At 63.3% G+C, this 55,652-nt stretch carries 54 protein-coding genes (1 of these 54 running past the window's edge); 22 read left to right on the top strand and 32 right to left on the bottom strand.

All coding sequences use genetic code 11. The annotated features are described in order from the left end of the window. Positions 1 to 155 precede the first annotated feature (155 nt). Together AC1D08_RS25875 and AC1D08_RS25880 are read right to left on the bottom strand one after the other, a co-directional pair. Positions 156 to 1,937 (bottom strand): glycosyltransferase family 2 protein, encoded by a 1,782-nt coding sequence (locus AC1D08_RS25875; protein WP_477424386.1) that lies wholly within the window; start codon positions 1,935 to 1,937, stop codon positions 156 to 158. A gap of 153 nt (positions 1,938 to 2,090) precedes the next feature. Continuing rightward, positions 2,091 to 2,381 carry a muconolactone Delta-isomerase family protein gene (locus tag AC1D08_RS25880; RefSeq protein ID WP_457151878.1) on the bottom strand — a complete coding sequence of 97 codons (291 nt, stop codon included), beginning with the start codon at positions 2,379 to 2,381 and terminating at the stop codon, positions 2,091 to 2,093. A 112-nt stretch (positions 2,382 to 2,493) separates the two neighbouring features. On the opposite strand from AC1D08_RS25880, the gene AC1D08_RS25885 reads away from it, so the two are divergent. After that, positions 2,494 to 3,399 carry a LysR substrate-binding domain-containing protein gene (locus AC1D08_RS25885; RefSeq protein WP_457151877.1) on the top strand — a complete coding sequence of 302 codons (906 nt, stop codon included), beginning with the start codon at positions 2,494 to 2,496 and terminating at the stop codon, positions 3,397 to 3,399. A gap of 70 nt (positions 3,400 to 3,469) precedes the next feature. Here the strand turns inward: AC1D08_RS25885 and AC1D08_RS25890 are convergent, their stop codons facing one another. Next, positions 3,470 to 4,081, bottom strand: a complete 612-nt coding sequence (locus tag AC1D08_RS25890; RefSeq protein WP_457151876.1) for an LOG family protein — start codon at positions 4,079 to 4,081, stop codon at positions 3,470 to 3,472. A gap of 113 nt (positions 4,082 to 4,194) precedes the next feature. Here AC1D08_RS25890 and AC1D08_RS25895 point away from each other — a divergent pair, with 113 nt between their 5' ends. From AC1D08_RS25895 to AC1D08_RS25910, 4 genes are all read left to right on the top strand, one after another. Beyond that, a complete protein-coding gene (locus AC1D08_RS25895) occupies positions 4,195 to 5,652 on the top strand; it encodes a LysM peptidoglycan-binding domain-containing protein (protein ID WP_457151875.1) in 1,458 nt (485 codons plus the stop codon). Positions 5,653 to 5,759: 107 nt separating this feature from the next. Next, the gene (locus tag AC1D08_RS25900) at positions 5,760 to 6,107 is read left to right on the top strand and encodes an ArsR/SmtB family transcription factor (RefSeq protein ID WP_457155640.1); all 348 of its coding nucleotides are present in this window, start codon (positions 5,760 to 5,762) and stop codon (positions 6,105 to 6,107) included. Between the two features lie 22 nt (positions 6,108 to 6,129). After that, positions 6,130 to 8,010 carry an ABCB family ABC transporter ATP-binding protein/permease gene (locus AC1D08_RS25905; protein WP_477226266.1) on the top strand — a complete coding sequence of 627 codons (1,881 nt, stop codon included), beginning with the start codon at positions 6,130 to 6,132 and terminating at the stop codon, positions 8,008 to 8,010. Positions 8,011 to 8,139: 129 nt separating this feature from the next. Then, positions 8,140 to 8,487 (top strand): antibiotic biosynthesis monooxygenase family protein, encoded by a 348-nt coding sequence (locus tag AC1D08_RS25910; protein WP_477424389.1) that lies wholly within the window; start codon positions 8,140 to 8,142, stop codon positions 8,485 to 8,487. A gap of 5 nt (positions 8,488 to 8,492) precedes the next feature. Here AC1D08_RS25910 and AC1D08_RS25915 read toward each other — a convergent pair whose 3' ends face one another. Then, the gene (locus AC1D08_RS25915; RefSeq protein ID WP_457151125.1) at positions 8,493 to 9,356 is read right to left on the bottom strand and encodes an SMP-30/gluconolactonase/LRE family protein; all 864 of its coding nucleotides are present in this window, start codon (positions 9,354 to 9,356) and stop codon (positions 8,493 to 8,495) included. 99 nt (positions 9,357 to 9,455) lie between these two features. Beyond that, positions 9,456 to 10,097 carry a lysozyme inhibitor LprI family protein gene (locus tag AC1D08_RS25920; RefSeq protein ID WP_457151124.1) on the bottom strand — a complete coding sequence of 214 codons (642 nt, stop codon included), beginning with the start codon at positions 10,095 to 10,097 and terminating at the stop codon, positions 9,456 to 9,458. A gap of 286 nt (positions 10,098 to 10,383) precedes the next feature. On the opposite strand from AC1D08_RS25920, the gene AC1D08_RS25925 reads away from it, so the two are divergent. Both AC1D08_RS25925 and AC1D08_RS25930 read left to right on the top strand, forming a co-directional pair. Then, entirely contained in the window at positions 10,384 to 11,082 is a 699-nt protein-coding gene (locus AC1D08_RS25925; protein WP_457151123.1) for a phosphatidylserine decarboxylase, read from the top strand. Positions 11,083 to 11,085: 3 nt separating this feature from the next. Further along, a complete protein-coding gene (locus AC1D08_RS25930; protein WP_095086458.1) occupies positions 11,086 to 11,904 on the top strand; it encodes a CDP-alcohol phosphatidyltransferase family protein in 819 nt (272 codons plus the stop codon). A gap of 72 nt (positions 11,905 to 11,976) precedes the next feature. Here AC1D08_RS25930 and AC1D08_RS25935 read toward each other — a convergent pair whose 3' ends face one another. Together AC1D08_RS25935 and AC1D08_RS25940 are read right to left on the bottom strand one after the other, a co-directional pair. Next, positions 11,977 to 14,199 carry an AMP-binding protein gene (locus AC1D08_RS25935; protein WP_457151122.1) on the bottom strand — a complete coding sequence of 741 codons (2,223 nt, stop codon included), beginning with the start codon at positions 14,197 to 14,199 and terminating at the stop codon, positions 11,977 to 11,979. Between the two features lie 143 nt (positions 14,200 to 14,342). Then, on the bottom strand, positions 14,343 to 14,750 hold the full coding sequence (locus AC1D08_RS25940) for a tautomerase family protein (protein WP_457151121.1): 408 nt from the start codon (positions 14,748 to 14,750) through the stop codon (positions 14,343 to 14,345). A gap of 112 nt (positions 14,751 to 14,862) precedes the next feature. Here AC1D08_RS25940 and AC1D08_RS25945 point away from each other — a divergent pair, with 112 nt between their 5' ends. Beyond that, positions 14,863 to 15,726 (top strand): LysR substrate-binding domain-containing protein, encoded by an 864-nt coding sequence (locus tag AC1D08_RS25945; RefSeq protein WP_457151120.1) that lies wholly within the window; start codon positions 14,863 to 14,865, stop codon positions 15,724 to 15,726. Positions 15,727 to 15,889: 163 nt separating this feature from the next. Here AC1D08_RS25945 and AC1D08_RS25950 read toward each other — a convergent pair whose 3' ends face one another. Both AC1D08_RS25950 and AC1D08_RS25955 read right to left on the bottom strand, forming a co-directional pair. After that, positions 15,890 to 16,798 carry a DMT family transporter gene (locus tag AC1D08_RS25950; protein WP_457151119.1) on the bottom strand — a complete coding sequence of 303 codons (909 nt, stop codon included), beginning with the start codon at positions 16,796 to 16,798 and terminating at the stop codon, positions 15,890 to 15,892. A 60-nt stretch (positions 16,799 to 16,858) separates the two neighbouring features. Further along, positions 16,859 to 17,746 carry a DMT family transporter gene (locus tag AC1D08_RS25955; protein ID WP_457151118.1) on the bottom strand — a complete coding sequence of 296 codons (888 nt, stop codon included), beginning with the start codon at positions 17,744 to 17,746 and terminating at the stop codon, positions 16,859 to 16,861. 224 nt (positions 17,747 to 17,970) lie between these two features. On the opposite strand from AC1D08_RS25955, the gene AC1D08_RS25960 reads away from it, so the two are divergent. Continuing rightward, positions 17,971 to 18,477 (top strand): OsmC family protein, encoded by a 507-nt coding sequence (locus AC1D08_RS25960; protein WP_457151117.1) that lies wholly within the window; start codon positions 17,971 to 17,973, stop codon positions 18,475 to 18,477. 19 nt (positions 18,478 to 18,496) lie between these two features. Here AC1D08_RS25960 and AC1D08_RS25965 read toward each other — a convergent pair whose 3' ends face one another. The 13 genes from AC1D08_RS25965 to rpsF form a co-directional block, all read right to left on the bottom strand. After that, a complete protein-coding gene (locus AC1D08_RS25965) occupies positions 18,497 to 18,715 on the bottom strand; it encodes a hypothetical protein (RefSeq protein WP_027045347.1) in 219 nt (72 codons plus the stop codon). Positions 18,716 to 18,883: 168 nt separating this feature from the next. Then, positions 18,884 to 19,513 carry a hypothetical protein gene (locus AC1D08_RS25970; RefSeq protein ID WP_457151116.1) on the bottom strand — a complete coding sequence of 210 codons (630 nt, stop codon included), beginning with the start codon at positions 19,511 to 19,513 and terminating at the stop codon, positions 18,884 to 18,886. A gap of 79 nt (positions 19,514 to 19,592) precedes the next feature. Further along, entirely contained in the window at positions 19,593 to 20,333 is a 741-nt protein-coding gene (locus AC1D08_RS25975; RefSeq protein WP_457151115.1) for an SDR family NAD(P)-dependent oxidoreductase, read from the bottom strand. Positions 20,334 to 20,381: 48 nt separating this feature from the next. Beyond that, positions 20,382 to 21,851, bottom strand: a complete 1,470-nt coding sequence (gene purF, locus AC1D08_RS25980; RefSeq protein ID WP_095086431.1) for an amidophosphoribosyltransferase — start codon at positions 21,849 to 21,851, stop codon at positions 20,382 to 20,384. Between the two features lie 104 nt (positions 21,852 to 21,955). Continuing rightward, positions 21,956 to 22,624: a CvpA family protein gene (locus AC1D08_RS25985; RefSeq protein WP_457151113.1), complete on the bottom strand. Its 669-nt coding sequence runs from the start codon at positions 22,622 to 22,624 to the stop codon at positions 21,956 to 21,958. 85 nt (positions 22,625 to 22,709) lie between these two features. Continuing rightward, positions 22,710 to 24,113 (bottom strand): DNA repair protein RadA, encoded by a 1,404-nt coding sequence (gene radA, locus AC1D08_RS25990; RefSeq protein ID WP_457151112.1) that lies wholly within the window; start codon positions 24,111 to 24,113, stop codon positions 22,710 to 22,712. A gap of 231 nt (positions 24,114 to 24,344) precedes the next feature. Then, complete coding sequence (locus AC1D08_RS25995; RefSeq protein WP_095086422.1) at positions 24,345 to 25,835, bottom strand: replicative DNA helicase; 1,491 nt, start codon at positions 25,833 to 25,835, stop codon at positions 24,345 to 24,347. A 220-nt stretch (positions 25,836 to 26,055) separates the two neighbouring features. Beyond that, positions 26,056 to 27,024, bottom strand: coding sequence for a small ribosomal subunit Rsm22 family protein (locus AC1D08_RS26000; protein WP_457151111.1), 969 nt, complete (start codon positions 27,022 to 27,024; stop codon positions 26,056 to 26,058). A 2-nt stretch (positions 27,025 to 27,026) separates the two neighbouring features. Continuing rightward, a complete protein-coding gene (locus tag AC1D08_RS26005; RefSeq protein WP_457151110.1) occupies positions 27,027 to 27,350 on the bottom strand; it encodes a YnfA family protein in 324 nt (107 codons plus the stop codon). A 67-nt stretch (positions 27,351 to 27,417) separates the two neighbouring features. Then, positions 27,418 to 28,722, bottom strand: a complete 1,305-nt coding sequence (locus AC1D08_RS26010) for a class I SAM-dependent methyltransferase (RefSeq protein ID WP_477424393.1) — start codon at positions 28,720 to 28,722, stop codon at positions 27,418 to 27,420. Positions 28,723 to 28,990: 268 nt separating this feature from the next. Next, the gene (gene rplI / locus AC1D08_RS26015; protein ID WP_095086410.1) at positions 28,991 to 29,575 is read right to left on the bottom strand and encodes a 50S ribosomal protein L9; all 585 of its coding nucleotides are present in this window, start codon (positions 29,573 to 29,575) and stop codon (positions 28,991 to 28,993) included. Positions 29,576 to 29,790: 215 nt separating this feature from the next. Beyond that, positions 29,791 to 30,039, bottom strand: coding sequence for a 30S ribosomal protein S18 (gene rpsR, locus AC1D08_RS26020; RefSeq protein ID WP_006203718.1), 249 nt, complete (start codon positions 30,037 to 30,039; stop codon positions 29,791 to 29,793). After that, positions 30,039 to 30,539 carry a 30S ribosomal protein S6 gene (rpsF, locus tag AC1D08_RS26025; protein ID WP_023761609.1) on the bottom strand — a complete coding sequence of 167 codons (501 nt, stop codon included), beginning with the start codon at positions 30,537 to 30,539 and terminating at the stop codon, positions 30,039 to 30,041. Before rpsF ends, rpsR begins: the two co-directional genes overlap by 1 nt. Positions 30,540 to 31,006: 467 nt before the next feature. On the opposite strand from rpsF, the gene AC1D08_RS26030 reads away from it, so the two are divergent. Continuing rightward, the gene (locus tag AC1D08_RS26030; protein ID WP_457151714.1) at positions 31,007 to 32,245 is read left to right on the top strand and encodes a TadE/TadG family type IV pilus assembly protein; all 1,239 of its coding nucleotides are present in this window, start codon (positions 31,007 to 31,009) and stop codon (positions 32,243 to 32,245) included. A gap of 45 nt (positions 32,246 to 32,290) precedes the next feature. Here AC1D08_RS26030 and AC1D08_RS26035 read toward each other — a convergent pair whose 3' ends face one another. Next, positions 32,291 to 34,243, bottom strand: a complete 1,953-nt coding sequence (locus AC1D08_RS26035; protein ID WP_457151717.1) for an LTA synthase family protein — start codon at positions 34,241 to 34,243, stop codon at positions 32,291 to 32,293. Positions 34,244 to 34,496: 253 nt separating this feature from the next. On the opposite strand from AC1D08_RS26035, the gene fabD reads away from it, so the two are divergent. From fabD to fabF, 4 genes are all read left to right on the top strand, one after another. Then, on the top strand, positions 34,497 to 35,444 hold the full coding sequence (fabD, locus tag AC1D08_RS26040) for an ACP S-malonyltransferase (protein WP_457151713.1): 948 nt from the start codon (positions 34,497 to 34,499) through the stop codon (positions 35,442 to 35,444). A 61-nt stretch (positions 35,445 to 35,505) separates the two neighbouring features. Beyond that, positions 35,506 to 36,243, top strand: a complete 738-nt coding sequence (gene fabG, locus AC1D08_RS26045) for a 3-oxoacyl-[acyl-carrier-protein] reductase (RefSeq protein ID WP_095086399.1) — start codon at positions 35,506 to 35,508, stop codon at positions 36,241 to 36,243. A gap of 212 nt (positions 36,244 to 36,455) precedes the next feature. Continuing rightward, on the top strand, positions 36,456 to 36,692 hold the full coding sequence (locus tag AC1D08_RS26050) for an acyl carrier protein (protein WP_006203723.1): 237 nt from the start codon (positions 36,456 to 36,458) through the stop codon (positions 36,690 to 36,692). A gap of 34 nt (positions 36,693 to 36,726) precedes the next feature. Then, positions 36,727 to 37,989 carry a beta-ketoacyl-ACP synthase II gene (gene fabF / locus AC1D08_RS26055; RefSeq protein WP_457151712.1) on the top strand — a complete coding sequence of 421 codons (1,263 nt, stop codon included), beginning with the start codon at positions 36,727 to 36,729 and terminating at the stop codon, positions 37,987 to 37,989. On the opposite strand, the gene AC1D08_RS26060 is transcribed toward fabF, so the two are convergent. Beyond that, a complete protein-coding gene (locus AC1D08_RS26060; RefSeq protein WP_457151718.1) occupies positions 37,977 to 38,246 on the bottom strand; it encodes a hypothetical protein in 270 nt (89 codons plus the stop codon). The two genes, fabF and AC1D08_RS26060, sit on opposite strands and share 13 nt — an antisense overlap. Between AC1D08_RS26060 and mltG the strand changes: the two genes are divergently transcribed. From mltG to gmk, 3 genes are all read left to right on the top strand, one after another. Further along, complete coding sequence (gene mltG, locus AC1D08_RS26065; protein ID WP_457151716.1) at positions 38,152 to 39,375, top strand: endolytic transglycosylase MltG; 1,224 nt, start codon at positions 38,152 to 38,154, stop codon at positions 39,373 to 39,375. The two genes, AC1D08_RS26060 and mltG, sit on opposite strands and share 95 nt — an antisense overlap. Before the next feature lie 158 nt (positions 39,376 to 39,533). Beyond that, positions 39,534 to 40,424, top strand: a complete 891-nt coding sequence (locus AC1D08_RS26070; RefSeq protein WP_457151711.1) for a YicC/YloC family endoribonuclease — start codon at positions 39,534 to 39,536, stop codon at positions 40,422 to 40,424. A 3-nt stretch (positions 40,425 to 40,427) separates the two neighbouring features. Then, complete coding sequence (gmk, locus tag AC1D08_RS26075) at positions 40,428 to 41,084, top strand: guanylate kinase (RefSeq protein WP_095086392.1); 657 nt, start codon at positions 40,428 to 40,430, stop codon at positions 41,082 to 41,084. Between the two features lie 36 nt (positions 41,085 to 41,120). Here the strand turns inward: gmk and rsmA are convergent, their stop codons facing one another. The 6 genes from rsmA to lptF all read right to left on the bottom strand — a co-directional run bounded on the left by rsmA (position 41,121) and on the right by lptF (position 48,752). Continuing rightward, positions 41,121 to 41,954: a 16S rRNA (adenine(1518)-N(6)/adenine(1519)-N(6))-dimethyltransferase RsmA gene (gene rsmA, locus AC1D08_RS26080; RefSeq protein WP_457151710.1), complete on the bottom strand. Its 834-nt coding sequence runs from the start codon at positions 41,952 to 41,954 to the stop codon at positions 41,121 to 41,123. A gap of 25 nt (positions 41,955 to 41,979) precedes the next feature. Next, positions 41,980 to 42,996, bottom strand: coding sequence for a 4-hydroxythreonine-4-phosphate dehydrogenase PdxA (gene pdxA, locus AC1D08_RS26085; protein ID WP_457151709.1), 1,017 nt, complete (start codon positions 42,994 to 42,996; stop codon positions 41,980 to 41,982). A gap of 13 nt (positions 42,997 to 43,009) precedes the next feature. Continuing rightward, the gene (locus tag AC1D08_RS26090; RefSeq protein WP_457151708.1) at positions 43,010 to 43,948 is read right to left on the bottom strand and encodes a SurA N-terminal domain-containing protein; all 939 of its coding nucleotides are present in this window, start codon (positions 43,946 to 43,948) and stop codon (positions 43,010 to 43,012) included. Between the two features lie 90 nt (positions 43,949 to 44,038). Beyond that, on the bottom strand, positions 44,039 to 46,474 hold the full coding sequence (locus tag AC1D08_RS26095; RefSeq protein ID WP_477226281.1) for an LPS-assembly protein LptD: 2,436 nt from the start codon (positions 46,472 to 46,474) through the stop codon (positions 44,039 to 44,041). After that, entirely contained in the window at positions 46,474 to 47,559 is a 1,086-nt protein-coding gene (gene lptG, locus AC1D08_RS26100) for an LPS export ABC transporter permease LptG (protein ID WP_457153617.1), read from the bottom strand. Before lptG ends, AC1D08_RS26095 begins: the two co-directional genes overlap by 1 nt. Then, positions 47,556 to 48,752: an LPS export ABC transporter permease LptF gene (lptF, locus tag AC1D08_RS26105; protein ID WP_477424394.1), complete on the bottom strand. Its 1,197-nt coding sequence runs from the start codon at positions 48,750 to 48,752 to the stop codon at positions 47,556 to 47,558. Before lptF ends, lptG begins: the two co-directional genes overlap by 4 nt. On the opposite strand from lptF, the gene AC1D08_RS26110 reads away from it, so the two are divergent. Genes AC1D08_RS26110 through AC1D08_RS26120 form a run of 3 tightly spaced genes read left to right on the top strand, consistent with a single transcriptional unit; the run spans position 48,742 to position 51,072 of the window. Beyond that, positions 48,742 to 49,104 carry a hypothetical protein gene (locus AC1D08_RS26110; protein ID WP_143748785.1) on the top strand — a complete coding sequence of 121 codons (363 nt, stop codon included), beginning with the start codon at positions 48,742 to 48,744 and terminating at the stop codon, positions 49,102 to 49,104. The two genes, lptF and AC1D08_RS26110, sit on opposite strands and share 11 nt — an antisense overlap. After that, on the top strand, positions 49,104 to 50,594 hold the full coding sequence (locus AC1D08_RS26115) for a leucyl aminopeptidase (protein WP_457153614.1): 1,491 nt from the start codon (positions 49,104 to 49,106) through the stop codon (positions 50,592 to 50,594). Before AC1D08_RS26110 ends, AC1D08_RS26115 begins: the two co-directional genes overlap by 1 nt. 28 nt (positions 50,595 to 50,622) lie before the next feature. Then, the gene (locus AC1D08_RS26120; RefSeq protein ID WP_095086373.1) at positions 50,623 to 51,072 is read left to right on the top strand and encodes a DNA polymerase III subunit chi; all 450 of its coding nucleotides are present in this window, start codon (positions 50,623 to 50,625) and stop codon (positions 51,070 to 51,072) included. A 28-nt stretch (positions 51,073 to 51,100) separates the two neighbouring features. On the opposite strand, the gene AC1D08_RS26125 is transcribed toward AC1D08_RS26120, so the two are convergent. Together AC1D08_RS26125 and AC1D08_RS26130 are read right to left on the bottom strand one after the other, a co-directional pair. After that, complete coding sequence (locus AC1D08_RS26125; protein WP_457153615.1) at positions 51,101 to 51,619, bottom strand: DUF995 domain-containing protein; 519 nt, start codon at positions 51,617 to 51,619, stop codon at positions 51,101 to 51,103. A gap of 60 nt (positions 51,620 to 51,679) precedes the next feature. Next, positions 51,680 to 52,603 (bottom strand): glycoside hydrolase family 26 protein, encoded by a 924-nt coding sequence (locus AC1D08_RS26130; protein WP_477226283.1) that lies wholly within the window; start codon positions 52,601 to 52,603, stop codon positions 51,680 to 51,682. Between the two features lie 622 nt (positions 52,604 to 53,225). On the opposite strand from AC1D08_RS26130, the gene AC1D08_RS26135 reads away from it, so the two are divergent. Both AC1D08_RS26135 and AC1D08_RS26140 read left to right on the top strand, forming a co-directional pair. Further along, positions 53,226 to 55,103 (top strand): glycosyltransferase family 2 protein, encoded by a 1,878-nt coding sequence (locus AC1D08_RS26135; RefSeq protein WP_477424396.1) that lies wholly within the window; start codon positions 53,226 to 53,228, stop codon positions 55,101 to 55,103. A 74-nt stretch (positions 55,104 to 55,177) separates the two neighbouring features. Continuing rightward, positions 55,178 to 55,652, top strand: partial view of a DUF995 domain-containing protein gene (locus AC1D08_RS26140; RefSeq protein ID WP_457154388.1) — the 5' portion only. 77 nt of this gene lie beyond the right edge of the window; 475 of the gene's 552 nt are visible here — the first part of the coding sequence; its start codon is at positions 55,178 to 55,180; its stop codon lies beyond the right edge, outside the window.

Here is a 55,652-nt window from a genome sequence, read left to right on the forward strand (position 1 = left end):
GGCTTGGACGTCAGGTCAGACTGACAGTTTCGGTAAAAAGATTGAGATGCCTCTCCATCCGACCCGATCATGGAGCGGTCGCGCGCCGACTTCGAAGAGAAGCCAGACCCCTGGCGGGCACTCATCATCTCCGGCGCATCGAAGCCGTTTACGCATCAGCCGTCAACACCACGACCAACGCCGCGCATGGTATGCCACGGTGAGGATCCCTTTGCTTGACAAACCCAGCCCCAAAAGAGAAGCCCGCCATTGTAGCTCGCCCGCACCGCTTGGCCACCGACCGTTGTGTGCACGATGGGCAGACGTTCATAGTCGACGCCGACAAGGGCGCACAACTTTCTCCAGTAGCTGTCGAAGGGGTCGCCAGGACCCGTCGTGCACATTCCCTTGACGTCTACAGGGCGCGCGGCGGCCGAACTGGCGCCCAACGATAAATCGGGCTCGGCGACAAAGATCGTATCGCTGTCGAGCTGCACAATGATTGGCGGCCCCGACCGACGTTCGACGTGAGCAAGCGCGTGAATGCGATACGACGTGCCATATTGCGGGTAGTAACTCTCGATCTCGATCGGCAGATATTCGACATCCATCTGCTCAAGTTTGCGCAGCGTCGACACGGATGGGCGACGGCTACTCCTGGGCGACACGACCGTTATCGGGCACCGCGAATAGGCACCGGCGAAACATCGTATGCTCTCGCACAGCAACAGGGCTTGCGCTTCGAGAATGCCCGCCTCGGCAATCAGGACAAATTCGACACTCTTTTCGGCAATGTCGCGCGCCTGGCCAGTCTCCCGCGGCAGGGCCGGCACACTCGGCGAGGGCGCCGGTGAAGGCTCTATTTTCGCGGCTTCGCCGAGCCATTTCCCGGTCGCGCGCAACCGGGCCTTCAGGCCAGCCGCCAGCCGCTGCATTGCCGCTCTGGTCGCGGCACGCCGGTCGAGCGGCCAACACAGGGAACAGACCCTCAGCATCTCGTGTATCCGCAACGGCGGACTGGCCAGCATGCGGGCAACGAGGCCATGCGCCAGCTGCCTGGCGGCATCCGCATCCTCGGCTCGCTCGAACGGTCGGGCGGCGGCGAGGAAGACGCGAAGCACGGCAAGAAGCTTGCAGTAGGCGGCGGCGCGCCGCTTGACGGCGATCTCATGCCCACGGATGAATTCGGTCATATCGCGCGCGAAGGCGTCGTCATAAAGATCGTAGGTCAGCCCGAGTTTGGCCCAGAGCGCCTCGCGGATCGGATGCGTCCGGTTGCGCGCGTTCTTCGAGTGCTTCGTGCTCAGCCCTTGCGTGTTCAGCCGGTAGCGCGTCAGCGGCTCGGCAAGGTTTCGCGCCCGGCACAAGGGCAGCAGGGCAAAACACAGATAGTGATCATGCGATATCCACTGATCGGCCTTGTAACCCCCGACGGCCTCGAAGCCGCTACGGCGATAGGCCATGGATGAATGATAGAACGGATTGTGGAACAGGATGGTCCACCGGATCGCAATATCCGTTTCGGGCATTAGCTGCCCGCCGACGACGCGGTCGGCTTCGTCGATCAGCGTTACCGCGTTTCCGACGAGGCCAAGCTCGGAGTCCTCGTCCAGCGCCGCGACCAGCCGCCCGACATGCGTCGGCTCGGCGATGTCATCGCAATCCAGACGCAGGATGATGTCGGCGCGAGCCGCCTCGATGCCGCGGTTGGCGGCGGCGGCTGGGCCAAGATTGGTCGGATTGGTCACGATCCGTATGCGCGGATCACGGCGTGCCAGTGCCTCGAAGACCGCGGCTTCGCCGGTCGCGTCATCGACGATCACAAGCTCAAGATCGCGGAACTCCTGGGTTAGGATGCTGTCGACCGCCGCGTCGAGGAAGCGCTGGTCGGTGTAGACGGTCATGACGACGGAGGCGCGGGGAGCGAGATCTGTCTCCGTCTCGGGTCTGTTCTCCAAAGTTTGTCCCCCTGCAGATGTTCCCCGATAGCCAACTCGCTCGCGAGCCGCAAACGGAAATCGCTACGGGACGAGTTTGCTCACCGTAACCGGCGAAAGTCTTGGAGGGAGAGGAGGCGGCAAGCCTTGCCGACCGCCACCCTATTGCGCCCGTCAGCGCTTAGGGCCGAAGCCTGGATAGGGGATGAGCGGGACAATGGCGGCGATGTCCATCATGCCAGCCTTGACCAGCGGCAAGGTGGCGAGATGGTGGTGCACATCGGCGTCGCTGCCGGCCTCGAACATCATGCCGCTGCCCGGGATGTCGCCACGGTTCCACACCTGGCGCACCGCGCCTTCGGCATAGAGCGTGCGCCGTTGCTCGGCCTCGCCGGGCAGCAGCGGCGCGAAATCGGCGTCGCTGAACTTTTCGGTGTTGCGGCTGAGAAGGGCAAAGAACTGCATGGCGGTCTCCTTTGGTTGGGATGACCCAACTATCGCCGCGCCTAGCCAGACTGTCCAAGACTGAATAGGATAAAGTTGAGACCGCGAAGGACTTAAAAGCTTCGGAGAGAAAATGTTCGACCTGCGCCAACTCCGCTATTTCGTCACGGTCGCCGAAACCGGCAATGTCGGCCGCGCCGCCGAGATGCTGCATATTTCGCAATCGCCGCTCAGCCGGCAGATCATGCAGCTTGAGGAGCAGCTTGGCGTTCCCCTGTTTGAAAGAGCCAAGCAACGGGTCCATCTCAACGCCGAGGGCCGCGCCTTCCTCACCGAGGCCCGCTCGCTGTTGTCCAACGCGCGGCGATTGGAGGAGTTTGGCCGCAATCTGGCCAGCGGCGCCGTCGGCCGTCTCGCCATCGGCTATGTCGAAGGCGCCGTTCATGCCGGACTTGTCGCCGGGATGCTGCGTCAGTTTCGCCGCGAACGGCCGGATTTTTATCTTCAGTTGCGAAGCCTGCGGTCGGCGGCGCAACTGGAGGGGCTGCGGCAGCGCTCGCTCGATCTGGGTTTCGTCTATTCGCCGCCGGCTGACGATGACCCGGACATCGCCACGATCGCGCTGCGCCATGAACCGCTGGTGCTGGCGATTCCCGAAGATGATCCGCTTGTCGGGTTGTCGGACATCAGGCCGCATCACCTCGACGGCCGCACCTGGATCACCGTCGTGCGCCAGCCTGACGACACCAACCGTGGCCAGTTCCTGGCCGCTTGCGCCAAGGCCGGCTTTCTGCCCGACATCGCTTATGAGACGGCCGATCCGTTGACCTCGCTTGGTCTGGTCAGCGCCGGCCTTGGCCTGGCCACGGTGCAGGCCAGCCTGCGTGCCGCCGCGCCGTCACGGATCGTGTTTCGCGACCTGCCATGGTTCGAGCGAACGGTTTCCATCCATCTTGCCTGGCGGCGTCACGACCGCCGCGCCGTGATCACCGGCTTGCGGGAGGCAGCGGAAGAAGAGGGTAGGGCAGTAGGGCAGTAGGGCAGTAGGGCAGTAGGGCTTCACCTCAGGCGATCTACATACTGCCTTACTGCCCTACTCCCTTATTCCCCTACATCTTGTCGATCACCGACTGCATGCCCTCGGTCGGGGCGTCGACGGAGGAGCCTGCCACCATGATGGCGGCGACGATTGCCTCGGGGTCGTTGACGACCAGCGGCTTGACCCGCTGCGCGGTGTGGATGAAGCCCTCGGCGGCCATGTGGTCGAGTAACGCCAGCATCGGATCCCAGAATCCGCCGACGTTGGCGAAGACGATCGGCTTGCGGTGATGGCCGAGCTGCCCCCAGGTCATGACCTCGACGATCTCCTCGACCGTGCCGATGCCGCCCGGCAGCGCCACAAAGGCGTCGGATTTTTCGAACATCCTGTGTTTGCGCTCGTGCATATTGTCGGTGATTACGAGTTCGTCGAGCCGGTCAAGCGCGGTTTCGGTCGCCTCCTTGTTGATCAGGAAGCGTGGAATGATGCCCGTCACCTTGCCGCCGGCACGCAAGGCGCCCTCGGCTACGGCGCCCATGATGCCTTTGGTGCCGCCGCCGTATATCAGCCTGAGGCCGGAGCGCGCAATCGAGCGCCCAAGCAGGTGACCGGCCTTGGCATAGGTTTCATCGCGGCCCGGAGACGAGCCGCAATAGACGCAGACGGATCGAATCGTGTTCATACCGATGATTGGTGATTGGGTCTGAAAGCGGGGTCAAGCCCGGGCGGGCTTTTTCTTGTCGGCTTTGGCAAAACAGGCTAGACCGGCATTAGGTGGCTAAGGGGTAGGGAAATATGGCAATTAATCCACTGAAGGCGTTCTTGTTCGCAGCGGGTGGGACCGTTGCGGCCGCAGGAACCGCCTATGTATCGGGCGCACTCGACCCATATCTCATTCGCACGCCACCGGCGGAAGTGGCAGCACTGACCCCACCCGCGGCGCCGAAACCAGCCGATCCCGGCACGGAAGCGCGGCTGCCGCCAGCGGCGGTGCCGGCCGCTCCCGCCGCTGCGCCTCAGGCAACGGCTCCAGCCGTGCCCTCAACGGATGCGGCGGCGCCCGCTGCGGCCGGTCCGATCGTGCCGTCCTTCGATGTGGTGCGCGTCGAGAGCAATGGCTCGATCGTCATTGCCGGCAATGCGGCGCCCAATTCGAAGGTAGAGATCCTCAACGGCACCACCGTGCTCGGCTCGACGGTCGCTGGCCCCGATGGCGCCTTTGTCATCGTGCTCGACGATCCGCTGAAACCCGGCGACTACACAATCGCATTGCGCGCCACCACCGGCGATGTCGTGACCGCCTCGGCGCAAACCGCAGTCGTCTCGGTTCCCAAGGATGCGGCGGGCCAGGTGCTGGCCATGGTCGAAGAGCCAGGCAAGCCGGCCGAACTGCTCACCGTTCCGGCGCCCGAGACAAAGCCGGCCGCACCGGCTGCCGGCGACCAGGCTGCCGCCCCGGCGGCTCCTGCGCCAGCCGCGGTTGCAGCAGCACCCGCTCCGGCGGCACCAGCTACGCCGCCCGCCGGATCAGTGGCCGAACCCAAGATCGTCGTCGAAGCGGTCGAGATCGACGGCAACAAGATCTTTGTCGCCGGTCTCGCCGATGCCGGCCGCAAGGTGCGCGCCTATGCCAATGACATCCTGCTCGGCGACGCGAAGACGTCGCCAGACGGCCATTTCCTGGTCGAGGCGACGCGTGACATTCCGGTCGGCAGCTACACCATCCATGTCGATGGCCTCGATGCCGACGGGGTGACAGTTGTGGCTCGCGCCGCCGTACCGTTCGAGCGCGAGCCGGGCGATTCTGTCGCCGCCGTGGCGCCCGCCGAAGCAAAGCCGGCGGCGCCTGCCGTCGCAGGCGCCGCTCCGGCGGAATCCGCATCGGCTCCTGCTGCACCAGCCACCGAGGCTCCGGCCATGACGCCCGCTCCCGCCACCGATGCTCCGGGAGTTGTGGCTGCGGCAACGCCGCCAGGCGATGTGCCCGAGACGGTGGCGCCCAAGCTCGAACATGCCGGCAGCGCCGTCATCATCCGCCGCAACGATACGCTGTGGCGGATTTCGCGGCGCGTCTACGGCCGTGGCATGCGCTACTCGACCATCTACCTCGCCAACCAGGATCAGATCAGCGATCCCGACCGCATCTGGCCGGGGCAGGTGTTCAAGGTCCCCGAAAAGTCGAAGGAAGGCGAAGCCGCCGACCTCAAGGCGATGGGCGAGCAGGCGACGACGGCTCCGCCCAAGACCAAGTAGTCAGCCAGCGGCTGAGCGCGCAATCTCCCCCACGTGGGGGAGATTGGCAGTTCTACCCATCGGGTTAGCTTGCCTCACAGATGGTCATCGTTTATCGCCGATGGACGATGACCGAATCCCCCTCCGAAACAGACGGATGCCGCTCCGCGCCGGCCAACTGCGCCCCGGACAGCCGCACCGTTGCCGCGCGGCTTGCCGCGTTATCCCACCCGGCACGCATCGAAATCATAAAGCACCTGTCAGCCAGCAACTCCTGTTGCTGCCGTGAAGTCGTCGATCGTTTCGATCTGGCGCAGTCTACCGTGTCACAACACCTGAAGATACTGGTCGAGGCCGGGCTGGTCCGCTTCGAGCCCGATCGCCAGCGCTCGCGCTATGCGGTCGACCACGCCGCGCTTGCCGATGTTTCCGCATCGGTCGCCGCGCTCGTCAATTCCTGCTGCTCCGGCCGCTGAAAATAAGAAGAAGGCACCAGAAATGGCCGAAAAAACCGTCTCCGACTCCTCGACCTTCAAGACGCTGCTCAATCTGTGGCCTTACATGTGGCCGGCGGATCGCGCCGATCTCCGGGCACGGGTCACCTGGGCGACGCTTCTCTTGGTTGTCGCCAAACTGACGCTGGTCGCTGGTCCTTATTTTTTCAAATGGGCGACCGACGCGCTGGCCGGCGACGCCAGGTCTGTGCCGCCGCTGCCAACCTTCCTGCTGGCGCCCGTCATGCTGGTCGTCGCCTACAACGTCGTGCGACTGGTGCAGCTTGGTTTCAACCAACTGCGCGACGCACTGTTTGCCCGCGTCGGCCAGTACGCGGTGCGCCAGCTCGCCTTCCGCACCTTCGTCCATATGCATGAACTGTCGCTGCGCTTTCATCTCGAGCGGCGCACCGGCGGCCTGTCGCGCATCATCGAGCGCGGCACCAAGGGCATCGAGACGATTGTCCGATTCATCATGCTCAACACCGCGCCGACCATCCTCGAATTCGCGCTGACCACCGGCATCTTCGCCTACACCTATGGCTGGAAATACGTCGTCGTCGTCGCGGTCACCGTCTGGGTCTATGTCTGGTTCACGGTGCGGGCGAGCGACTGGCGCATCGGCATCCGCCGCGACATGAACGACAGCGACACCGACGCCAACACCAAGGCGATCGACTCGCTGCTCAACTACGAGACGGTCAAATATTTCAACAATGAAGGCATGGAGGCCGAGCGCTTCGACCGCTCGATGGCGCGCTACGAGATCGCGGCGACCCGCATCTGGACTTCGCTCGGCTGGCTGAACTTTGGCCAGGGCATCATCTTCGGCCTCGGCACCGTCATCGTCATGTGCATGTCGGCACTCGAAGTGCAGGCGGGCACGCAGACGGTCGGCGACTTCGTCTTCATTAACGCGATGCTGATGCAGCTGTCGGTGCCGCTCAATTTCATCGGCTTCATCTATCGCGAAATCCGACAGGGGCTGACCGATATCGAGCAGATGTTCGACCTTCTGGATGTTCCGCAGGAGATCGTCGACAAGCCGGATGCCAGGCCACTCGCCGTCAGCGCAGGGAAGGTCGAGTTTCGCGACGTGCATTTCTCCTATGATCCGAACCGCAAGATCCTGAAGGGCATCAGCTTCGCGGTGCCGGCCGGCAAGACGGTCGCCATCGTCGGGCCGTCGGGCGCCGGCAAGTCGACCATCTCCAGGCTGCTGTTCCGCTTCTACGACGTCCAGGGCGGCCAGGTGCTGATCGATGGTCAGGATATCAGGGACGTGACGCAGGAGAGCCTGCGCGGGGCGATCGGCATGGTGCCGCAGGACACGGTGCTGTTCAACGACACCATCGCCTACAACATCCGCTATGGCCGCATCGGCGCCAGCGAGGAGGACATGCGCAAGGCGGCCGAACTCGCCCAGATCGGCCCGTTCATCGAGCGGCTGCCCGATGGCTACAAGTCGATGGTCGGCGAGCGCGGGCTGAAACTCTCCGGCGGCGAGAAGCAGCGCGTGGCGATCGCCCGCACCATTTTGAAAGCGCCGCCGATCCTGATGCTGGACGAGGCGACTTCGGCGCTCGACAGCCACACCGAGCAAGAGATCCAGGCCGCGCTCGATCTGGTCAGCCGTGGCCGCACCACCATCGTCATCGCCCACCGGCTGTCGACTGTGATTTCCGCCGACGAAATCATCGTGCTGCAGGATGGCCAGATCGCCGAGCGCGGCACCCATGCCGAGCTGATGCGCAAACACGGCCTCTACGCCTCGATGTGGGACCGCCAGCGCGAAGCGACCGAAGCCGAAGAGCGGCTGCGCATCGCCCGCGAGGGCGACGAGCTTGGCGTCATCGTCCGCCGCCGCACGTCGGAGGTGTCATAGCGTTTTCCTTCTCCCCCAGGGGAGAAGGAAAACGTGTCGAAAAAATCCGCTTGACCTCAACTTTGGTTGAGATTGTAGGCCGTTCTTGGAGCCCGCAAACACCAAGATCCAGGAACGGAACAATCGAAAATGAGCAAGATAAATCAGAGTGCTGATGGCGGCAGTGTGTTCAGGGTGGACAAGTTCGTCGTCCCGGCCGCCGCCCGCGAAGAGATACTCGCCAAGGTCAAGGCAACGCATGAGGTGCTGCGCCGGCAGGATGGCTTCGTGCAGGATTTCCTGCTCGAGCAATTCTCTGGCCCGGGCGAATTCAACCTGGTCACGATCGTCGAATGGGAAAGCCAGTCGGTCGTCGACCGGGTCGTGCCGATCGTCACGGCCGAGCATGCGCGAGCCGGTTTCAATCCGCAGGAGACGATCGCCCGGCTCGGCGTGCGAGCCGACATCGCCAACTATCAGCGGATTCCCGGGGTGTAAGGCCTCTACGGCCAGCCGACACCAGGTGCCGGCGCTTCAACGCTGAGCACCTGGCCGGTGCGGGCATCGCTGATCATGTGCTCGAAGCCGCGCCATTCGGCGGCGGCGATGAACAGCGTTTTCAGGTCCGCACCGCCCAGCATGCAGGCAAAGCAGCCGCGATCGACATTGACGGTCTGCAGCACCTCACCGCCTTCGAGCACCCGCACGCAGTGCTTGTTGGGAACGTCCGCGTACCAGGCCGCCCCTTCGGCATCGAGGCAGATGCCGTCGGGAAAACCATCGAGGTCGGCCCAGACGCGGCGGTTGGCGAGGCTGCCGTCCGCGGCGATGTCGAAGGCAGTCAGCCGGTTGGCGTGCGATTCGGCGACGATCAGCGTCTTGTTGTCCGGCGTCACCGCCATGCCGTTGGCGAACGCGATATTTTCCGCCACTTGCCGGACCGCGCCGTCTGGCGTGACCAGCACGACGGTACCTGGGCCGAAATACTGGCCGGGAGCCGGCGCCGGGCCGCCGCCATTGACATAGATGTTGCCGCGCCCGTCGACGACGATCTCGTTCCACGGGCTTTTCGACAGGCCGCGCAAATCGGCGTGGGTAACCAGTGAACCGTCCGGTTCCCTGCGCAACACCAACCCCTCGCGACCGGAGACGACGAGCAGGCGACCGTCCGGCAGCCAGTCGATGGAGTAGGGCAGTACAGCCGGCACGGTGAGCACGATCTCACGGCTGCCGTCGGCATCGACGGCGATGATCTCGCCGGTCCCCCAGTTACAGAGCCACAGGCGACCGTCATGCCAGCGCGGCGATTCCCCGAAGGCGAGGCCGCTGGTCACGACACGAGCTTTGTTGCCAGATGATGCCTGCATAATCGGGAGCCTCCGTTGCACGCGTCGTCGGCCCTTGCGGGCGGAATGAAGCGCTGTCTCACCAAGGACGGGCGAGGGGACGGACCCCCGACAGCAGCCCTACGGTTTTTCGCTCAGGAAGAAATTGCCATCGGCATGACCGTTGGCGCCGCATGACGGCGGTTCCGAAATGCCGTCCTTGCCGGTGCCGCTCTGCTCGACGACGAGCGCATCGCCATCGCGGCGGAAGATGAAAACAAAGCCGGTCGGCTTTTCGTTGTCGTCGGTATCGACAAGCCGCAAGTCCTTGCGGACCTTGACCGTGCCGCCGATTTCGCACGAACCACTGCCGGAGACAGGATTCGCGACCTCTTCCGACACGTCGAGCTTGCCAGCGCCAGCCGCCTTGATCTCGACCGTCCCGCGAACGCTGCTCCATGTGCCGATGAAACCGGTATCCTTGGGCTTGCGGATGCCGGCGAGGAAGGCCGCTCGGTCGCGCAGGAATTCGCCGAGATCGAAATTCTGCCGATCCTTGGGTGTGTTCTCGTTGAAGCCGGCGATCTGGTCGCGATACGCAATGAAATCGCCTTGGTCGTCCCGCAAGGCCTTGCCGGCGTGAGGATCGAGCGTCTTCAGCACCGCCGCGTAGGTTTTCGCCACGTCCGCATCGGCCTGCGCCAGGGCAGGGTCGGCGCAGATGGCCTTTTCCGCCGCGCTGGCGGCCTTTGTGCAGTCGAAGGATGGCCTGGCTTGTGCCATTGCGTTGCCATTCGATGCCAGCAGTGCGACCAGAACCCCAGCTATTTCAGCCCATCGCCTGGAATCAAGGTTGGCCCCGTTCAGGTGTCGGATCATGGGCAGTCGGTCTTTTCTCTGTGGCTGCGAACCGGCGGTGGCCTGAATTCTGGCGGCAACGATGCCGACAGGCAAGCGCATGATGGCTCTCGCCAGTTGCGGCCAATGCGGCCTTGCCGATTGTTGCGTTGCGGTGAATTGGGCTTTCGGCTATTGAGGCCGGACTTGAAACGGAGCCTGCCCCAGCCCGATGAGCCTTGTCGATACGGTCAAGAACGCGTTCGTACCGATCCATCGCGAAGGCTATCCCTTTATCGCGGCCTTCGGCGCGGCGACGCTTTTCCTCGGCTATTTCTCGTCGATCCTGTTCTGGGTCGGCCTTATCCTGACCGCCTGGTGCGTCTATTTCTTCCGCGATCCCGAGCGCGTCACGCCGGTCGACGACCGCTTGGTGGTGAGCCCCGCCGACGGCATCATTTCGGCGGTCGGACCAGCGGTGCCGCCACGCGAACTTGGCCTCGGCAACGTCGAGATGACCCGCATCTCGGTGTTCATGAACGTGTTTTCCTGCCATGTGAACCGCGCCCCGGTGCGTGGCCGTATTGCCAAGATCGAGCACCGGCCGGGCAAATTCCTCAATGCCGAACTCGACAAGGCGAGCACCGAGAATGAGCGCAACGGCCTGGTCATCGACAGCCCCAACGGCACGGTCGCGGCTGTCCAGATCGCCGGTCTGGTGGCGCGCCGTATCGTCTGCTGGGCCGAGGCCGGCGGCTCTATCGCCATCGGCGAGCGTTTCGGCCTGATCCGCTTCGGCTCTCGCGTCGACGTGTTCCTGCCGCTCACCGCCACGCCGCGCGTTGCCGTCGGCCAGACCGCGGTCGGCGGCGAAACCGTGCTGGCCGAATTCGGCGGTGTCGCCGGCACTCCCCTCGTGCGGATTTCCTGACCGGTGGGCACGCAATACAAAAAGTTCGAAGCCCATGCCAGCGGCGGCCCGCGCATCCGCGAAATCCCGATGCGCATGGTGCTGCCCAACCTCGTTACCGTGCTGGCCATCTGTGCCGGCCTGTCCGGCATCCGTTTCGGCTTTGAGGGCCGTTTTGAGCCGGCAGTGGTGATGGTGCTGCTCGCGGCTTTCCTCGACGGCATTGACGGGCGGCTGGCGCGGATGCTGAAGGCGACCTCCAAGTTCGGCGCGCAGATGGATTCGCTGGCCGACATCGTCAACTTCGGTGTTGCGCCCGCCTTGGTGCTCTATGCCTTCCTGCTCGACCGCGCCGGATCGCCGGGCTGGATCGCAGCACTTCTGTTCGCCATCGCCTGCGGGCTCAGGCTTGCCCGCTTCAACGTGCTCGACGACGAGAAGGCCGAGCGCCCCGTGTGGCAGTCCGAATATTTCGTCGGCGTGCCGGCGCCGGCGGGCGCCGTGCTGGTGATGCTGCCGCTCTATTTGTATTTCCTGCGCACAGGTCTGGAGCCCAGTCGCCCGGCTGCCTTCGTCGCCACCGGCTTCACCATCCTGGTTGCCTTCCTGCTGGTCAGCCGGCTGCCGGTCTATTCCGGCAAGAGCCTGAGAGTGCCAGGCGACAAGGTGCTGCCGATCATCCTTGGCGTCGTGCTCTACGTGCTGCTGCTGATGACCTATCCCTGGTACACGCTGACCGCCTCGGTCGCCGGTTATCTGCTCTTCCTGCCGTTCAGCGTGCGCGCCTATTCGAAGCGCGCCAAGCAGGAGGGCGAGAAAGTGCCGCCTTCGGACATCGGGTAGGGTTGCTCGAAGCCCGCTCCGCATTCGTCATCCTGGCGTCTACGCTCCGCGCTAGGATGACGAAGAATAGCTTCAGGCCGCCACACCGAGCCCCAGCCTGTCGATCGCCAGCTTTCTGGTCGACACATAGTCGGTCTTGCCGGAACCCAGCACCGGGATTTCCTCGACCTTGATGATGTCGTTCGGCACCATCAGTTCGGCGGCGCCCGCCTGCTTGCCGAATTTGCGCAACTCGTCGGGATTGGCATCGTCGGCGGTGGTGACCAGCACGATGCGCTCGCCGCGCCTCTTGTCCGGCACCGCCACCGCCGCATGGCGTTCTTCCGGCCACAGCGACTGCACCAGCATCTCGACAGCACCCAGCGACACCATCTCGCCGGCGATCTTGGCGAAGCGCTTGGCGCGGCCGCGAATGGTGATGAAGCCTTCGCGGTCGACGGCGACGATGTCGCCGGTGTCGTGCCAGCCGGTCAGCGGCTGCAACTCACCGGGGCGATCGGCAGTCATGTAGCCCATCATCAGGTTCGGTCCGTCGAGCCACAACTGGCCGGCGTCGGATATGCCTTCGACCGGCTCCAGCTTCATGCGCATCGCCGGCAGCAGCCGGCCGACCGTGCCGTCGCGGCCATGGATCGCGGTGTTGACGGCCACCACGGGTGCGGCTTCCGTCAGTCCAAAACCTTCGATGATCTCGGCCTGGAAGCGTTCGCGATAGACGCGGCGGGTTTCCGGCTTCACCGCCTCGGCGCCGGCGACGACGAAGCGCAGGCTGGAAAAATCGCCGTCCTTGGCGGTGCGCGCATAGTTGGCGAGGAACGTGTCGGTGCCGAACATGATGGTCGGTTTCACCTTGCGCGCGATCTCGGGGATGATCTTGTAGTGCAGCGGCGAGGGGTAGAGGAACAGCTTTACCCCGGTGACCAGCGGCAGGATGGTGCCGCCCGTCAGGCCGAAGGAATGGAACACCGGCAGCACGTTGAGCAGGATGTCGGCGGGCGAGATGGTGATGCGCGCCTCGGCCTGCATGGCGTTGGCAAGCAGGTTCTTGTGCGACAGCACCACTGCCTTGGGTGTGCCTTCCGAACCCGAGGTGAACAGGATCACCGCAGGCTTGGCCGCATCCTGCCGCTGCAGCGGCCAGCGCCACAGCAAGGCCGCGGCAAGCTTGTCGAGCGCGGTGACGTCTTCCCGCACATCCTCCAGCCAAAGCAGCTTGGCGCCGCCGTTCTCGACCGCCGCGACAATATCGGCAAGGTCGGCCTTCTCGACGAAGGCACGGGAGGAGACGACCGTGCGGATCACCGCCGTGCGCACCGCCGCGGTTACGCTGGCCGGGCCGGCGGTGTAGTTGATCATTGCTGCCACCCGGCCGCCAGACAGCAGGCCGACAAACGACAGCACCACGCCATTGGCGTTGGGCAGCAGCAGGCCGACCGCTTCGCCCGGCGCCGTCACCGCCTCGAACCGGCGGCCAAGGACACGGGCGCCCATGAACATCTTGCGGTAGCTCAGCGCGCCGGAGATGACATCCTCGATGATCGGGTGCGAGGCGCCGACACGGGCAGCGGCGTCGCGCATTGCCAGGAACAGGCCACGATCGAGCTCGGCGCCGAAAAGCCGGGCCTCGGCGACACGGTCGAACAGCGCGTTGGTGTTCGAGGCCTGGTCCGGGTTGCGCGCTGCCAGTTCGGCGATGGTCATCGGTTCCAGCACGCTGATAGACAGTTGCGGAAACCAGTGCCGCGGCGCCTTGTCCGCCTGCGTCAACGACACCGGCAGGCTGCGCGCGCCGGCGACGAAGATCGGCACGATCTTGGCGTCGGCCTGCATGGCGATGCGGGTGACGGCGCGAAACAGGCGAAACGTCTTGACGTTGGGCTCGACCGCGTCCGGCAGATAGACGGCGAGTCGCCCCTTGCCCTTCAGCACGCGCACCAGCCTGCGGCTGACGAAGAGATGTTCGGCGTTGAAGGCGATGGTGCGGCCAAGCTCGCGCCACGGTTCGAGCCATGGCGACCGCGCCGAGACCTCGTCGAGTATATGCAGCGTGTCGTCCGGCAGCAGCGACAGCATCAGCGCCGGCTCGAAACGCGATTGATGCGAGATGACGTAGATGACAGGGGCCTGCGCCTTGCGGGCGATCCTGACGCGGTTGTCGCTGATCCGGTAGGCAAGCTTGAACGGCACATAGAGCAGTGCCTGGGTGAAACGCAGGCTGAGGCGGAATTTCTCCACCACGCCGATCAGCAGCCAGGCCAGGACAAGACCCGCAAGCAGCGCCAGTGTCAGGATCATGCCGCTTCTCTCCCAACGATTCTAGCATCGCGGCTCTTTGCGACCGCTTCGGGGCAGAGCGTAGCGGAATGGAGGGCAACGTCAATGTGGAGGCGCAGCGCTCGCTTCCTTCCCCCTTTTGGGAGAGAAGGGAAGGCCGCAGCTCACGCCGCCTTCAACCGCCCGCTGATGAAACGGAACTCCTGCGTCTTACCGCCATAGCCATAGGCGGCGGCCGGCACTTCATGCACGAAGGCATAGCTTTCCTCATGCACACCGCCCAAAAGGCGGCCGAAGGCGTCGAAGATCGCCTTCAGATAGGCCTCCAGCTCGACCTTGGTGTTGGTGCCGTCGACCACCTTGATATCGAGCCAGAACGTGTTGGTGCCATGCTCGGCCAGTGACTTGCCGCCGGCGAACCAGTGTTGCGGATCGATATAGGAAACGGCAACCGCGGTGATCGTCGGATCCTTGCGCAACTGCGCGGCCGTGATTTCGGTGATTTCTCCGGCGATCCGGGCAGACAGCGCGGCATCAGGCTTGCCGGTGACGCTGACGTTGATGATGGGCATTTTTCTTCTCCTGGTTTGAGCGGCGTCGGATCGCCGTTGGAAGGACCATGCCACTGTCATCGAGTCAAAAAAATCGAATTGTTTTCAATTGAAGGTTCGATATTATCGAATTATGGAAACGCTCGATCCCGACCTGCTCAGGACTTTTATCGCTTTCGTCGACAGCGGCTCGCTGGCGCAGGCGGCGTTGAGCGTCGGCCGTTCACCCTCGGCGGTCACCGCGCAGATGCAGCGGCTCGAGGAAATCGTCGGCGAGGCGCTTCTGGCGCCGCAGGGCCGGGGCCGAGGCCTGACGCCGGCCGGCGAGGATCTCGTCGGCCATGCAAGGCGCATCCTTGCCGCTCACCGCGAGGCGTGGCTGGCGTTGAAGGGCGCGCGTGCTGCCGGGCGCGTTGCCATCGGGACGACGCAGGATTTTGCCGACAGCGGTCTGCCCGATCTGCTGCGCGCCTTCGCCGTCAGCCATCCGCGCGTCAGGATCGAATTGCGTGTCGGCCGCTCCGCCGAACTGGCGCAAGCGATGCAGTCCGGCGGGCTCGACCTGGCGATCGTCATGCGCCAGACTGCTGCGCCGGACGAAGTCGGCGTGCTGCGCGAACCGATGATATGGCTGTGTTCGCAAAAGGGGCTGGCCTCGCGCCAGGAAGAATTGCCGCTGGCGTTGCTCGATCCCTATTGCGGCTTTCGCGAAGCAGCACTTGCCGCGCTCGATACGGCCGGCCGCCGCTATCGCATCGCCGCCGGCAGCGCCAGCCTGGCCGGCTTGCGCACGGCGGTGAATGCGGGTCTTGCGCTGACGCTGCGCACCGCGCGCTTTGCCCATTCCGGCATTGTCGAAGCGCCGCGCGAACTTGGTCTGCCGCAGGTTCCGATAGCTGAATTTGCCGTTCGGCTGCGCGCCGGTGCGGATGGTCCGGCAGCTGATCTTGCGGCACTGCTGAGTGGCAATTTGGCTCTGCCCGGCCTCCTTGGCTGATCGACAAGATCCGATCTCGCTGCGGATCAAACGCCCAAGAAAAAGCCGACCTTGCGGTCGGCTTGGGAGTAGGACGGGCCGAGGGGTTTGGGGGGACTTGGGGGTGGCCCGTCACACCAACAATGCATGAGCCGGACGATGGTTCCGTGACTGTGTAACTTTTTTACGAAATATTTGACGCCAGCCGTTGCGAGCGGGCCATCAGCCAATCCCGCCCCGCATGGGCAAACACCGCGCACAACACGATGGCGCCGCCGACCATGCTGGCGGCTGGTGCGATCTCGCCCAGGAACAGGAAGGCAAACAGGATCGCGAACGGCACTTCGGCCGAGCCGAGCAGCCCGGATTCGGCCGCCGGAATGAGCCGCGCCCCTTCCGTCCACAGGATCGAGGACAGCGCAAAGCATGAGCCGAAGGTGGCAAGCAGCACCGCGTCGCGTGGCGTGACCGCCAGCGGATCGCTGACGAACCAGCCGAGCACGAACAAGAGGAAGGCCGAAACCGCGCCGGCCCACACCACCGGCGTCTCCCGGAAGGCGCGCACCATGATCATGTAGAGCGCGCTGCCGATGGTCATCAGCAGCGCCAACCCGTCCCCGAACAGATGACCGGTGCCGAACCCGGACCAGACCATGATCGCCACGCCGCACAGCGAGACGGCGGCGGCGACCATCGTCTGCAATCGGAACGGCTCGCGCGTCAGAACCCAGGCCAGCAGCGCTGTGACGAAAGGCGCGGTGGCATAGATGATCGCGACATTGGCGACGAAGGTGAACTTGAAGGCCGAGATGAAGGCGATGCTGGCCAGCGCCCCTTCCACCGCCAGGAGCCAGCCCCGCCAGCCAAGGCGCAACGTTTCGCGGTTGCCGGAGCGATGGCGGCGCCACAGCACATAGAGGCTGATCAGGATCGAGCCGACAAAGCCTCGCCAGCAGGTGATGGTCAGCGGATCGGCGTGGATCGACTTGGTCAGCACCCCGGTCAGGCCGAACACCGCCGCCGATGACGACACCAGCAGGATACCCAGCGTGCGCTCAGTGGCGCTGTCCGTCGGGGCTGCAATGTCACTCATGCCGCCAGCCTACGCCGTTGCGTCCTGACATCGTAGCGTCAGCAGTGACGGCGATCCACATCATAGCCGCTTGCGGAAATGCTCGGTGCCGACAATCAGCAGCCCGGCGGCGATGATAAGGGCGGCGCCGAAGAATACTTCACGGCGCGGCACGTCGCCCCAGATCGCAAAGCCGAGCGCGAACGCCCATAACAGCGAGGTGTATTCGAGGGGTGCAAGGATCGAAGCCGGCGCCCGCTTCATGCCTTCGAACAGAAGATACTGCGCAAACCCACCGAGCGCGCCGACGCTGGCAAGGAGCAGCAACTGGGCCCAGTCCGGCGTTTGCCACCAGAGCAGCGCCGGTCCCCCCGAAAAGAGCAGAAAATAGAAGTTGTTCAGGAGAAGCTGGATCATCGAACGCTCGGCAAGCGCGGTCTTGCGCAGAAGCACGATGGCTATGCCCCACAAAAAGGCCGCCGCCAGCACCAGGACCACCGGCACGGACAGGCCGAGATGGGTCGGGTCGCAAGCGACGAAGACGCCGGCAAAGCCGATCAGCACCGCAAACCAGCGCAGCATCGGCACCTTTTCGCCGAGCATCACCACCGAAAGCACGGTGACGATGATCGGTGCCGCGTAGTAGACGGTGGTCAGTTCTGCAAGCTGAAGGCTGCGCGCGGCATTGTAATAACAAAGCCAGGCGGCGAGGGTGAAGGCGCTGCGCACCAGCATCGGCCGCACGATCGGTGAGCGCACCGTGTCGGCAAACAGCCGTTGCCCACCGATCGCCGCGCAAGCGCCAAGAATGGTGATGCTGCGGAAGAACATGATCTGCCAGACCGTCATGCCGGTGACCAGCAGCTTGATCGAGGCATCCTGCGTCGAAAACAGGAAATAGGCCGCACCGGTCAGCAAGATTCCGCCGAGAACCCTTTCGCGTGTTTCGAGAATGGCGACATCGGCCATAAGGCGCGGGACCAAAGTTGCAGGAGGCGACAAAATGCTGTGAGGAGCGACGCGAGAGGAAGTCTCCCGTACCAAAAGCTATACGGGCGAAAGTCGGCACAGCGCTACGCCAGCCCTAAGCTTGCGTTGGGGCAGGCGATGGCGACCTTGCTTCCAGAAGGCAATCGGCACTTATATCTGACAAAGCCACGCCGCTGTCCGGCCACGAGAGCGAAGGAACGGAAATGGATGCGACCGAACTGAAGGCGATGCAGGCGCCACTGAAGCAGGCTTATCGCGACGACGCTGCGCAGGCACTGATCACGCTTCGCGCCAAAGGGTCGATCGACGACCAGTCGGTTACCTGCAAGGTGGAGACGGGCAGGGCGATCGCGATCGCAGGATTGCATCCGGCAACCGGTGGCTCGGGGCTCGAGCTCTGCTCGGGCGACATGCTGCTGGAGGCGCTGGTGGCCTGCGCCGGGGTGACGCTGAAGGCGGTGGCGACGGCGCTGGAGTTCAAGCTGGGCGCTGCCACGGTGGAAGCCGAAGGCGACCTCGATTTTCGCGGCACGCTCGGTGTCGCCAAGGATGCGCCGGTCGGCTTTCGCGCCATCCGGCTCAATTTCGATCTCGATACCGACGAGCCGCAGGAGCGGGTAGACTCCCTGCTGAAGCTGACCGAGCGCTATTGCGTGGTGTTCCAGACCATCAACCAGAAGCCGCAGCTGACGGTGAGCGCACGGCGCTGAAACGCCGTGCGCCGGATGCTTACTGCGCTGCCGGCTCTTCGGCGTCGCCCTCGTCGGTGAAGGGCGAGGCGCTCGGCACGCATTGCACCGACCAGCCGGTCGGTGTCGGCTGCTTCTGATATTCGGTGATGGCGGCGGTGCACTGTTCGCGCTTGTCGAAGGTGCTGGGCAGCACGACCATGCCGCCCTGCGGGCCGGCGATTACCAGATACCAGACCAACGCTGCGGTCGTTGCCATGGGGATGTCCTTGTTCTGCCCAATTGGGGCGCTTGTTGCGGGAGTCGCTGCGATCCTATCAACTCCGCCGAAATGACGAAAGCATGACCGCCGCGCAGCCTTCCGCCATGACATCACAGCCGCGTGATGCGATGGCGGATCTGGGCCCAGATCTAAACCCAGGCGGGCTTAGTTGGTGGCAAAACAATAAAACAGGCCGTCACCGCCGGTGCCCTTCAGCGCCTCTTGGCTGCAGCCGCCACGCGAGGCATGCGAGGAGTTCCAGGATTTGGCGGCCGCCGAATCGTCGAGGCCGGTGCGGTCGTGATGGCCCATCATCGCCGCACCTTCCGCTCCGCTCATCGTCCAGTCGCCGCAGGTCTGGTCGGCGATCTTCGTGCCATCGGGTTTGGAGCCGGTCAGCATGTCGTGGCGGTTTGGCTTGTCGCCACGGCCGTTGACCACTTCGCCCTTCTCGTTCAGCGCCGTCTGCTTGGTGATGCCATTGGCGTCGCCGTGCAATGAGGCGACATCGTCGGCGATCGTCACACCCTTGGCGTTCACCCACGGCCCCTTGCCGATGCGGTCGCGCGCGTCGGTATCGCTGGTCGACAGATAGGCGGCCCAGCTCTTGCCGGTGACGCCGGCGGCTTCCGCCAGCGAGGCGCAATGCGCGTCCGCACCCTTGAGGCCGCCGAGGTCGGCACCCTTGCCGGAGCCAACGCTGGTGACGAAGAAGCTCATCTTTGCGTCTTGCGAATAGGCGGCGCCGGCGGCCGCGATAAGGGCGGCGGCGGTGGCGAGAAGCAGTCTGCGCATGGTGGTCCTCCGTTCAGGTTTCGAATGTGTGACATTCGAAGAACGTCGGCGGTGCCGAAAATCTTCCGGCAAAAAGCAGCTATTCCGGCTGACGATAGGCGACAAAGCGGTTGTGCTTGGCCTGGAAGATCAATCCGGTCTCCTTCAGGTCCGGACTGGCCAGCGGCACGATAAGTTTGGCGACCTCCGAGGGGTGCGGCAGTGTAGCCGGATCCTCGCCGGGTACAGCCTGGGCGCGCATCGCGGTGCGGGTGGGGCCGGGGTCGGCGGCGTTGATCCTGAGCGGCAAGCTTTGCGTCTCATGCGCCCAGGAGCGCATCATCGTCTCGACCGCCGCTTTGGACGCCGCGTAGGGCGCCCAGAAGGCGCGCGCCGAGTGGGCCGAATTCGCGGACAGCAAAATGGCGCGGCCGGCGTCGGACAGCCGCAGCAGCGGATCGACCGAGCGGATCAGCCGCCATGTCGAGGTGACGTTGATGGTCATCACCTTCTCGAACGTTTTCGCCTCGACATGGCCGATCGGTGAGATCACGCCGAGCACGCCGGCATTGGCGACGAGAATGTCGAGCTTGCCCCAGCGCTCATGGATGGCCCCGCCCAGCCGGTCGATGCCGGCCATGTCGGCAAGATCGAGTGGCACCAGCGTCGCCTGGCCGCCGGCCGCCTTGATCTGGTCGTCGAGCTCTTCCAGCCCGCCGACGGTACGCGCTACGGCGATCACATGCGCGCCGGCTGCAGCCAACTCCTTGGCGATGAAATAGCCGATGCCGCGCGAGGCGCCGGTGACGACCGCAACGCGGCCGGTAAGGTCGAGGGTCATGCTATGGATTCCGGGAATTTCACGAACGCGGATGACGGTGCGGCAATCCTACGACCCGCTCGTCGCCAGCAGCGACAGCGTGCGCACATTGTCGTGGCCTTCGAAGTCGAGCAGGCGGGTCGGATACTGGCCGGTGAAGCAGGCATCGCAGAACTGCGGCTGGTCGTTGTCGCGGCTGGCCTCGCCGACGGCGCGATAGAGGCCATCAATGGTGAGGAAGCCGAGCGAATCGACCCGGATGAACTCGGCCATTTCTTCCACCGACATCCGCGATGCCAGAAGCTTCGATTTTTCCGGCGTGTCGACGCCGTAGAAGCAGGAGGCGCGCGTCGGCGGCGAGGCGATGCGCATATGCACTTCCCTGGCGCCGGCATCGCGCACCATCTGCACGATCTTCTGGCTGGTGGTGCCGCGCACGATGCTGTCGTCGACCAGCACCACGCGCTTGCCCTCGATCATGCGGCGGTTGGCGTTGTGCTTCAGCTTGACGCCCATGTGGCGGATCGAATCGCCCGGCTGGATGAAGGTCCGGCCGACATAGTGGTTGCGGATGATGCCGAGTTCGAAGGGAATACCGGCGGCTTGCGAAAAGCCGATCGCGGCCGGCGTGCCCGAATCCGGCACCGGCACGACGATGTCGGCCTCGACCGGGCTTTCCTGCGCCAATTCGGCGCCGATGCGCTTGCGCACTTCATAGACGTTGCGGCCCTCGACCGAGGAATCCGGCCGGGCGAAGTAGACATATTCGAAGATGCAGAAGCGGGTCTTCTGCGGCTCGAACGGGAACAGGCTTTCAATACCCTTGGACGTGACGACAACCATCTCGCCGGGCTTGAGATCGCGCACGAATCGCGCGCCGATGATGTCGAGCGCGCAGGTTTCCGACGCCAGGATCCAGGCGCCGTCGAGATCGCCGAGCACCAGCGGCCGAATGCCGAGCGGATCGCGGCAGCCGATCATCTTCTTGGATGTCATCGCCACCAGCGAGAAGGCGCCCTCGACCTGGCGCACCGCGTCGATGAAACGCGAGTTCAAATCGCGCTCCTTGCTGGTGGCGACGAGGTGCAACAGCGTCTCGGTATCGGAGGTGGAGGAGAAGATCGCACCCTGCTTCTGCAACGCCCGCTGAACGGTCATGGCATTGGTCAAATTGCCGTTGTGGGCGACTGCAAAGCCGCCATCGGCCAGTTCGGCGAAGAAGGGTTGGATGTTGCGCATGCCGGCGCCGCCTGTCGTGGCGTAACGCGTATGGCCGATGGCACGGTTGCCTTGCAGGCTGTCGATGACGCGCTGCTTGGTGAAGGTGTCGCCGATCAGGCCGACATGGCGTTCGACATGGAACTGGGTGCCGTCATAGGAAACGATGCCGGCCGCTTCCTGGCCGCGATGCTGCAGCGCATGCAGGCCAAGTGTGACGATGGCTGCCGCATCCTGCCGGCCGAAAATGCCGAACACGCCGCATTCGTCGTGGAAATGGTCGTCGGCCTCGGCGGAAAGCACGTCGTCTGCGTCTGCCATCTTAAGCTCCGCTAAAATCGCCATATAGTGCGGGTTCGCGTCGAAAGCAACGCGCCCGTGCAGCCGTTCGCACCATCGTCAGTTTCCGGCGCCCGTTCCGGGCGTCAGTTTGCCGGTGCAGCCGGCGCTGGATTGGCCGGAGCGTTCTCCGCGGGCGGTGCTGCGGCGTCATCGTCGGGAGCGGGCGTGTTGGCATCCTCGCCACCCGCCGGGGCATCCGCCGCCGGTGCGTCCGGAGCAGCGGGCGTCTCAGCAGCCGGCTGATTCGGGTTGAGCTTCTTGAGGATGGCGTTTTCCGGATCCTCGGGCAGCAGGCTTTCGAGCTTGGCGCCGATCTGCTCCAGCAACGGCCGCGACTTGGCATCCGTGACCCATGCCGGTGCCTTGGCGCCAGCCAGCCAGTTGAAGAACAGGAGCGCGACGGCAACGACCAGAATGCCGCGCGCCGCGCCGTAGAGAAAGCCGAGCGTGCGGTCGAGAGCGCCGATCCTGGAATCGATGATCCAGTCGGCGAGCTTCATTGTGATGACCGAGACGACGATCAGCGCGATGACGAAGACGATGCCGGCGGCGGCCGCCATGGCGATCTTTTCGTTGTCGATGTAAGGCTTGAGGTAAGGCAGCACCGGCTTGTAGAAGAAGAACGCCGCCGCTGCTGCCGCTGCCCAGGAGACGACGGACAGGATTTCGCGTGAGAAGCCGCGAACCATGGCGAGCATCGCCGAGACCAGGGTGAAGCCGACGAGAATTCCGTCAAGCAGCGTAATCGGCATGTCTTTCGCCCCACTCCATGAGCCGCATTATAGCGCGGAGCATCGGGTTTCCCAAAACCGGTTTCCCCGTTTTCGGTCCGATGCTCTAGTCTTGCTCGTCCACGCGGCTTCGGCGTGTGCCGGCTATGCGTGCCACGAGGTCGGCAAGCTCGGTTGGCTGGAAAGCGCCGGCCCCGATCCCCCCGGCAAGTTCCTCGCTGCCCAAGGGCAGAACCGCGCTTCCAAAACCCAGCTTTTCGGCTTCCTTGAGGCGCTGTTGCGCATGCGCAACCGGCCTCACGGCGCCCGAAAGGCTGATTTCGCCGAAATAGACGCAATCGGCGGGAAGGGCAAGACCGGTGAGCGAGGAAACCAGGGCCGCCGCCACCGCCAGGTCGGCTGCGGGCTCCGAAATGCGATAGCCGCCGGCGACGTTGAGATAGACATCGTGGCTCCCGAAGCGCACGCCGCAATGGGCTTCCAGAACCGCCAGGATCATCGACAGCCGGGCGCCGTCCCAGCCGACGACCGCGCGGCGCGGCGTGCCGAGCGAGGAGGGGGCGACCAGCGCCTGGATCTCCACCAGCACAGGCCTTGTGCCCTCCATGCCGGCGAAAACCGCGGCACCCGGTGATTTCGCGTGGCGCTCGCCGAGAAAAAGCTCGGACGGGTTGGCGACCTCGCGCAGGCCCTTGTCCGACATTTCGAAGACGCCGATCTCGTCGGTCGGCCCAAACCGGTTCTTCACCGTACGCAGGATGCGGAAATGGTGGCCGCCTTCGCCCTCGAAGTAGAGCACGGCATCGACCATATGCTCGACGACGCGCGGCCCGGCGATCTGGCCTTCCTTGGTGACATGGCCGACCAGGACGATCGCCGCACCCGTGGATTTCGCATAGCGGATCATCGCCTGGGCGGCGGCGCGCACCTGGGTGACGGTGCCTGGCGCCGAATCGGCAAGGTCGGTCCACAGCGTCTGGATCGAATCGAGGATCACCAGGTCCGGCCGCCTGCCGTCGGCGATGGTGGCGAGGATGTCCTCGACATTGGTCTCGGCGGCAAGTTCCACCGGCGTGGCGGCAACACCGAGCCGCTGCGCCCGCAACCTGATCTGCGCGACGGCCTCTTCGCCCGAGACGTAGACGACGCGGTGGCCTTTTGACGCGAGTGCAGCCGCGGCCTGGGTGAGCAGCGTCGACTTGCCGATGCCAGGATCGCCGCCGACCAGCAGCGCCGAGCCGCGCACGAAGCCGCCACCGGTGGCGCGATCGAGTTCGCCGATGCCCGAGATGATTCGCGGCGCGTCCTCGATGTCGCCCGACAGCGTTGTCAGCACCACTGCGCGGCCCTTGCGGGCGTTTCGCGTGTTGGCCGGCCCTGAGCCGATGCCGCCGGACGTGCCTTCCTCGACCAGCGTGTTCCACTCGCCGCAGGCATCGCATTTGCCGGCCCAGCGCTGATGCACCGATCCGCAATTCTGGCAGATGAACTGAACCCGCGATTTGGCCATCAGTTGGATGCTGCCTGGAAGTAATCGGGAGTTGGCGATCCTGCCCACCCCCCTCTGTCCTGCCGGACATCTCCCCCGCAAGGGGGGAGATTGGATGTCATCACCGTCTTCGCCAATCGCCCAGGTTGAAGAGAGGGCGCCGCAAATGAAACTGCCGATCTCTCCCCTTGCGGGGGAGATGCCCGGCAGGGCAGAGGGGGGTGTGACGGAATGCGAGGGTAGATCAAAAACTCACTCGAACCTTTCCGGCAAATGATGCTCTTCGGCGAGGTCGGAGAAGCGGGTGAATTCGCCCTGGAAGGCAAGGCTGACGGTCCCGGTCGGTCCATGGCGCTGCTTGGCGATGATCACTTCGGCCTTGCCCTGGACCTCGACCATCTTTGTTTCCCAGGCGAGGTGCTCGGGCGTGCCTTTCTCGGGCTCCTTGTTTTTGATGTAATATTCCTCACGATACACAAACAGCACCACGTCGGCGTCCTGCTCGATCGAACCCGATTCGCGCAAGTCGGACAGCTGAGGATGCTTGTCGTCGCGGCTTTCGACCTGACGCGAGAGCTGTGAGAGCGCGATGATCGGTACGCCAAGTTCCTTGCCGAGCGCCTTCAGTCCGGTGGTGATCTCGGTGATTTCCTGGACGCGGTTCTGCGACGCCTTGGCGGACGAACCCTGCATGAGCTGGATATAGTCGATGACCATCAGATCCAGCCCGCGCTGGCGCTTGAGGCGGCGGGCGCGCGCCGCAAGCTGGGCAATCGAGATACCGCCCGTCTGGTCGATGTAGAGCGGGCGTTTGTGGTTCTCCTGCGTGTAGGCGACAAGCTTGCCGAAATCGGCTTCCGTCAGGTCGCCGCGCCTGATTTTCGACGATGGGATCTCGGTCTGCTCGGAAATGATGCGGGTGGCCAATTGCTCCGACGACATTTCGAGCGAGAAGAAGCCGACGACGCCGCCATTGGCCGCCTTGACGGAGCCGTCCGCCTGCTGGGCAGGCTCATAGGCGGCAGCGATGTTGTAGGCGATGTTGGTGGCGAGCGACGTCTTGCCCATGCCCGGACGGCCGGCGATGATGATCAAATCCGACGGCTGCAGGCCGCCCATGCGGTGGTCGAGATCGCGCAGGCCGGTGGCAATGCCGGACAGGTGCCCATCGCGCATATAGGCGGCACTGGCCATGTCCACGGCGTTCTTCAACGCGTCGGAAAAACTCTCGAACCCGCCATCGTAGCGGCCGTTTTCGGCCAGCTCGAACAGCCGCCGCTCGGCATCCTCGATCTGTTCGGTGGGCGCCATGTCGACCGGCGCGTCATAGGCAATGTTGACCATGTCCTCGCCGACGGTGATCAGCGCGCGACGCGTCGCAAGGTCATAGATGGCGCGGCCATAGTCGGTGGCGTTGACGACGGTGACGGCTTCCACCGCCAGCCGCACGACATATTGCGCCATCGTCATGTCGCCGACCTTCTCATCGGCCGGCAGGAAGGTTTTCAGCGTGATCGGCGTCGCCACCTTGCCCATGCGGATGAACTCGGACGCCACCTCATAGATCTTGCGGTGCAGCGGCTCGTAGAAATGGCCGGCCTTCAGAAAGTCCGAGACGCGGTAGAAGGCGTCGTTGTTGACCAGGATGGCGCCGAGCAGCGCCTGCTCGGCCTCGATGTTGTTTGGCGCTTCACGATAAAGCGGTGTTTCCGCGACGCCGAATTTTCGCGCTGCCTCTGCCATGATATCCCCGATTTCGATCCCGGCTCTTCGATACCAGAATGACAAAAGTCAGTGCTGACTTATCTGCAACAGTGCCGATGCCAACCAACATCAATGTTCGCTTGTTCACAGGAACAACAAATCGTCCACAGGACAGAATTCCCGTCCCCCGATTTCTGTTGACTCGGCAGAGGAACAATCTACACGAAAAACAAGAACGAAGCAAGAACAATTGTGCCGGTCAAATCTCCAGAACGTCGCCCCAGTCCGACCGCCGCGCTGCCTTGAAAGTCTCGCCGTCGCGCTTGGTGAACAGCCTTTCGCCGGCACTGCCGTTGCTCTCGCAAAGTTTCAGCAACACCTTGCCGGATCCTGATTTTGGCGGCGCGATGACCCGTGCCTGAGGGGAAGGAGCAGGCTGTCGCGAAGCGGCGACATAGATGAACTTCTCGTCCTCCCACGGCACGTCGGCATCCTTGGCCAGCCGGTGCAGGCGCGAGCGGGCGACGCGGCGGGAGAAATGGCACCAGTCGGGCGGGGCGAGCGGGCAGGGCGCCTGATGCGGGCAGGGTGCCTGCACATGCGCGCCCGCCTCGATCAGTTGCCGGCGCACGGCAAGGATGCGCTGCCATCCGGCCGGCGTGCCCGGCTCGACGACCAGCAGCGTATCGCCGGTGAGTTGCCACAGCCGACCGATGAGCTTTGGCAGAGACGCAGGGACAATTTCGTCGAGCACATAGGCGCAAGTGACCAGATCGGCCGGCTCGATGTCGGCAAGGTCGATGGTGGCGTCGCCGGCCAGCCATCTGGTTCGGGCGGCAATCGCGCCGGCGGCAAGCGTCTCGCCGACCCTGCGCGCCGCGGCGCTGGCTTCGAACAGCACCGCCTGTTCGAGATCGGGCCACAAGTCGCTCGTGGCCCAAAGCACCGTACCAGGACCGGCGCCGACATCGAGCAGGCTCTTGGGTTGAAAGCCGGGCCTGGCGTCGCCGAGCGCATCGAGGCTGGCGCGCACGGCGGCGTAGGTCGCCGGCAGCCGCGTCGCCAGGTAGGCTTGCACGGCCAGGTTCTCAGCCATATGCAGCCGACCATCGCGCAGTTCGGCGCGGTACCGGTCGGACAGCGTTTTTGCCGCCTGCTTGAGTGTCGCCAGCGGAACGTTCTCGAGCAGACGCTCGACACCCTGGCGAAGTGGGGCCGGTAACTCCATGCTCAGGCTCCGCGTGGCGCGACGAGGATCACAGAGGCGCCGACAATGCAGAGCGCAGCTCCTGCGAGGTCCCAGCGGTCGGGGCGCACGCCCTCCGCCAGCCACAGCCAGCCAAGCGACGCCGCGATATAGATGCCGCCATAGGCGGCGTAGGCGCGGCCGGCGGCATTGGCATCGACCAGCGCCAGCAGGAAGCCGAATAGAGCGAGCGAGGCGAGACCGGGGAGCAGCCACAGCGGCGACTTCTCCAGCCGCCACCACGCCCAGAACGAAAAGCAGCCTGCGATCTCGGCCAGGGCAGCAGCGACGTAGAGGACATAGGTCATGAAAAAGGTCCGGTGGCGATCACTGGACCTTTTTCAGTGCAGGCGCCGGCAATGGCAAGCCGCAATGCTATTTCTGGTCCGCGACCTTGCGGCGGCGAGTTGCCTTGGCTACCGGGCTTTTCTCGATGGGATCCGTTTCACGGTGACCCATATCGCGCATCTCAAGCGCCTTCTCGCATTTGGCCATGTACTCGCGCGTCGTCGGCAAGGTGTCGTTCTTCTTGGCGATCTGGATCTGGAAGATCACCAGATCCTGCCAGCGGAAAGCGGCTTCCGAGGCGGCCAGGTAGAACTCCCACATGCGGCAGAAGCGCTCGTCGTAGATCGCCTTGGCCTTGTCGCGGTTGGCGGCGAAGCGCTCGCCCCAGTGCTTCAGCGTGTCGGCATAGTGCAACCGCAGGATTTCGATGTCGGTGACGACTAGCCCCGACTTCTCGATCGCCGGCATGACTTCGGAGAGCGAAGGGACATAGCCGCCCGGGAAGATGTATTTGCGGACGAAGGCGGTGGTCGCCCACGGCACGCCGGAACGGCCGATCGTGTGCAACAGCATGACGCCATCCGGCTTGAGCAGCGTCGTCGACTTGTCGAAGAAGGTGCGGTAATGGTTGACGCCGACATGCTCGAACATGCCGACCGAGACGATGCGGTCGAAACGCTCGTTGAGCTCGCGGTAGTCCTTGAGCTCGAAATGCACGCGGCTTTCCAACCCTTGCGCGTGCGCGCGGTCGGTGGCGACGCCATGCTGTTCGGTCGACAGCGTCACACCTTGCACGTCGACATCGAACGCCTTGGCGAGATAGAGGCTGAGCCCGCCCCAGCCGGACCCGATGTCGAGCACCGTCTGGCCGGCCTTCAGCCTGAGCTTGGCGGCGATGTGGCGTTTCTTCGCGGCCTGCGCTTCGTCGAGCGTCATGTCCGGCTGCTCGAAATAGGCGCAGGAATACTGCATGTCCTCGTCGAGGAAGAGCCGGTAGAGGTCGCCCGACAGGTCGTAGTGGCGCTGCACGTTGCGGCGCGAGCGCGAGGCGGTATTGATCTGCTGCAGGCGGCGGAAGGCATGGCGCAGGCCTTCGATGGCTTTCGACCATGTGGCGTCGATGCCGCCGCTGCCCATGTTCTGGAAGGCGATGCGCATCACACCCAGCACGCCGCCTTCGAGAATGTCGAGCTCGCCGTCCATGTAGGCTTCCGGCACCGCCAGCATCGGATCGAAGGTGATGGCCCGCTCGGCATGCGCGGTCTTGATGTGCATGTGCACCGGCTCGCCGCTGCCGTCGCCGAACACCACCGCAGCGCCCTTGGGGCCAGTTACCTTGAGATTGCCGGTGCGCACCAGGCGGTCGAGAACGCGCTTCAGCAGAATATTCATGACCAAATGTCCCCTCAGACAGGCTGTCTCGGCCCACGACCCCGAAAATCGAGATCGACTTTCGGGAAAGGGATCGTGCGCCAGCGTCCTTTGCGCGGCCAAAGGACGCGCGACGCTGTAGTCTGCATCAATATATAGGGGTTCGAAAAGTTCCATTTGGCACAAAAATGCCCGGGCGAGAGACCCGGGCATTGGTCCAGTATGGCTGAGGCCAACTGGGAAGCTAAAGTGCGGCACGCCCGGAAGGGCGCACCGGCAACTCAAATCGTCAGGCGTTGTCTTCGCCGCCTTCGAACTCGGTGTTCGGGTCGAAGAAGTTTTCCGGCCGCGCATTGTCGTTGATGTCGTCGCCATAGATGGCTTCGGCGGTGGTCAGCGTCTCACCCTTGGCCTGGCGTTCGGCTTCGTCGGCCGTGCGGGCGATGTTGAGCGTGATCGTGACCTCGACTTCCGGATGCAGCGCGATCGCCACATTGGTGAGGCCGATGGTCTTGATCGGCTGGTTGAGCAGGATCTGGTTGCGGTTGACCGTGAAGCCTTCCGCTGTCAGCAGATCCGCGATGTCACGGGTCGACACCGAGCCGTAGAGCTGGCCGGTTTCGCCAGCCGAACGCACGGCGATGAAGCTCTTGCCGTCGAGCTTTTCGGCGACCTGGCTGGCTTCCGACTTGCGCTCGAGGTTGCGGGCTTCGAGTTGGGCGCGCTGGCCTTCGAACTTCTTCTTGTTGGCTTCGTTGGCGCGCAGCGCCTTGCCCTGCGGCAGCAGGAAGTTACGGGCAAAGCCGTCCTTGACCTTGACGGTATCGCCCATCTGGCCGAGGCGGGAAACGCGTTCGAGAAGAATGACTTCCATGGTTTTGTTCCTTCCGTTGGGCGGCAATCATGCGATCGACGCCGAATTGTCTTGGGAACAGGTCAGGAAGCTTGGGGCGCGCCTTGGCGCCGGTGTCGCTGTCCTGCCTGTTCAGGCAGTTAGAGGTTTGACCTCAACTCGGGATTTGAATGCGATCCCGCGGCGCCCGTCGCCGAGGTGAAGAAAGCGGGCGGCAAGCCGCCCGCTCGAAAGTCTTAGCGAACCACGTAGGGCAGCAGGCCGAGGAAGCGGGCGCGCTTGATCGCCTTGGCGAGTTCGCGCTGCTTCTTCTGGCTGACGGCGGTGATGCGCGACGGCACGATCTTGCCGCGCTCGGAAATGTAGCGCTGAAGCAGACGCACGTCCTTGTAGTCGATCTTGGGGGCGTTGGCGCCGGAGAACGGGCAGGTCTTGCGGCGGCGATGGAACGGGCGCCGGGTCGGGATCTGGTTGATGTCGACCATTATTCTGCACCCCCTTCAAAGCCTTCGCGCGGACGGCGCGGACCACGATCGGCACCGGCGTCGCCGAACGAACGCGGCGGACGATCGCCACGGTCGCCGCGATCACGGTCGCCAAACGAGCGCGGACCACGATCGCCACGGTCACGGTCGCCGAAGCCGCCGCGTTCCGAGCGCTCTTCGCGCTTCTGCATCATGGCCGACGGGCCTTCCTCATGCGCTTCGACCTTGATGGTCAGGAAACGCAGCACGTCTTCGGACAGGCCCATCTGGCGCTCCATCTCGTTGAGCGCGGCCGGCGGGCAGTTCAGGTCCATCAGCGTGTAGTAAGCCTTCCGGTTCTTGTTGACCCGGTAGGTGAGGGACTTCAGTCCCCAGTTCTCGACCCGGCCGACGGACCCGCCATTTGCGGAGATGACGCCCTTGTACTGTTCGACAAGCGCATCGACCTGCTGCTGCGAGAGGTCCTGCCGGGCAAGAAACACATGTTCGTAAAGAGCCATAGTGTATCAGTGCCTTTCTTCGTTTCTCTCCCGGTTCCCGGCGGCAAAAGCCTCTGCAACTTCTCTGACCCGCTGTTCCCAGTAAAAGGGGGCGGGGAAGAAAGGAGCATGACGAGACGGTCGAGAGCGGAGACACGGGAGGCGGAAGCACTTCTGTCTTCACACGAAGGTTTTCGAAAAAACCTCCGGCCCTCCGTTCAGCCCCCAGCTGGGACCGGCAGATTGGGGGCGTCTATACAGCAATCCGCCCACAACGCAAGCGCAAGCGGCATTCCCTTGTGTCGCAGGGGCGAAAAAATCAAGCAGCAACAATGGCAAGGCTTCGTGGTTTCCGGCAACCGGGCCTTAACCACAATGTCAGGTTGTGTGGAGTTGAGATCCTGCAGTCAACGCTCGATTCATCAAGGAAGGCGCAGAAGCCAGGCCAATCCGCGCACAAAAGCGGCAAGCATTTCCGGGGGGTAAGGATGCTTCTTAGCAAGTTCTGGCGCTCGACGAGCGGCAATTTTTCGCTTGTGCTGGGGCTGGGGTTGCCGGCCATCCTCACGGCTGTCGCCTTCGCAACCGATGTCTCCACCCTGATGCGGGCCAAGAGCAACCTGCAGAATGCCCTCGATGCGGCAAACCTTGCCTCTTCGCATCTGGGCGATCTCGATATCACCCGCAATGACGCCTTTGACCGCTATTTCCAGGCCAACATCGCCGGCCATGGCGAACTCGGCAATGCGAAGGCGACGTTGACGGTCGACAAAGGCGTCAATTTCGTCAAGACGAAGGCGGTTGCCTCAGCCGACGTCACTCTCAACTTTGCCTTCCTGTTCGGCAAGGAAAAGCACATCGAGGTCGATGCCTCCGCCGTCGAATCGAACAACCAGCTCGAAGTCGTGCTGGTGCTGGACAACACCGGCTCCATGGCCGGGGCGCGCATGACGGCGTTGAGGACGGCGACCAAATCATTGCTCGACACGCTCGAGGCGACAAAATCGCCGACGCGCCAGATCCGCGCCTCGCTGGTTCCGTTCGTCACTGCCGTCAACGTCGATGGCGATGAATTCGACCCGTCCTGGATCGACATGGACGGCAAGTCCTCCACCAACGGCGTCAATTTCCCGGTCATCGACGGCAAGCGTCCCAATCATATGGCGCTCTTCAAGCAGCTCAAGCAGACCGGATGGACCGAGCCCGGATGGAACAACACCGGATGGAAGGGCTGTGTCGAGGCGCGGCCGGGCGCCTACAACATTTCCGATACCCCACCCGACCCGGACGAGCCCGACACGCTGTTTGTTCCGTATTTTGCGCCGGACGATCCCGAAGTTGCGCAGAAGCCGTCTGCCTCCTATGGCAAGATCGTGCTGTTGCTCACCGACGGCGAGAACGTCGTCTATGGCGCCAGCGAACAGCCGACGAAGTCCGACTACACATCCTATGGCTATCTCGCAGGTGGCCGTTTTGGATCGGACAGCCAGGCGACCGCGGCGCGCAATGTCGACGGCTGGACCAAAAGCGTTTGCACGCAGTTGAAGAACGAGGGCGTGCAAATCTACACCATGGTGCTGCAATCCGACACCGCCGCCAACCGCTCGCTTTACAGCGCGTGCGCCTCGGATCCGAGCGGCTACTATGCCGTCAACGATCCGACCAAACTGCCGGACGTCTTCCAGCAGATCGCCAACAAGTTCTCGAAGCTGCAATTGACGGATTGAACGTGTGAAGGGTCGCCAGGCCCGAGCCTCGCGGGATCGTTTGGCTCAACTCGTATGGGCGACAATTTTGTCGACCGTTTCGGGGAAGAAGTCCGGCGCCGCGAGGCGTTTGCCGAACATCATGTCGTACTGCAGCAGGCGGAAATCGCGGATCGTCGGATCGATTTCCTTCTGCCGTGACCAATCTGGCGTGGCTTCGCCCGTCGGCGTCAGCAACAAATTGCGGTCGACGACGCGGTAGCGTTCGCGCATCTCACCCAGGAAGCCGGTGTAGTAGGGGTGGGTGATGCCGGCGGTGGTGAGGATATGATAGGGCAGGAACGCCGGGCTCACCGCGCCCAGGTTCTCGACCGGACCGGAGTGGTTCGACCAGATGATCAGCGGCGTCTGGTGATGTTCAAGCGCGGCTTGCGGCGTCGGTTCCTTGCGCGGCGCGACATTGTCTTTCAGGAAGCCGGTTTCGACATAGACCGGCCCCAGCGGCGGCAGATGGTCGCCGAAGAAGGCGATCACGGTGGGACGGGAGCGTTTCTTCGCCCATTCGACAAGGCGTTCAAGGCCACGATCGGCGTCGGCTGACCCCTCGGCGTAGCTGAGCAGCGATTCGCGTGCCCATTGGCTGATCGGTGCCTGCACCGTGTGGGTCGGATTGTAATAGCGGTTGGGCTCGTAGGGGCCGTGGTTTTGCAGGCTGACCGCAAAGAAGAAGATCGGCTCATCGCTGGCGTCGGCCTCGCTGATGATCTCGTCGGTCATCGCCGCATCGGACGCCAGCGGCCCGCGCTTTTGCAAGGGCGGCAGCGTCTCTTCTGATTTGAAATCGTTGAAGCCGAAATCAGCGTAGACCGCGCCACGGTTCCAGAACCAGTTGGTGCCGGGATGGATGGCGCGCGCCCGGTAGCCCTGGCTCTTGAGGAACGTTGCGAGCGAAGGCGTCGGCGTGCGCACATATTGCTGATAGGGGATGCTGCCGGCCGGCAGGAAGGCATTGGAAAAGCCGGTCAGCGCCTCGAACTCGATGTTGGCGGTCATGCCGCCGAATTCGGGCGAGAACATCGAGCCCGAGCGCAACGTGCGCACGTTGGGGATCGGGTCGGGCGTGATGGTGACGCCGGGCAGCTTGGTCGGATCCCAGAAGGATTCGCTCATGACGATGATGATGTCGGGTTTCTCTGCCGGCATCGAGGCCGTCACATCGGTCCTGTCGATCGCCGCGATTGCCTTGTCTGAATAGCCTGGCGGTGCCGAGACATGGGCCATCGGCACGTTGAGGGCAAAGGCCAGGGCAAAGCCATTGGACGCATAGTTTTCCTTCTGGTCCCACATGATCGGGATGATCTGCAGCCGGTCCCTGGTCCAGGAGAAGGTGGCGTAGTCCATGATCGAAACGAAGAAGGCGAGCAGCGGCACCGCCAGCGTCAGCCGGGCAAGGCGGCCCTTGCGGCTGAGCGCCGGAACCTTGCGGCGCCATAGCCGCCAGCCATAGACGAGCAGCGACAGGCCGGCGACGATGCCGACCACCATGGCGAGCGCGGTCATCGGCCGGTCGCGCACCAGGAGCGGCAGCAGCGCGAAGATCTGGCGGGCATAGAGGAAATCGGTGGGATAGAGCGGATCGCCGAGATAATGCGACTTCTGGTGGCCGACGAAGGCAAGGGAAAGCGTCAGCGGCGCGACGATCATCAGGCTCTGGTGGCTGCGGCCAAGCACGGCATCGAGGCCGATCAGGATCAGGGCAAACACGACGATGGTGGTCCAGCCCGGCTTGAGCGGCTGCAGGAAGAAGGCGACCGTGCCGGCAAAGTCGCCGCGCACGATCAATTCGATCGCAAACACCATGACGGCCGCGATCGCCAGGCTGACCAGCCCATAGCGCACGACCGGCCATGTCCTGCCCGGCAGATAGCCGGTGGACGGGTCGTCTTCCAGGAACTGTGGCGCGGCTTTGCCGACGCGTTTAGAACTCTTTGCCACTTTAACTTCCCCACCCAGCGACAAACTCGTCACTCGATTGTCATATAATTGTCACGCAAAGCTAGCGCCTGTGGCGGAAATAAGAAGAGCCAGCAAACGATTCGTGAGCGGTTTTCATCAGGAGTGATCGCCAAAAAGCCTTTCGGAACAGGCACTCGGCCGGCGATGGTGCCGCCGGCCAGGGTCGAACTGGGCTTGACTTGGCGGCCTGCCTTGCGTCACAGGCAAGAAAAACCCGACTATCAGGCAAGCAAAACCAGCCCTTGGGAGCCCTCGCATGGCCGTTGCATTCACCTTTCCTGGACAAGGCAGCCAGGCTGTCGGCATGGGCAAGGATCTCGCCGATGCCTTTCCAGAGGCGCGCAGGATCTTCCAGGAGGTTGACGACGCGCTTGGCGAAAACCTGTCGAAGCTGATCTGGGAAGGGCCGGAGGAGACGTTGACGCTGACCGCCAATGCGCAGCCGGCGCTGATGGCGGTGTCGCTGGCCGCGATCAGGGCATTGGAATCGCGCGGCTTCTCGTTGAAGGACAAGGTCGCCTATGTCGCCGGCCATTCGCTGGGCGAATATTCGGCGCTCGCGGCCGCCGGCTTCGTTTCGGTTGCCGATGCCGCCAGGCTGCTGCGCATCCGGGGCAATGCCATGCAGGCGGCGGTGCCGGCCGGCGAGGGCGCCATGGCGGCTATCATCGGGTTGGAACAGGCGGATGTAGAAGCCGCCTGCGCCGAGGCTGCCCAAGGGGCTGGCTCTGTCTGCCAGGTGGCGAACGACAATGGCGGCGGTCAGCTGGTCATTTCAGGCACAAAGGGCGCAGTGGAGCTGGCGGCGAAACTTTGCACGGAAAAGGGCGCCAAGCGGGCGCTGATGCTGCAGGTTTCGGCGCCATTCCACTCCGCGCTGATGACGCCGGCGGCCGAGATCATGCGCGAGGCTCTGGGCAGCGTGGCGAAGGCCGCCCCGGTGGTTCCCATCGTCTCCAACGTCACCGTCACCCCGACCAATGATCCGGACGAGATCGCGCGGCGTCTGGTCGAGCAGGTGATTGCCCGCGTGCGCTGGCGCGAGACAGTGGAATGGTTCGGCGCAAACGGCATCGCCACGCTTTACGAGATCGGTGCCGGAAAGGTGCTTTCAGGCCTGGCGCGGCGCATCAACCGCGACATCGCCACCGCGTCGGTCGGCTCCGCGGCTGATGTCGAGGCGGCGCTGGCGACGCTTGTTTAATCTAGTGCCATTTGACCCTGCCCCGTGCAAAGGGTGTTCTCTTCTCAATCAGGAGACAAAAATGTTCGAATTGACTGGCCGCAAGGCACTCGTCACCGGCGCATCGGGAGGCATTGGCGAGGCGATCGCCAGGGTCCTGCATGCGCAAGGCGCCATCGTCGGCCTGCATGGCACACGGGTCGAGAAATTGGAGACGCTGGCCGCCGAGCTTGGCGATCGGGTCAAGCTGTTCCCGGCCAACCTGTCGAACCGTGACGAGGTCAAGGCGCTCGGCCAGAAGGCGGAGGCCGATCTCGAAGGTGTCGACATCCTGGTCAACAATGCCGGCATCACCAAGGACGGGCTGTTCGTGCGCATGTCGGACGCCGACTGGGATACCGTGCTCGAGGTCAACCTGACCGCTGTCTTCAGGCTGACCCGCGAACTCACCCATCCCATGATGCGCCGCCGTCACGGCCGCATCATCAACATCACCTCGGTTGTCGGCGTCACCGGCAATCCCGGCCAGGCCAACTACTGCGCCTCCAAGGCCGGCATGATCGGCTTTTCCAAATCGCTGGCGCAGGAGATCGCCACCCGCAACATCACCGTCAACTGCGTCGCCCCGGGCTTCATCGAATCGGCGATGACCGACAAGCTCAACGACAAGCAGAAGGAGGCGATCATGGCGGCTATCCCGACGCGCCGCATGGGCACCGGCGCTGAAGTCGCATCCGCCGTTGCCTATCTCGCCTCCAACGAAGCCGCCTACGTCACCGGCCAGACCATCCATGTGAATGGCGGCATGGCGATGATCTGAACGAGGTCCGGCGGAGTTGTTGCCGGCTTGTGAAAAGAGACCATTTCGGCTTGGACCTCTGCTATTTTTCGTGTAATGCGGCCCGCAACCCGGCGGTTCGGGCAAAAACCGGTCCGTGGCCGTTGCGTTTCCGGCAGGACCATCTTTCAGCTTGATTAGCGGCATTCTGCCCGCTAACGAAGACAGACAAACAAAAGACGAGGATGCCCCAAATGAGTGACACCGCAGAGCGCGTCAAAAAGATCGTCATCGAGCACCTTGGTGTCGATGCCGACAAAGTGACGGAGCAGGCGAGCTTCATCGATGATCTGGGCGCCGACAGCCTCGACACGGTCGAACTCGTCATGGCGTTCGAAGAGGAATTCGGCGTCGAGATTCCCGACGATGCGGCCGAGACCATCCTGACCGTCGGCGATGCGGTGAAGTATATCGACAAGGCATCCGCCTGACGCTTTCCGCAGTCATCACCGGGGAGGACCTGCGATGAGGCGTGTCGTCGTCACGGGCCTTGGGTTGTTGTCGCCATTCGGCATGGGCTTCGAGCACAGCTGGAAGGAACTACTGACCGGCCGCAGCGCAGCCAAGCGCATCACCGAGTTTGAGGTGGAGGATCTTGCCTGCAAGATCGCCCACGTCATTCCGCGTGGCGATGGCAGCAATGCCACCTTCAATCCCGAGGCCGTGCTCGAGCCGAAGGAATTGCGCAAGATCGGCGACTTCATCCTGTACGGGATTGCCGCCGCCGACGAGGCGCTGAAGGATTCCGGCTGGGAGCCAAAAACCCATCCCGAGCAGTGCGCCACCGGCGTGCTGATCGGCTCCGGCATCGGCGGCATCGAAGGCATCGCCGAGAACGCGATGATCCTCAAGGAACGCGGCCCGCGCCGCATCAGCCCGTTCTTCATCCCCGGCCAGATCATCAATCTCGTCTCCGGGCAGGTCTCGATCAGGCACGGGCTTAAAGGCCCGAACCACGCCGTCGTCACGGCCTGTTCAACCGGTGCGCACGCCATTGGCGACGCTGCCCGGCTGATCATGTGGGGCGATGCCGACGTGATGGTCGCCGGTGGCGCCGAAGCGCCGGTGACGCGGCTGTCGATCGCCGGCTTCGCCGCGTGCCGGGCGCTGTCGACCGATCGCAACGATGCGCCGCAAACGGCGTCGCGCCCCTACGACCGCGACCGCGACGGCTTCGTCATGGGCGAGGGCGCCGGCGTCGTCGTGCTTGAAGAGCTCGAACACGCCAAGGCGCGCGGCGCCAAGATTTACGCCGAGGTGACCGGCTACGGCCTCACCGGTGATGCCCATCACATCACAGCGCCTGCCGAAGACGGCGACGGCGCCTTCCGCTGCATGACGGCGGCGTTGAACCGGGCCAAGCTGACGCCCGCCGATGTCGACTACATCAACGCGCACGGCACCTCGACCATGGCCGATACGATCGAACTCGGCGCCGTCGAGCGGCTTGTCGGCAATGCCGCGTCGAATATTTCGATGTCGTCCACCAAGTCGTCGATCGGCCATCTGCTGGGGGCGGCCGGTGCTGCCGAAGCGATCTTTTCGATCCTCGCCATTCGCGACAATGTCGCGCCGGCGACCATCAACCTCGACAACCCGGAGCGCGAGACCGCGATCGACTTGGTGCCCAACAAGCCGCGCGCTCGCCAGATCGACGTTGCACTGTCCAATTCATTCGGCTTTGGCGGCACCAACGCTTCGCTTGTCTTCCAGCGCTATAATGGCTGATAGTCCAACTGCCCGGCGATGCTTCGGCATGCCGTCAATTTTGCCATATTCGCCCCTACTCTGCCGCAGGGGATTCGTTGAGCGATCAAACGGTAGGGCAAAATGAACACAAATCCGGCGGGCAACGGAGAATTCGGACAGCGTCCGGCATCGGGGCCGATCATGCCGAAGACGGCGAGCGAGGCATTGCGGCCGGAGGCCGGCACACCGCCGCCGAAGCGCTCGCGTGCTTCGCGCAGCCAGGTCGTCGTGTTCATGAACTTCGTCATCTCCGTGGTGATGCTGATGGTTCTGGCGGCGGGCGCCGCGGTCTACTTCGGCAAGCAGGAATTCACCGAAGCTGGACCCTCGGCCAATGGCGACACGTTCCTGGTCAAGCCGAATACCGGCGTCCAGGATATTGCCGACCAGCTCGAACGCCGCGGACTGATCAGCGACGCCCGGATCTTCCGCCTTGGCGTGCGCGCCTACGGCAATGATTCGGCGTTGAAGGCCGGCGAGTACGAGATCAAGCCCAAGGCTTCCATGCGCGACATCATGGAGCTTTTGAAGAGCGGCAAGTCGGTGATGTATTCGCTGACCGTTCCAGAAGGGTTGACGGTCGAGCAGGCGCTGCAGCGCATCGCCGATGAGCCGGCCTTGAGCGGCGGTATGCCGGCGACCACTCCTGCCGAAGGCAGCCTCGCCACCGACACGCTGCGCTTCACGCGCGGCGCGACACGCCAGCAGATGATCGACAAGCTGCTGGGAGATCAGAAGAAGCTGGTCGACGAAGTCTGGCAGCGGCGCGCGCCGGACCTGCCGCTGGCCAATGTCGAAGAGTTCGTTACGCTGGCCTCGATCGTCGAGAAGGAAACGGGCAAGGGTGACGAGCGCTCACGGGTTGCCGCGGTCTTCCTGAACCGGCTGGCCAAGGGCATGCGCCTGCAATCCGACCCAACCATCATCTACGGTCTGTTCGGCGGCAAGGGCAAGCCGGCGGACCGGCCGATCTACCAGTCGGACATCCAGAAGCAGACGCCCTACAACACCTATGTAATCAACGGCCTGCCACCGACGCCGATCGCCAATCCGGGTCGGGCGGCGCTGGAGGCGGTGGCCAATCCGTCGAAGACCGACGATCTTTACTTCGTCGCCGATGGTACCGGCGGGCATGTCTTTGCCGCGACGCTGGAAGAGCACAATGAGAACGTCGCCCGCTATCGCGCGTTGCAGAAGAAGCAGGCCGACGACGCCGCCAAAGGCGCCAACACCACCGGCGCCGGCGACAGCAATGCCGACAAGCCGGCCGACGGCAATGCCGACAAGCCGGCTGACAGCAATGCTGACAAGCCGGCTGACGCAGGCGACGACAGCGGCGGCGGCGATGCGGGCGCTGCCCAGTAGGACGAAGAAGGGCGTTGCCACAACGCGGCGCCCCTGACATTTGGAGCAGCGCGGCGCGTCCGATTTCGGCGTGCCTGCGGCGCAGTCATTTTTAAGCCGCACGTGCTCCCCTCCGGAAAACCGGTTTCGGAGCGATGTGCCAGGGACTTGTGGGCGATATGAATTTGCAGAGCATGACCGGTTTTGCGCGTGCCGTCGCCGAGCATGAAGGCACCGCGATCGCCTGGGAGGTCAAGTCCGTCAACGGCAAAAGCGTCGAGGTGAGGCTGCGATTGCCGCAAGGTTTCGAACGGCTGGAACCGGCTGTCAGGCAGACGCTTCAGAAGCGCTTTGCGCGGGGTAATTTCCAGGCGACGCTGACCATTGGCCGTGCCGCCGGCGCTCAGGCGCAGCCCGTCGTCAACGAAGTCTTTCTGAAGGACCTTGCGGGGCTCGCCAAGCGGTTGCAGGAGCAGTTCGGTGTCGCCCCCGCGACATCGGACGGATTGCTTTCGCTGCGCGGCGTGCTCGATATTCCCGAGACTGTCGAAACCGAAGAGGTGCGCGCCGCGCTCGACATCGCGATCACGGCTGCGCTCGAGGTGGCCCTCAAAGGGCTGGAACAGGCGCGACAGGGCGAAGGTGCTGCGCTGGCCCTGCTGCTGGCGGGCCATATCGACGCAATCGAGGCGCTGACGCTGCGGGCCGAGGCCGATCCGTCGCGCGAGACGGCGGCGATCCGCGAACGCCTGGCCGAGCAGGTCAGGCTGCTGATGGACGCGTCCGCCAATCTGGACGCCAGCCGGTTGCACATGGAGGCGGCTTTCCTGGCCACCAAAGCCGATATTCGCGAAGAGATCGACCGCCTGAAAACGCATGTCGCATCTGGTCGGGCACTGCTTGAGGGCGGCGGCGCGGTCGGCCGCAAGCTCGATTTTCTGGCACAGGAATTTAACCGCGAATCGAATACGCTGTGCTCGAAGTCGAACGCCGCTACGGTCACCGCGATCGGGCTGGAACTGAAGGCCGTGGTCGACCAGTTTCGTGAACAGATCCAGAATCTGGAGTAGCCGATGGTTGCCAAGGATTTAGGGTCCCGCATTCGCCGCCGGGGCCTGATGCTCGTCCTGTCGTCGCCATCCGGCGCCGGCAAGTCGACGATTGCGCGCAACCTTCTGGAAAGCGATTCCAGCCTCGAACTGTCGGTCTCGGTCACCACCAGACCGCGCCGCGGCAGCGAGATCGAGGGTGTTCACTACCATTTCCGGACAATGCGCGATTTCGAGCGGCTGCGCGATTCCGACGCCCTGCTGGAATGGGCCGAAGTGCACGGCAATTGCTACGCGACACCGCGCGAGCCGGCAGAACTGGCGCTGGCTGAAGGGCGCGACATGCTGTTCGACATCGACTGGCAAGGCGCACAGCAGCTCAAGGAGAAGATGCGTGCCGACATCGTCTCGATTTTCATCCTGCCGCCGTCGATGAAGGAATTGAAGGCGCGGCTGAAGCGTCGCGCTGAAGACCAGGAGGCGGTGATCGAGACGCGGCTGAAAAACGCCCGCAACGAGATCGAGCACTGGAAGGAATATGATTTCGTCATCGTCAATGACGACCTCGATCGCGCCTTCGCCGAAGTGCGCGGCATCGTCGTCGCCGAGCGGCTGAGACGCGATCGCCGGCCCGGCCTGTTCGATTTCGTCTCGGGACTGTTGGACGAGAAGACCGGCTGATGCTTCTTCCTTCCCCTGTGAACAGGGAGAAGAAAGCTATACCGTGTTGGTCAGGCGCACGAATTCCTCGACGCTGAGTGTTTCGGCGCGGCGTGTCGGATCGATGCCGGCGCGTTCGAGCAAGGCTTCGCCGCCGAGGCTTTTCACGCTCTGCCGCAGCATCTTGCGGCGTTGGCCGAAGGCGGCTTCGGTGACGCGGCCGAGTTTTTTCACGTCGGCGGGCAGGGGTGTCGCGCGCGGCTCCAGATGCACCACTGACGAGGTGACCTTGGGCGGCGGTGTGAACGCCTGGGGCGGCACGTCGAAGGCGATCCTGGCCTGTGTGCGCCAGCCGGCCAGCACGCCAAGCCTGCCATAGGCATCGCTGCCGGGAGTGGCGACGATGCGTTGGGCCACCTCGCGCTGGAACATCAGGGTCATCGATGCATAGAAGGGCGGCCATTCGCCGACCGTCAACCAGCGCACCAGCAGCTCCGTGCCGATATTGTAGGGCAGGTTGGCGATGATCTTGACCGGGCCGCCGGCTCCCCCATCGGCAAGGGCTGCGAAGTCCGTCTTCAGCGCATCGCCGGATACAATCTCCAGCCGGCCGGGATAATGATCCGATATTTCGGCGAGCGCCGCCAGGCAGCGTTCGTCGCGCTCGATGGCAATGACCTGGCGCGCCCCGTTGGCGAGCAATGCGCGGGTCAGCCCGCCGGGGCCGGGACCGACCTCGATCACGGTTGCATTGGACAAGTCGCCGGCGGTGCGGGCGATCTTGCCGGTGAGGTTGAGGTCGAACAGGAAATTCTGGCCGAGCGCCTTCTTTGCCTGCAGCCCATGACGCTCGATCACCTCGCGCAGCGGCGGCAGCCCATCGATGCTCATGCGCGCAGGCTCAGGCAGGAAGCGCTCATACTGCGGCGGCCCTCGTGCCGCTGTCGGCCAATCGCCTGGCGAGCTTCAGCGCCGCCATCAGGCTGTCGGGCCTCGCCACGCCCTTGCCGGCGATGTCGAAGGCCGTACCGTGGTCGGGCGAGGTGCGAATGAAGGGCAGGCCGAGCGTGACATTGACCGCCTCGTCGAAGGCCAGTGCCTTGGCCGGAATCAGCGCCTGGTCGTGATACATGCACAGGGCCGCGTCGTAGCCGGCCCGGGCCCGGGCGTGGAACAATGTATCGGCGGGCAGGGGGCCGAAAGCGTCGATGCCTTCGGCTCGCAGGATGTCGACCGCCGGGCGCACGATGCGCTCGTCCTCGAGGCCCATGGCACCGCCTTCACCCGCATGCGGATTGAGCCCGGCAATGGCCAGCCGCGGCCTGGCGATGCCGAAGCGGCCGATGAGGTCGGCAGCGGTGATGCGCGCCGTCGCGACGATCAATTCGGTGGTCAGCGCCTTGGGCACCGCCGCCAGCGCGATGTGTATGGTGACTGGGACGGTGCGCAACTCGGGGCCGGCCAGCATCATCACCGGCATCGCCTCGACGCCAGTGTGTCGGGCCGACAGATGCGCCAGATATTCAGTGTGGCCGGGAAAGCCAAAGCCAGCATCGTAGAGGGGCTTCTTGGCGATCGGGCAGGTGACGACAGCGGCGGCGTCGCCGGCAAGGCAGTCGGCGACGGCGCGGTCGATGGCTTCGATGGTGGCGGCCGCATTGGCCGGGTCCGGCCGGCCGGGGCTGTCGATGCAGCGAGCAGCCAGCGGCACGATCGGCAGGGCGCGGCCAAACACTTGCGCCGCTTGCGCGGGTGTCGTTTCAACGACCGGCAACGAAATGCCGAGGAGGCGGGCCCGGGAGGCGATCAGCGCCGGATCGGCGAGCAGATAGAAGGGAGGCAACGCGACGGTCTCACGCGCCATGAACGCGGCAATCGCGATCTCCGGCCCGATGCCGGACGGATCGCCGGCGCTCAAGGCGAGCGCACTCACTGTGCTGCCCACGTCAGCGCTTGACGATGCGGGCTTTCGCCTTCAACTCGTCGACATATTTCTTGCTGAGTTCATCGGCGTTCTTGTCACCACCTGAGCCTTCGCTCTGGAACACCATCTGGGCAACCTTATCGTCCGAGACTTCGCGCGACGAGCAGATGCCGATGAATTCGACGCCGCGTTCGGTCTCGCGCGTGACGGTTGCGCCACCGACCTTGGTCGCCTTGATCTGTTCGGCCCAGTCCGACGGCAGTTGCGGCGCCAGCACCCGGCCCAGGTCACGAACGGTGACGTCGATCAGGCCCTTGGCGAACTCATGCGTCGTGTTGCACCCGTTGAAGCGGGCGCGCATGGCGTCAGCCTCACGCTTGCGCTTGGCCAGCGTCGCGCTGCGCTCGGCGGCTGGTACCACGAAGATGACCTGCTGTAGCATGTACTCGGTAGCGCTCGGCTTGGAGCCGCCTTTTTCGAGCATCTTCCTGACAAGGTCTTGCTCGCTGACGGCGCCGGTGCCATCGCCGGAACGGTAACGCGCGCTCAAGGCCTGGTTCCAGGCCATCTGGGCGCGGATGAATTCCTTGAAGTGGCCCTTGGTGACGCCTGATTTCTCCATGACGCCGTCGAGCTGGCTGAGCTGCATCTTGTTGTTCGAGGCAAAGCGCTGGTAGGCAGCCTCGACCTGCGCATCGCTGATGCGGATACCAAGCCGCTTGGCCTCGGCCAGTCGCAGCGTCTGGTCGATCATTTCCTGGGCGGCATCGCCCTTCTTGCGCTGCAGCTTCAAGAAGGCGGCGCGATGCGCGATGTCACCGGAGGTGACCGGAACGTCGTTGACGACGTATTTGATCTCGCTGGCGAAAGCCGGCGGCGTCATCACGGTGACCGACACGGACGTCGCCGCCAAAAGCAGCGCGAACCCTGCTGAAAACAGATATTTCCTCATCGTTGGCATCCCAATTCTATCCCGGTTCCGCCCAATTCATGCGTTCCGGGTGCACGAAATCCGTGCCAGCCCTATGCGGCGAAACGATGTCGCCGACTGTTACTGGATCGTGTCGATGGCACTGCTCGACGAGCCGAAATCGCCGAGGGTACGGAACGACAGGTTGAAGCCGATGGTCTGCGACACCTCCCGAGTGTTCAGGTCGCGCGACTGCGAGTACGTCATCAGATAGGTGAAGCAGGAATCGTTGTAGGCGAAGCCGACGCCGTCGCTGACCAGCAGGCTTTCCTGCAAATCATAGGTTCCGGTCCCGAAGACGCGCCAGTTCTCAGCGAGATGCGTCGACGCACCAAGCGTGACTTCGTGGCGGTCGGTCGTGAAACCGTAAAGCGGCTGTGCCTGGATGAAGGCGTATTTGGCGGTCAGCGATACCGGCAGGCCGGTATAGGCGGCCTTTAGCTCGCCGCGGCGCATTTCAAAGCTCTGTTCGTCGAACCGGCCGCTAACCGAGGCGGCAAAGCCATTGGGGCTGTTGACGCCAAACAGGCCGACATAGTCCGACTTGGTGTTGTCGAGGCCCGAGAAGGCGCCGACATTCACCAGATCCGGCGCGGCGAAGGAATTCTCGCCGCCAATCTGATAGGACTGGCCGAAAATGGCATTGGTGCCCCAGCCATTGTTGTAGGAGCCGGAATAGCGCAGGCCGACATTGGCGCGCGAACCGCCTTCGACACGGTCGTAGCCGGAAAACTTGTCGCGTTCGAACAACGTGGTCGCGTCGAAGACCATGCTTTGGGCGTCTTCATTGGGAACCGCGAGCCCGCCTACATATTGCTCGTTCGGGCGCATGAAGACCTGTGCCATCGGCTCGACCACATGGCTCGAATTGGCAGCCGAAAACAGCACCGGCCAACGCATTTCGAGCCCGGCGGTGGCCATGAAACGGGCAAACGAGGAACGCATATCGTCCTGCTGGCCCAAATTCGTTGCCATCTGGTTGACGGCGGCAAGCGAAGCCGATGACGCGTTGACGTAGTCGACATCGCTTTGCAGCGCGAGCAATGGCGTCAGCACCAGCCCATTATCGGTGACGAAGGACCGCTTCCACTCGGCCTCGGTGGTGAGACGTCCGGATTCACCTTCGATGCCGCGGACACGCTGGACACCCGACGCCGGTGTGTAGGGGGTGAAGTAGGTCTGATCGAGATCGTCGCGGCGGATGACGCGCGCGTTGGCATTGAGTGACAACTGACCGCCGGCCACTGATATGTCGGGAATATAGGCGTAGTCGAGCGTCGGCAGCACCCAGGGCTGCTGGTTGCTGCGTGCGGAGATATTGCTGTTGGGCGTATCTTCCTGCACCTCGAAGTGCATGGCGCGCAGGTCGAAATAGTTGCGGCCGTTGAGACCCGTCAGGTAGACCGACGACTGGTGGACGCTGCTGCCGTACTTGTCGATGCCGTAGGTGTTCGAGAAGTTCTTGTCGGTCTGCAGCAGCACGTCCCAGCCGAAATTCCAGCGCGGATTGATGGCGAACTGCCCCTGGGTGCCCATCATCCCGCGGAATTTGTTCGGATCGCCAACTTCACCCGAATTGATGTTGTGGCCAGCCGTGGCCGGGAATGCATCCGTGTCCAGGAAGGCATCAGGATCCCGCTGCTGAATCCCGGCAATCTTCAAACTGTACTGACCATTGTTGAAGCGCTGGCGCCACTCGGCCTCACCGAGGAAGCCTTGCTTGGTGTAGCCGGTGCCCGTGACGGTCAGGTCGTAGGTCGGTGACAAGGCGAAATAATAGGGAACCTTTACGCCGACGCCGAGATCGCTCTTGTAGACGATGCTGGGGATCAGGAAGCCGCTCTTGCGCTTCACTGTCGGGTCGGCAATCTCAAACGCGGGCAGGTAGGCAAGCGGGAAGCCGAAAAACTCGAAATTCGCGTTCTCGAAGCGAACCGTCTTCTTCTCGCCGTTCCAGATGATTTTCCTGGCCTTGACGCGCCATGTCGGCGCCTTGTTGGGCTTGTCCTCGCACGGTTCGCAGGCGGTGTAGACGCCATTGTGGAACGTGGTCAGCACGCCGCCCATGCGCTCGGCGCTTTCGGCGGCAAAATAGGCCTTATCGATCGTTTCGACGCGCAAAGCGTTGACGAAGCCGTCGGCGAAATCATCGGTGATGTCGATATGTTCCGAATTGATCTTGGTGCCGTCGCTGTTGACGACCTCGACATTGCCGCTAGCGACCATCCGCTTGGTGTTGCGGTTGTATTCGACCCGCTGGGCGACAAGGCGATTGCCGCCGTAGTCGATCTGCACGCCACCGACGGCGGTCACCGTCTGGTTGTCGTTGTTGTAGACCAGCGTGTCGGCCGCCAGCAGCATCTGCGAGCCGGACGGAACCGTGGCCGCCATGTCGCTGACGTCCTGCGCAAGCGCGGGCATCGGCACGGCGCAGGCAAGCAGGCACGCCAAGGCGCTAGCCGCATAGAGGCGCGCCAAACCGGCCTGCCTGTTGCTGGGCAAAAACGCCTCCCTCACTAGCCGTCTTCCTTGTATAGCAGGAAAGTCACCCCGAAGAACATAGCCACCACGACCGGGACCCAGGCGGCTACGACAGTCGGCACAAATCCCGCCACGCCGAATGCCTTCACCAGAACCGAAACGACATAAAGCAGAAAGCCGGCGACGATGCCACCCAGAATCATCGTCGCTGACTGTCCCATCCTAGCAAATCGCATTGATACCGTTGCCGCAATCAGCGTCATGGCGACGAGAAGGAACGGCAACGCCACCAGCGAATCAAACTGCATGGCAAAGGCATTTGCCTTGAGGCCGAAGGAGCGGGCAACCTCGATTTTTCCGGGCAGATCATAAAACGGAATGGTTTCGGGACGCGCCAGCCGCTCCTGCACGAATTCGGGCTTCAGATTGGTCGGCACGCGATCGTTTGTCGCTGCCTGGATCGTGCCGTTCTGGAACGTCCTGACGTCCTGCAATTCCCAATAGCCGTCGCGCAGGAAGGCGCGCGCGGCATCCTTGCGCTCGACGATGTTGCCTTGCGGGTCGAGAACGAAAAAGACGACATCGGCCATCTCGAGGCCTTGGTTGAGGATGGCACGCGCACCGATGATGGTGTCCCCGGAGCTGGTTTTCTGCCGGATCCAGGGTGCGGCATCGGCCGAAACCGTGTTCGATTTGCCGGAGCGCAGCTCGGTTTCGATCTGCTCGGACCAGGAAAAGGCGTGCGCGGCGAGTGGATTGATGACGCCTACCGACAGGATGCCGAACAGCAACGCTCCGATGCAGCACGGCAACAGGAATTGCCAGGCCGAAACGCCGGCGGAACGCGCGATGACCAGCTCGTAGCGCCGGTTGAGCGACACCAGCGTCGCCATCGCCGAGAACAGGCCGACAAACGGCACCGTCTGCAGCATGATCATCGGCATCCGCAGCCCGGAAATGGCCACCGCCGTCCCGTAAGTGAAGCCGGGCAGGCCGGTGGTGCGGCCGGAAAGCTCGGTGAAATCGATCAGGAACACCAGCGCCAGGAGGCCGATGAAGAACCAGAAGGTGATCGTCACGTAGCGGAAGAAGAAATAGCGGCCCAGCGTCCAGCCCATCAGCCGACCCCTTGCCCTGAAGTGCCGGACAAACGCAGCTTCAGCGCGTTCCAGCTGTCACCGATGCGGGTGGCGAAATTGGTCATCCAGTCCGCCCAGGCTACCGGCAGTTCCAAGGTCCGGTTGGATACGATGAACCAGATCGCCACCGCCGATGCCACGATGGGCACGCCGTAGACCATATAGGCATATTGCGGGACCTCATCGGCCTTGCTGGCGGCAAAGAAGCCCAGCCAGCGCACGAACAGCGATACTGAAATCGCCGTGATCAGCGGATTGACGCGTGCCTCGCGGTGCGAGCGCGCGTCCCCGGCGACCGCGAGCGCAATCAGTGCGAAGACGATGGAATAGGTCCATTCCGAAAACCGCTGGTTGAGCTCGGCCCGGTATTCAAGCGGGATTTGCTGGTAGTTCTTGTCGTTGGGGTTTGGATTGAGCAGGTACTGCGTCGTCTGGTCCTTCGGCAGTAGCGTCACCTCCGAGGCCGCCGCCATGAAGGCCGACATGTCGAAGGCATAGGATGTAAACCGGATGACCGACAGGTCGCCGGTCAGTGTTTTGCGATGAATGACCCCGTCATTCATCATCAGCACCTTTTCGCCGCCGCGTTCGATGATGCTGCCGGTCTTGGCGTAGTAGACGAGGTTGACCCCTTCTTCGCGCGAATCAGCGACGAAGATACCGCCCAACCGATTGTCGGGAAGCCGCTCGCCGATCTGCAGGAACAGCCCATCCTCGATCATGCGGAAGGTGCCTTCCTGGATGATCAGCGACAGCAGGTCCGCGTGCGACGCCGCCACCAGCGCCCGGTTCTTCTGCCGAGCATAAGGGTCGATGCCATTGTCGACGGCAAAGGAAAAGACGCTGGCCGCGAGTGCCAGAAGCATGATCGGCCGCACGATCGTCCAGCGCGAGGCGCCCGCGGCGTTGACGACGGCGAGCTCGGAATCCGAATTCATGACGCTGAGTGTCTGTGCCACCGCCACCACCACGGCAAAGGGCACGACGATCGGGATGATGGAGGGAAGGATGAGAGCGGCCACCTCGAAGAAGGTCAGCGACGACTGGCCGCTGTCGGTGACCAGGTCGATCTTGGCCAGCACTTGCGTCGTCCAGACGATGGCCAGCGTCCACACCAGCGCAGCCAGGAAGACCACGAAAGCGCGGCGCATGATGTAGCGTTCAATGACCTTCATGAAGGCTTTTCTCGATTTTCTCGAACGGCATCATGCCACCGCACAAGGTAGCTGTCCGGCGGCGCCTGCACAACTGGCTCCATGGATGGTCGATCCGGTTCCGTCCCACATTGCGCGCGCCCCGGCGGTCGGAGTGTCGGCGGCAATGGATAAGAAAGGGAAAACATCGATGGTTAACAACAAGTTGCGGCAAAAAGCGGGGCCGTGCCGCGAAGAATCACCATCGATTCCGTTGGTCATATGGGGTGCGAATTTGGCAAAGTCTTGCCAAATGCGGGAAAACGACCAAATGTCGCGCATCGCTTCGAACCACTTCCCCAAAAGCTACGCATTTTCCGAAAGCAGGACATGATGAGCCAAAGACCGTCGATCGCCTTCGCCAAATTTTCCGCGCCCAAGAATGGCACGGTCTTCGTGCTGTCGGCGGATGAGGGCGGCCTGAGCGACGCCGCCAAGGCTTGCGATCCGGGCAAGACATTGGAGCGGGCCTTTCCGGTCGCCGAATTCACCGGCAAGTTCGCCAGCACCGTCGAAGTTCTGGCGCCCGAAGGAGCGTCGCTCGACAGGCTGGTGGCGATCGGCGCCGGCAAGGTGTCGGGGCTCGACGAATATGCGTGGCTGAAGCTTGGCGGCACCATTGCCGGGTCGCTGCGCAAGGCGACCGACGTGGCCGTGGTGCTCGAAATGGTCGGCGCCTCGCCGAGCGGCAAGGAGGCGGCAAGCCTCGCGGCAGGCATTCTTCTGCGCAGCTATGCCTTCGACAAGTACAAGACCAGGAAGGACAAGGACGAGGCCGAGCCGAAAAAGCCGGTCAAGGTCACCATCCACACCGCCGCTCCGGCCGCTGCGAAGAAGGCCTTCGCTGACGCCGAGGCGGTGATGGACGGCGTGCTTCTGGCGCGCGACCTGGTCAACGAACCGGCAAACGTGCTTGGGCCGGTTGAGTTCGCCGCCCGCGCCAAGGAACTCGAGGCGCTCGGCGTCAAGGTCGAGATCCTGGCCGAGAAGGAGATGAAGAAGCTCGGCATGGGCTCGCTGCTCGGTGTCGCGCAGGGCTCGCCGCGCGGCGCCCGCATGGCGATCATGCAGTGGAACGGCGGCAAGCCAAAGGACAGCCCGGTTGCGTTCGTCGGCAAGGGCGTCACGTTCGACACTGGCGGCAATTCGATGAAGCCGGCCTCCGGCATGGAGGACATGAAGGGCGACATGGGTGGTGCCGCCGCCGTCACCGGCCTGATGCATGCGCTGGCCGCGCGCAAGGCGAAGGCCAATGTCGTCGGCGTCATCGGCCTGGTCGAGAACGCCGTCGACGGCCATGCCCAGCGCCCCGGCGACATCGTCACTTCGATGTCGGGGCAGACCATCGAGGTGCTCAACACCGACGCCGAAGGCCGCCTCGTGCTGGCCGACGCGCTGTGGTACTGCAACGACCGTTTCCAGCCGAAATTCATGGTCAATCTGGCGACGCTGACCGGCGCCATCATGGTGGCGCTTGGCCAGCACCATGCCGGCCTGTTTTCCAACAACGACGAATTGGCGCAAAGGCTGACGGCGGCGGGGCAGGCGACGCAGGAGCGGCTGTGGCGCATGCCGCTCGGCGCCGAATATGACAAGCTGATCGATTCCAAGAATGCCGACATGAAGAACATTGGCGGCCGCTATGGCGGTGCCATCATCGCCGCGCAATTCCTGCAGCGCTTCGTCAAGGAGACCCCATGGGCGCATCTCGACATTGCCGGCACGGCGATGGGCTCGCCATCGAACGAGATCAACCAGTCCTGGGGTTCCGGTTTCGGCGTCAGGCTGCTCGATCGGCTGGTGCGAGACAATTATGAGCAGTAAGCGGGTTCATCCGGTATAGGCTGAGGCGATGGCCGACGTCTTGTTCTACCACCTGACCGAATCGACGCTGGAGGATGCACTGCCCGGCCTCCTGGAGCGCAGCATCGACCGTGGCTGGCGCGCCGTGGTGCAGACCGGCACCGAGGAACGCCGCGATGCGCTCGACCAGCATCTTTGGACTTTTCGCGACGATTCGTTCCTCGCCCATGCAACCGATCGTGAGGCCTATCCCGGTGAACAGCCGATCCTGTTGACCACCGGCGACGGCAATCTCAACGAGGCAAAAATCCGCTTCCTGGTCGATGGCGCCATGCCGCCCGAGCTTGGCGGTTACGAGCGTGCGGTGTTCCTGTTCGACGGCCACGATGCCGCCCAGGTCGAGGCGGCCCGGGGGCACTGGAAGACGATGAAGGACGCCGGCCACGCCGTCACCTACTGGCAGCAGACGCCGGACCGCCGCTGGGAGCGCAAGGCGTAGGCCAGCAGCTTGTCGCCGATGACCCTGTCTACGGCTTTGCCTTGATCCGGTTTTGTTTCCAGGTGGCATAGTCGCCGTATTTTACTTTCATGAACTCGTCCGCCATGTTGCGATCCGAACTCCTGAAAACGTACCAGTCGCCATCCGGAATCTTGCGCTGGTAAACCACCCTGCCGGCCTGGCGATGCTCGAAACAGGTGAGGGCGTCGGAGTCGCCTCCTGCTCCGTGCCATTTTGCGCGGAAGCACAGCTTGCCTCCTCCAGGGAGGAACCAGATGCCGTCGCCGTAGCCCAGCTTGCCCTTGTCCGAGGTCCAGGCGCTGAATTGGCGGCGCTGCACGGCAAAAAATCCGGCACCGTTTTGACCCCAGAGCCACGAACGGTTCTGGTACATCTGGTAGATACCCGCATCGGGCACCGCCTCCGCTTGGCTGGCCAGTTCGGCGACCTGCGCCGCTGTCATCGCTGCCGCGGGAAGCTGGAAGGCAAAGACACCAATGGAACAGGCAACCGCCGTTCCGATACAATTCCCCAATACTCGTTTCACGACCCTACCCCACTATTTTACGCCACGCCCAGTTTTGCGCCACACCCGGTACAGCACCCCCTAGGGCAAGATATGCTGGGTAACCCTCCAATCGGGCAGTCCATAGCCACCCAGCCACGGCCACACTTCCTTCTGGTTGAAGTAGACGACCGAGGTCAGGGCCGGAAATTCAGAATAGGACTTGCGGGAATCGATTTCCCATTGCGAGACATATTCCTGCTTCCCGACATAGCCGAGCTCCGCCACCACGACCGGCTTGTTGAAGCCCGCGACGCGGTCATAGCCGGGCTTCAGCGCCTCGGCGAACGTACGGTCGTGTCCGGTCTCGTTATTGTCCTTTTTCTGCAGCCCGAACACCGACAGGCCGATGACGTCGACGTAGTCGTCGCCGGGATAGTATTTTTCCAGACCCTCTTCGCCTTTGGGTGACCACATATATTTGGCGGCGGGGGCAGCCTTGCGGCAGATATCGACCTCGCGCTTGTAAGCGGCGATCCAGTCCTTGGGAGCCCAGTTGGCCCAGGTGAAGCGGCCGTTCTTGTCCTCCATTTCCTGCGCCCAGCGAATGGTTACCGGGCTCTTCATGGCTCCCACCAAATTGCAGATTGCCTGCATGTTGGCGTCATACTTGCCGCTCAATATGCCGTTGCGCAGTTCGGTCGGAGTGATGCGCCAGTCCTTCGACCAGGTCCACGGCTCGATGGTGATCAACAGCGATCGGTTTCGCTGAAGGGCATAGGCGTCGGCCAGGGGAAGGCTCGCCAGGTCGACGTCTTCCCAGGGCAGGAACAACTCTTCGATGCTGGCGCTCTTGTCGGCGCTGAAGTCACCGTAGGGATCATAGGATCCGAACGCCGACGCGGCGCTGCTCGTCTGAACGGGGTCGGTCGTGGCCACGGAGCCGGCGCTTCCCGCAGTGGGGAACGCGGCGCTTGCGCCCAATACAAGCGCGATCGCAAGTGCGTTTGCTGTGGTGTGTTTCATGTTTTATACTCCCATAGCTTCAACATCCTGCGGAAGTTGAAGCCTCGCCCGTGCGCGCCGATGCTTGATCGACACGACTACCCAACCGATCGGCAATACTGGTGGAATCCGCGGGATTTCTGAGCGACCATAGGCGGGTGTGCGAACCTTCGCACAGAGCCCACCAAACGATTATCTATCTCTCAGGCGCCGACATAGACGCGCTATAGAGAGAAGGTTCGCCGCGATACTCACAAATTCGCGCCAATATCCCGATATATCATCCCAGGCTAATTTAAGAGCCGGTCGCGGCCAGGAGTCAAGCGCAATTAACGGTTGCTTAACCCTGTCTTTCACAACATGGTTAACGCTGCTCTCGAGCCTGATCGCGACCGGAAAGCCTCGACCCCACAGCGAACTTCCGACACAAGAAAACTTTGCCGGCTCGTCATTTCTGGGCTGCGTCGGTCGCGGTTATTCCCCTCCCGATTCAAGGTGTTAGGTTAACCAGATCTCAAGAATCATGGTTAACRAACGCTTAATTTAGTTGACTCTAACAAGGCGCGGACTGATTCTGTCGCCGGGATTTGAGAGCTTTCAGCCATCTGTCGGCGGAGAGCCCAAAGTGGCGGCGGGTAAGTGTATGAGTGCTTCCGTTCAGGCAGGCATTGTCGACCATGCGAACAGGCGGGCACGGCGACCTGAGACGGCTCTCGCCACTGCGCGGAAGGGCCCTTTTCTGGTGCCCGTGCTGTCGGCCACCCAGCAATGGATCTTGAGACTGGCCCTGGCCTTCTGGTTCGTCACGCTCGGATTCTTCTGGTTCTGGTGGCTGAAGCCCGAGCATGTCGAGCATGTCGGGCCATACGCATTCTCGACGCTCATTCTGGTATGGCTCACGCTCATGCCATTGTACTTCCTCCTGAATGTGCATGCGTCGAAAAAGCCGTCGAAACTTCACGCAATCCCTGAGCATTCGCGGGTCGCGATGGTGGTCACCAAGGCGCCGTCCGAGCCTTTTGCAGTGGTCGCGCGCACGCTCGAAGCGATGCTGGTGCAGGATTATCCACACGATACCTGGCTGGCAGACGAGGACCCATCCGAGGACACGATTGCCTGGTGCGAGGCCCACAATGTCATGATTTCGACCCGACATGGTCGGGAAGATTATCATCGCAAGGTGTGGCCGCGCCGGACACGCTGCAAAGAGGGGAACCTGGCATTTTTCTACGATCATTATGGCTATGAGCGCTATGATTTCGTCGCTCAGTTGGATGCCGACCACGTGCCGACGCCAACCTATCTGAGGGAAATCCTGTTTCCCTTCGCCGATCCCGCGGTTGGCTATGTCTCGGCGCCGAGCATTTGCGACAACAATGCCGCAGAGAGCTGGTCGGCGCGCGGCAGGCTGTTTCCGGAAGGGATGTTCCACGGCCCCTTGCAGTCCGGCCACACGGGCGGCGGAGCTCCGCTCTGCATCGGCTCGCACTATGCCGTGCGAACTGTCGCGCTGAGGCAAGCGGGTGGTCTCGGCCCGGAACTGGCCGAGGACCATTCGACGTCGATGCTGATCAATGCGGCCGGATGGCGCGGCGTGCATGCCATCGACGCCATCGCGCATGGCGATGGCCCGCAGACCTTTGCCGATCTTGTCACGCAGGAATTCCAGTGGTCGCGGAGCCTGATGACGATCTTGCTCGAATACTCGCCCAGCTACCTTTCCAAACTGCCGCCGCGCCTGAAATTCCAGTTCCTTTTTTGCCAGCTCTGGTATCCGCTGTTCGCCACATTTGCGCTTCTGATGTACGTCATGCCTATCTACGCGCTCTGTTCGGGCCAGAACTTCGCCAACGTGATGTATGTCGACTTCCTGTTCTACTATGCGCCGAACTCGATTGCCCTCATCGCCCTCGTGATGATGTTGAAGGCGTTCGGGCTTTCGCGCCCGATCACCGCCAAGACGCTCAGCTGGGAAGGGACGCTGTTCCTGTTCTTCGCGCGTTGGCCATGGGTGCTCGCCGGAACGCTGTCGTCGATCCGCGACTATCTGACCAAATCCTTCGTCGATTTCCGCGTTACTCCCAAGGGCAGCGGCCCCAAGGACCTTCTGCCGGCGCGCGTCATCGTTCCGTATGTGGTGCTTGCGATTGGTGCGTCCTTGCCGGTTCTTCTGGTGGATCATCCTTCCAATTCCACCGGCTTCTACTGGTTCGCCGCATTCAATGCCCTGATCTACGGGCTGCTTGTGGTTGTGATCGTCACCAGGCACCTCGTCGAGAACAGGATTTCGCTGCGAGCCAATGGCGTGAAACTCGCCTGGCAGGCATCGCTCGCCTGTGTTGCGCTCTCGGTTCCGGCGGCGGGATTTTACGACCGCGGGCTGGAAGGCATCTATGGGCTGCAGCAGGGCGCCGGTAGCGTTCGCATCGTCAGGATCGCCTATGTGGTTTCCGGCGCTGGCCGGGGCGAGACCGGCGACCGCAACTTCTACTTCGATCCTGGCTGGAACGAGAAGCGGTGACAGACAGAAGCGACAGATGGTAGGCTGGCGCCCTGTCTCACCCTCAGCCGGCTGTCATTTGGAGGATCACTTCTGTGGTTGGTGTCCTGTCGATCCGCTGCTTTCTGTTGACGATGATTGTTGCGCAGCCGCTGTTGGTCAGCGGCCCAAACGCCGCGACAGCCGAAGAGGTCGATTTGTCGGCGGTCGCCGCGGCAGCGCCGCTCACTCCGGCGGAACTGTTTCCCCTTTATGCTGGCCGCACATGGGTCTGGGAAAACGGTGCAGCCTATTTTGCCAAGGATGGGCGCCAACTTCGCGCCTGGACCGGCGGCGCGAACGCGTCGATCGGCCAGGGCAGGTGGTTGATCACCGAGAATGGCAAATTATGCATGGATGCAAAATGGACGACACTTGCCGGTAGCTCGCAGGGGCGAACCTGCTTCAGCCATCACCGATTGGGCGGCACGATATACCAGATGAAGGATCCGAGCGGTTCCTGGTACGTTTTCCAGGCGTCGCCGGCGCAGCCCGGGCAGGAGTACCACAAGTTCAAATCCGGCGACACGA

This window comes from Mesorhizobium sp. P2_E6, from assembly GCF_056403835.1.

Bases quoted from the DNA above. Each gene is read 5' to 3' on its own strand.
- AC1D08_RS26070 (WP_457151711.1), top strand. From the start codon at position 39,534: ATGAATTTGCAGAGCATGACCGGTTTTGCGCGTGCCGTCGCCGAGCAT.
- fabG (WP_095086399.1), top strand. From the start codon at position 35,506: ATGTTCGAATTGACTGGCCGCAAGGCACTCGTCACCGGCGCATCGGGA.
- rplI (WP_095086410.1), bottom strand. From the start codon at position 29,575: ATGGAAGTCATTCTTCTCGAACGCGTTTCCCGCCTCGGCCAGATGGGC.
- AC1D08_RS25910 (WP_477424389.1), top strand. From the start codon at position 8,140: ATGAGCAAGATAAATCAGAGTGCTGATGGCGGCAGTGTGTTCAGGGTG.
- AC1D08_RS25905 (WP_477226266.1), top strand. From the start codon at position 6,130: ATGGCCGAAAAAACCGTCTCCGACTCCTCGACCTTCAAGACGCTGCTC.
- AC1D08_RS25950 (WP_457151119.1), bottom strand. From the start codon at position 16,798: ATGAGTGACATTGCAGCCCCGACGGACAGCGCCACTGAGCGCACGCTG.
- gmk (WP_095086392.1), top strand. From the start codon at position 40,428: ATGGTTGCCAAGGATTTAGGGTCCCGCATTCGCCGCCGGGGCCTGATG.
- AC1D08_RS25945 (WP_457151120.1), top strand. From the start codon at position 14,863: ATGGAAACGCTCGATCCCGACCTGCTCAGGACTTTTATCGCTTTCGTC.
- AC1D08_RS26090 (WP_457151708.1), bottom strand. From the start codon at position 43,948: ATGCCAACGATGAGGAAATATCTGTTTTCAGCAGGGTTCGCGCTGCTT.
- AC1D08_RS26010 (WP_477424393.1), bottom strand. From the start codon at position 28,722: ATGAATATTCTGCTGAAGCGCGTTCTCGACCGCCTGGTGCGCACCGGC.
- mltG (WP_457151716.1), top strand. From the start codon at position 38,152: ATGCCGAAGACGGCGAGCGAGGCATTGCGGCCGGAGGCCGGCACACCG.
- AC1D08_RS25960 (WP_457151117.1), top strand. From the start codon at position 17,971: ATGGATGCGACCGAACTGAAGGCGATGCAGGCGCCACTGAAGCAGGCT.
- AC1D08_RS26135 (WP_477424396.1), top strand. From the start codon at position 53,226: ATGAGTGCTTCCGTTCAGGCAGGCATTGTCGACCATGCGAACAGGCGG.
- AC1D08_RS25890 (WP_457151876.1), bottom strand. From the start codon at position 4,081: ATGAACACGATTCGATCCGTCTGCGTCTATTGCGGCTCGTCTCCGGGC.
- rpsR (WP_006203718.1), bottom strand. From the start codon at position 30,039: ATGGTCGACATCAACCAGATCCCGACCCGGCGCCCGTTCCATCGCCGC.
- AC1D08_RS25935 (WP_457151122.1), bottom strand. From the start codon at position 14,199: ATGATCCTGACACTGGCGCTGCTTGCGGGTCTTGTCCTGGCCTGGCTG.
- purF (WP_095086431.1), bottom strand. From the start codon at position 21,851: ATGGCAGACGCAGACGACGTGCTTTCCGCCGAGGCCGACGACCATTTC.
- AC1D08_RS25970 (WP_457151116.1), bottom strand. From the start codon at position 19,513: ATGCGCAGACTGCTTCTCGCCACCGCCGCCGCCCTTATCGCGGCCGCC.
- AC1D08_RS25920 (WP_457151124.1), bottom strand. From the start codon at position 10,097: ATGGCACAAGCCAGGCCATCCTTCGACTGCACAAAGGCCGCCAGCGCG.
- rsmA (WP_457151710.1), bottom strand. From the start codon at position 41,954: ATGAGCATCGATGGGCTGCCGCCGCTGCGCGAGGTGATCGAGCGTCAT.
- AC1D08_RS25900 (WP_457155640.1), top strand. From the start codon at position 5,760: ATGACCGAATCCCCCTCCGAAACAGACGGATGCCGCTCCGCGCCGGCC.
- AC1D08_RS26030 (WP_457151714.1), top strand. From the start codon at position 31,007: ATGCTTCTTAGCAAGTTCTGGCGCTCGACGAGCGGCAATTTTTCGCTT.
- fabF (WP_457151712.1), top strand. From the start codon at position 36,727: ATGAGGCGTGTCGTCGTCACGGGCCTTGGGTTGTTGTCGCCATTCGGC.
- AC1D08_RS25925 (WP_457151123.1), top strand. From the start codon at position 10,384: ATGAGCCTTGTCGATACGGTCAAGAACGCGTTCGTACCGATCCATCGC.
- AC1D08_RS25985 (WP_457151113.1), bottom strand. From the start codon at position 22,624: ATGCCGATTACGCTGCTTGACGGAATTCTCGTCGGCTTCACCCTGGTC.
- AC1D08_RS26115 (WP_457153614.1), top strand. From the start codon at position 49,104: ATGAGCCAAAGACCGTCGATCGCCTTCGCCAAATTTTCCGCGCCCAAG.
- AC1D08_RS25955 (WP_457151118.1), bottom strand. From the start codon at position 17,746: ATGGCCGATGTCGCCATTCTCGAAACACGCGAAAGGGTTCTCGGCGGA.
- fabD (WP_457151713.1), top strand. From the start codon at position 34,497: ATGGCCGTTGCATTCACCTTTCCTGGACAAGGCAGCCAGGCTGTCGGC.
- AC1D08_RS26005 (WP_457151110.1), bottom strand. From the start codon at position 27,350: ATGACCTATGTCCTCTACGTCGCTGCTGCCCTGGCCGAGATCGCAGGC.
- AC1D08_RS26120 (WP_095086373.1), top strand. From the start codon at position 50,623: ATGGCCGACGTCTTGTTCTACCACCTGACCGAATCGACGCTGGAGGAT.
- lptF (WP_477424394.1), bottom strand. From the start codon at position 48,752: ATGAAGGTCATTGAACGCTACATCATGCGCCGCGCTTTCGTGGTCTTC.
- rpsF (WP_023761609.1), bottom strand. From the start codon at position 30,539: ATGGCTCTTTACGAACATGTGTTTCTTGCCCGGCAGGACCTCTCGCAG.
- AC1D08_RS25995 (WP_095086422.1), bottom strand. From the start codon at position 25,835: ATGGCAGAGGCAGCGCGAAAATTCGGCGTCGCGGAAACACCGCTTTAT.
- AC1D08_RS26050 (WP_006203723.1), top strand. From the start codon at position 36,456: ATGAGTGACACCGCAGAGCGCGTCAAAAAGATCGTCATCGAGCACCTT.
- AC1D08_RS25915 (WP_457151125.1), bottom strand. From the start codon at position 9,356: ATGCAGGCATCATCTGGCAACAAAGCTCGTGTCGTGACCAGCGGCCTC.
- AC1D08_RS25880 (WP_457151878.1), bottom strand. From the start codon at position 2,381: ATGCAGTTCTTTGCCCTTCTCAGCCGCAACACCGAAAAGTTCAGCGAC.
- AC1D08_RS25940 (WP_457151121.1), bottom strand. From the start codon at position 14,750: ATGCCCATCATCAACGTCAGCGTCACCGGCAAGCCTGATGCCGCGCTG.
- AC1D08_RS26130 (WP_477226283.1), bottom strand. From the start codon at position 52,603: ATGAAACACACCACAGCAAACGCACTTGCGATCGCGCTTGTATTGGGC.
- AC1D08_RS25895 (WP_457151875.1), top strand. From the start codon at position 4,195: ATGGCAATTAATCCACTGAAGGCGTTCTTGTTCGCAGCGGGTGGGACC.
- AC1D08_RS26060 (WP_457151718.1), bottom strand. From the start codon at position 38,246: ATGAACACGACGACCTGGCTGCGCGAAGCACGCGAGCGCTTCGGCGGC.
- radA (WP_457151112.1), bottom strand. From the start codon at position 24,113: ATGGCCAAATCGCGGGTTCAGTTCATCTGCCAGAATTGCGGATCGGTG.
- AC1D08_RS26000 (WP_457151111.1), bottom strand. From the start codon at position 27,024: ATGGAGTTACCGGCCCCACTTCGCCAGGGTGTCGAGCGTCTGCTCGAG.
- AC1D08_RS26110 (WP_143748785.1), top strand. From the start codon at position 48,742: ATGACCTTCATGAAGGCTTTTCTCGATTTTCTCGAACGGCATCATGCC.
- AC1D08_RS25885 (WP_457151877.1), top strand. From the start codon at position 2,494: ATGTTCGACCTGCGCCAACTCCGCTATTTCGTCACGGTCGCCGAAACC.
- AC1D08_RS25975 (WP_457151115.1), bottom strand. From the start codon at position 20,333: ATGACCCTCGACCTTACCGGCCGCGTTGCGGTCGTCACCGGCGCCTCG.
- AC1D08_RS25965 (WP_027045347.1), bottom strand. From the start codon at position 18,715: ATGGCAACGACCGCAGCGTTGGTCTGGTATCTGGTAATCGCCGGCCCG.